The following is a 56,283-nucleotide window of genomic DNA, read 5'->3' as shown; positions in this document are numbered from 1 at the left end:
TTCGGCAGGAAGCTCATGTCCTCCGCCATGCAGTAGACGCAGCGGAGGTCGCAACGGTCGGTCACCGAGACACGCAGGTACTCCACCTTGCGGCCGAACGGGTCGACGAGCGGGGCGAGGCTGGCTGGCGACTGGGCTTCGGACACGGGATCGATCATCGCTGTACTCCACAGGCGGCCCCAGATGGACCGCCGCATTACGGGCCGCCACAGTATATGTTCGCCACACGCACGATGTGCAACGATCGCGCAAGCCTATTCCACATCACGGTATGCCGACTTTGATGGCGATCAAGAGGGACCGGCGTCAGATCAGCTTTTGTCGTGCCTCCGCCAGCCGGGCTTCCCGTTCGGCTTCCTCGCGTTCGCGCAGGTCGTCGTCGGTGGTGCGCGGCACCGGCGGGCGGCCCAGGGAGAAGGGCTCGTTTCCGCGCTCGAACTGGTCGCGCACGCGGCAATCCTCGCACATGCGGATGCGGTTGGCGGCCTCCGGCGTCGCGAACATCCAGTGCTTGCCCGCCAGCGTCGTCACGATCTTCTCGATTGAGGACTTCGTGGCGAAGGGCTTGCCGCAGGAGACGCAGCAGAAGGGCTCCTCCTCCTTCACCACCGTCGCGCCACGGGCCTGATCGCGGAAGTCGATCTCCGGCACCAGCGAGATGACCTTCTCCGGGCAGGTGGTCTTGCACAGGCCGCACTGCACGCAGGCATCCTGGGCGAAGGACAGCATCGGCTTGTCGGCATTGTCGAGCAGCGCCCCGGTCGGGCAGGCGCCGACGCAGGACAGGCAGAGCGTGCAACCCGTCACATCCACCGACACCCGGCCGAACGGCGCACCCGGCGGGAGCGGCAGGACCTCGACCGGGGCCGGGGCAACCTTGTGCAGGTGGCGCAGCGCCAGCATGGTCACCGTGCGCTTCGGCCCCATCGGCAGGAACATCCCGGCCTCGACGGTATCCGCCGGCAGGCTCCAAAGCTCGTCCGCGACCATGTCGGGATCGGCGGCGTCGATCACCGCCACCCGGCCGGAGCCGTAGCCGAGCCCGCTGAAGGCGGCCTCCGCCAGCCCGATCTGGTTGGCGAGGCCGGCGGTCTCCCCCTCGTTCTCTGGCCCGGTCAGGACGCGGACGTGGGTGCAGCCATAGGCCAGCGCCAGCGCGAACAGGTCGAAACCGACCTGCGTCACCTCGTTCAGCGCGAAGGGCAGCACACGGGCCGGCAGGCCGCGGCCATGCCGCGCCATCATGCCGACCAGCGCATCGCCGTGACGCGGGTCGTGGATCAGCAGGGCGGGGGCGACGCCGCCGGCCTTCCGGTAGGTGCCCAGCAGTGTGCGCAGCCGTTCATAGACGGTGGCGGCCGGCGGCAGGGCATAGGTCGCGGCGCCGGTCGGGCAGACCGCGGCGCAGGATCCGCAGCCGGCGCAGACATGCGGGTCGATGGCGACATGGTCGCCGTTCGGCGTGATCGCCCCGGTCGGGCAGACGTCCAGGCAGCGGGTGCAGCCGGTCTTGCGGCTGCGCGAATGGGCGCACAGATCGGCCTTGAAGTCGACGAAGCGCGGCTTCTCGAACTCGCCGACCAGATCGGCCATCTCCAGCAGCGCCTTGGCCAGCTGGGTCGGGCTGTTGGGGTCGGGGCGCAGGTAGCCGTCGCGGCGCTTGTGGTCGGGGAACAGCGGCGTGCCGCCGGTCAGGTCGAGGATCAGGTCGCAGCGGGCCGACGCCCCCTGCCGCGCCGGTTCGAACCCCAGCGCCCCGCGCGAGGAGGGCAGGGCGGGAGCGTAATCATCCACCACGATCTCGAAGGCGCCGACCCAGCCGCGGGCGGCGCGGATGCGGCCGCGGAAGATCGCCACGTCCATCACCGGCGGCGGCGCGATGTCCTTCGCGCTGGTCAGCAGGACGGTGACGTCCAGCCGCTTGGCCAGTTCCCGCCCGGCCTCGATGGCACGTTCGTCATTGCCATAGACCAGGCAGGTGCCCTGAGAGGTCAGGGTCAGGGCGCCGGTCGGGGGGATCGGCAGGGCCGCCTCGGCCAACAGGGCGGCGATCTTCGGCAGTGCCAGTTCGCCCTCGTCCGACCAGCCGGCGCGTTCGCGGATGTTGGTGAAGGTCAGGGACGTATCGGGCGCCACCTCCGCCGCGATCTCACTGAAAAGCGGTGCTTCCTGCGTGCAGGCGACCAGCAGCGGCTGCCCGCTGGCGACCGCCGCCTCGAATCGGTCGAGCTGCGCCCGGCACAGCTGGGTATGCACGGTGGGAACGCTCCCGTCGCCGCATGCCTTGCCGAGCGCCGCCCCGTCCAGCGCGATGCTGTGCGCACAATCGCAGACAAGCACCGTCCGATCGCCGATCTTCATCGTCCCCAAAACTCCTGTCGCTTGGGGCTGACGCCCCTGGCCTGAGGACACTCATATGGGGGAATGCGGCGCGATGGGAACGGGAATCTTATTGGGGTTGGTCCGGATAAACGCTGACTGGACAGTTCCTGCGACCCTACCGGACAGCGGGATCGCAGGAACCCGCCGCTCCTTACGCCCCCGGTTCGTTGGCGTTGGGGAAGAACAGCTGTTTGCCGTTGATGGTGTAGTCGGCGATGGCCTTCTGGCCCTCGGCGGAGACCAGCCAGTCGACGAAGGCCTGGCCGTCGGCCGCCTTGACGTGGGGGAACTTGGCCGGGTTGACCAGCATCACGCCATACTGGTTGAACAGGCGCTTGTCACCCTCCACCAGCACGGTCAGCGGGCCGCGGTTCTTGAAGTTCAGCCAGGTGCCGCGGTCGGTCAGGGTATAGCCGTTCATCGCGGCGGCGGTGTTCAGCGTCGGCCCCATGCCCTGGCCGATGGAGCGGTACCAGCCGCCGTCCGCCTTGGCGGGATCGAGCTTGGCGATCTTCCACAGGGCGAGTTCGGCCTTGTTCGTGCCGCTGTCGTCGCCGCGCGACACGAAGGGGGCCTTGGCCTCGGCGATCTTCGACAGGGAGGCGGCGACGTCCTTGCTGCCCTTGACGCCGGCCGGATCGCTGGCCGGGCCGACGACGACGAAGTCGTTGTACATCACCGGCTTGCGCACGGTGGAGAAGCCTTCGGCGACGAACTTCTCCTCCGACGGCTTGTGGTGGACGAACAGCACGTCGGCGTCGCCGCGCTTGGCGAGGTCGATGGCCTGACCGGTGCCCTTGGCGACGACCCGCACCTCAATCCCCGTCTTGGCGGTGAATTTCGGCAGGATGGAGCCGAACAGGCCCGAATCCTCGGTCGAGGTGGTGGAGGCCACCGTGATGAAGCGGTCGGCGGCCAGTGCCGTCGACAGGCCGGCGGTCTGAACCAGACCGGCCAGGGCCGCGGCGGCGGCACAGCCCAGCACGAATGAACGGCGCAGCATCCCTCAACTCCTCCCATATGCGTTATTGCTTTTCTGGCATAGCGCATCGCGACGCCTATGCAAAGGCTTGGGACGTTTTTTCCATTTTGGGGTCAGGCCCCCGGATCAGGCCGGCCTGTCTCCCGCCTCCTTCAGCAGCGACGCGGCGAGATTGACCGCCAGCGACAGGGTCATCAGCACCAGCCCCAGCCCCAGCGCCATTGGCAGGTCGCCCTTGCTGGTCTCCAGCGCGATGGCGGTGGTCATGACGCGGGTGACATGCTCGATGTTGCCGCCGACGATCATCACCGCCCCGACCTCGGCCGACGCACGCCCGAATCCGGCCAGCACGGTGGTGACGAGGCTCCAGCGCGCTTCCGACAGCAGGGTGACCAGCCGGCGGATCGGCCCGGCGCCGGTGACGCGCAGCAGATCGTCATACTCGACCAGCAGATCCTCCACCGTCTGGCGGGCGAGCGAGGCGACGATCGGCACGATCATCACCGTCTGGGCGACGATCATCGCCGCCGGGGTGAACAGCAGCCCCAGCACCCCGAACGGGCCGGAGCGCGACAGCAGCAGATAGATCACCAGCCCGACCACCACCGGCGGCAGCCCCATCATCGTGTTCAAGGTGATGGCGACGGTGCGCCGGCCGGGAAAGCGCAACGCCGCGACGGCGGCACCCAGCGGCAGGCCGATCAACGTGGCGATGGCGACGGCGGACAGGCTGACCCGCAGCGACAGGCCGATGATCCGCATCAGCCCGTCATCCATCGACACGATCATGGAAAAAGCGACGGCGAGGGCTTGGGAAAAATCCTGCATTCAGTCCAAATCACTTTTCGAATCATTCCGGCGGGGGCTTGTCCGATCGACGCCGCTCGCCCACACTCGCGCGCATGAGCCCGACCATGAGCCTGAAGACCTTCACCATAGCGCCGGATCCGGCGAACCCCAAGCTGACCGAGCGCGTCCGCGGCCTCGACCAGGACGGCCGCGAGATCGAGACCTCGGTCACGGTCGAACGGCCGCTGACCCTGTACCTGAACGGGCAGGAGATCGTCACCATGATGACGATCGGCGATTATCCGGACTGTCTGGCCGTCGGCTATCTGCTGAACCAGAACATGCTGCGGCGCGACGACCGGATCACCGGCATCGACGTGGACGAGGAAACCGACACCGTCGTCGTCCGCACCGAACGCGCGACCGATTACGAATCCAAGCTGAAGAAGAAGACGCTGACCTCCGGCTGCGCCCAGGGCACCGCCTTCGGCGACGTGATGGAGACCTTCGAGTCCGTCAGGCTTCCCGCCGACGTCCGGCTCCACACCTCGTGGATCTACGCGCTGTCCAAGCAGATCAACCTGCAGCCCAGCCTGTATCTGGAGGCCGGGGCCATCCACGGCAGCGTGCTGTGCCAGGGCGACCGGCCGCTGGTCTATATGGAGGATGTCGGCCGCCACAATGCGGTGGACAAGGTCGCCGGCTACATGCACCTGAACGGCATTTCCGCCGACGACAAGATTTTCTACACCACCGGCCGCCTGACATCCGAGATGGTCATCAAGACGGTGCAGATGGGCATTCCGATCCTGGTCTCGCGCTCCGGCTTCACCGCCTGGGGCGTGCAACTGGCGCGGCAGGCCAACCTGACGCTGGTCGGCCGGGCCAAGGGCCGGCGCTTCATCGCGCTGGCCGGCACCGACCGGTTGGTGTTCGACACCGATGCCGCCGAAGCCGCTGACGAGGATCGTCGGCATGGACGCAAGGGAAGCCGCGATGACGACTAGCTCCGTTCACCCCGACATCGGCGGCGTCCTGCTGGCCGGCGGGCTGTCGCGCCGGATGGGCGGCGGCGACAAGTGCCTGCGCCCGCTGGGCGACCGCAGCATCCTGGAACGCATCGTCGCCACCGTCCGGCCGCAGGTCGGGCCGCTGGTGCTGAACGCCAACGGCGACCCCGCCCGCTTCGCCCATCTCCACCTGCCGGTGGCGGCCGATGTGGTGGAGGGCTATGCCGGCCCGCTCGCCGGCGTACTGACGGGGATGGAGTGGATGCGCGGCACAGCGCCCGGCATCGGCTGGGTCGCCAGCTTCGCCACCGACGCGCCCTTCATCCCGCGCGACCTCGTCACCCGCATGGTGGCGGCGTTGGAGAATGAGGGCGCCGACCTCGCCTGCGCCCGCTCGGGTGGGCAGGAGCATCCGGTCTTCGGCCTGTGGCCGATCCGTTTGGCCGGCGATCTGCGCCGCGCCATGGTGGAGGAGGGCGTCCGCAAGGTCGATGCCTGGACCGCCCGCTACCGTCTGGCCGTGGCCGACTTCGCCGTCGATCCGGCCAATCCGGTGGACCCCTTCTTCAACACCAACCGGCCGGAGGATCTGGCCGAGGCGGAACGCCTGCTGGCGTCGGGACATGTGGCATGACGGAACAGCCGGCCCCCCAATCTCTTGAGCGCATCGAGACCATGCCGCTGGGCATCGTGGTGGAGCGCCGCCGCGGCGTCACCGCCTGGGCCGACTGGAGTTGGCGCCCGGTGTCGGTCATCCCCGGTGCCGGCCCGGTCGATCCGCCCGGCCGGCTGCTGATGGAGGGGGAGGGCTGGACCCACAGCCACGCCGCCACCCTGACGCTGGAGTTGTTCCGCACCGACACCGAGGGCTATCGCCTGAACCTGTCGCAGGATCCGCCGCGCCTGTGGGTGGTGATGCGCCCCGGTGCTGGCCCTGACTCTGATGGCGAGGAACTGGTGCCCTTCACCGTCACCGCGTCGGCCCATGAGGGCGAGGGCTATCAGGTCGGCGCCGACGTGGTGGAGACGGTGCCGATGCCGGCGGAGGTGATCGCGCTGGTCCGTGACTTCGTCGAGCAGCATCATGTCGACGTTCCCTTCCACAAGCGCGAGCGCAAGCGCCATTTCGAGAAAGAGGACCGGCAGCGGTGAGCGACGAAGCCTTCCTGTCGCGCTGGTCGCGCCTGAAACGCACGGCGGTCAAGCCGGAGCCGACACCAGTCGAGGCGCCGCCGGTCGAAGAGACGGCCGACCTTCCCGTCGCCGTTGTCGACGACGTCCCGGTCGAGTCCGCCCAGCCGGATGCTGAACCCGAAGACCCATTGAAAGACCTCCCGCCGATCGAGGAACTGACCGGCGAGTCCGACTTCACCCCCTTCCTGCGCGCCGAGGTGCCGGAGGATCTGCACCGTCAGGCCCTGCGCAAGCTGTGGACCTCCGACCCGGTCTATGCCAACGACGACGGGTTGAAGGACTACGCCGACGATTACGCCAGCCTGTTCACCGGCAGCGTCCCGGTGAAGACCCTCTACCGCGTCGGCAAGGGTTTCCTCGACACGCTGGACGAGGTGGCGGGGGATGCGGAGCAGCCCTCTCCCGTCCTGGCCCATGATGCCGATGTGACGGTGACGGAAGACACCCCCTACCCCCAGGCACCAGTCCCCTCTCCCCCCCGGGGAGAGGGTTAGGGTGAGGGGGACGCACAGCGGAACCTTTTCGACCCGCGCACAGCCCCCATCGTCCTTCTCATCCACGCCATGCCTCCCCCTCACCCCGACCCTCTCCCCGGGGCGGCGAGGGGGCGCCCCCCAGCGCATTTCCCCCCTCGCAAAACGACTTTCAAATTGCGACGGATTGTCGCGCTCAACTGGCCGCCTTCAAAACAAAGGCCCGCTCTGACAGTGCGAACATAGCGCCACGATAAAGTTTCATTTGTCCCCCCTTCCGGTCGCGTCCTTAGTTGACAAAAGGACAGGTTCAGTCCTTCTATTATCTACCTACGGAACGCTAAGCCACTGTAAGGCAACGGCTTTTCGCAGGTGCATCAAAAGGGGTGCAGGGCCTTGGGTCCAAATACGGCGCGCGGTGGGACCGTGAACGCCGACGCATCCGTCTTGTGTCCGAGAGGAGTTTGCGGCGCGTGTCCAGGGCCGTCGATCACACCGTTCCCCCCGCCGTCGCGGAGGAGGAAGAACTGCTGCGTGCGCAGGTCTATGCCCTGCTGGCGCGCCTTTTGGCGCGCGCGCCCGACGCGGCCTTCCTGACCGTGCTCGGTGAGCTGGCAGGGGAGGGCGGCGACTTCGGCGCGGCTCTCGACCAGCTGGCCGGCGCGGCGCGCGACAGCGATCCCGCGCCGGTGGAGGAGGAGTTCACCACCCTCTTCATCGGCGTCGGCGGCAGCGAGCGCACCCCCTACGGGTCCTTCTACCTGACCGGATTCCTGAACGAGAAGCCGCTGGCGGAGCTGCGCGTCGACATGGCGCGGCTGGGCATCGCCCGCGCCGACGGCGTGACGGAGCCGGAAGACCACATCGCCGCCCTGTGCGAGATGATGGCCGGCCTGATCGCCGGCGAATTCGCGCCGGAGGATGGCGGGGCCGTCGGCCTCGATGCGCAGCGGGCTTTCTTCGACCGCCACATCGGCTCCTGGGCCGGGCGGTTCTTTGCGGATTTGGAGACCTCGCCCTCGGCCCGCTTCTACCGGGCGGTCGGTGCGGTCGGACGAAGTTTTCTGGCGGTCGAGGCGCGCGCCTTCGACCTTGCGGCCTAAAGGTGAGGAGCGAAGCCATGACGCGGAACGCGGTCAAAGCCACTGATGAAGCAGCAAAGCAGAACACGGACATTCAGGGCACGGAAAAGGGTCTCGCCCGGCGCGACCTGTTCCGCGTCGCCGGTCTTGGCGTCGGCGCGCTGGGTGCCGTCGCGGCTGGCGTGACCGCCACGAGCGGAACGGCCGAGGCCGCCCCGGCCGAGACGACCTCCACGGGCTACCGTGAGACCGACCATGTCCGGAAGGTCTACGAAGTCAGCCGCTTCTAAGAGGAAAGCCCCGATGCTCATCAAGAAAAGCTCGGCCACCTCCGGCGGCCGCCATCTCGCCCGCAGCCTGACCCAGACGCTGGCCTCCGCCACCGGCGTTACCGTCGACCGCCGCGCCTTCCTGCGCACCTCCGGCATCGCCGCCGGCGGCGCAGCCCTGGCCTCGGCCATGCCTTTCGGCATGGTGAAGAAGGCCGACGCCGCCACGGCCGCCACCGTCGCCGGGGCACCGGTGAAGCAGATCAAAACGGTCTGCACCCATTGCTCGGTCGGCTGCACCGTGGTCGCCGAGGTGCAGAACGGCGTCTGGATCGGGCAGGAGCCCGGCTTCGACAGCCCGATCAACCTCGGTTCGCACTGCGCCAAGGGCGCGTCGGTGCGCGAGCACGCCCATGGCGAGCGCCGCCTGCGCTATCCGATGAAGATGGTCGACGGCAAGTGGACCCGCATCAGCTGGGACCAGGCGATCGAGGAGGTCGGCTCCAAGCTGCTGTCGATCCGCGAGCAGTCCGGCCCGGATTCGGTGTTCTGGCTCGGCTCGGCCAAGCACAGCAACGAGCAGGCCTATCTGTTCCGCAAGTTCGCGGCGCTGTGGGGCACCAACAACGTCGACCATCAGGCGCGCATCTGCCACTCCACCACGGTGGCCGGCGTGGCGAACGTCTGGGGCTACGGCGCCATGACGAACAGCTACAACGACATCCAGAAGTCGCGCGCGCTGTTCTTCATCGGCTCCAACGCCGCCGAGGCGCACCCCGTCGCCATGATGCATGTGCTGAAGGCGAAGGAGCAGAACAACGCGCCGCTGATCGTTGCCGATCCGCGCTTCACCCGCACCGCCGCCCACGCCAACGAATATATCCGCTTCCGTCCCGGCACCGACGTGGCGCTGATCTGGGGCATCCTCTGGCATGTTCTGCAGAACGGCTGGGAGGACAAGGATTACATTGCCAAGCGCGTCTACGGCTTCGACGACATCCGCGCCGAGGTCGCCAAATGGACGCCGGAAGAGGTGGAGCGCGTCACCGGCGTTCCGGGCTCGCAGCTGCAGCGCGTCGCCCGCACGCTGGCCTCCAACCGTCCGGGCACGCTGGTCTGGTGCATGGGCGGCACCCAGCATCACATCGGCAACAACAACACCCGCGCCTATTGCGTGCTGCAGCTGGCGCTCGGCAATGTCGGCGTGGCCGGCGGCGGCACCAACATCTTCCGCGGCCACGACAACGTCCAGGGCGCGACCGACTTCGGCGTCACCTCCGACAGCCTGCCCGGCTATTACGGTCTGGCCGAGGGCGCCTGGCGCCATTGGGCGCGCGTCTGGGATCTCCCCTATGACGACGTCCTGAAGCGTTTCGGCTCCAAGGCGCTGATGGAGAGCACCGGCATCCCGGTGTCGCGCTGGTTCGACGGCGTGCTGGAAGCCAAGGAGAACCTGGACCAGCCGAACCCGGTCAAGGGCATGGTCTTCTGGGGCCACGCGCCGAACAGCCAGGTCCGTCTGCCCGACATGAAGAAGGCGATGGAGAAGCTGGAGCTGCTGGTCGTCGTCGATCCCTATCCGACGATGACGGCGGTGCTGCCCGATCGCAAGAACGACTTCTACCTGCTGCCGGCCGCGACCCAGTTCGAGACCTCCGGCTCCGCGACCGCGTCCAACCGTTCGGTCCAGTGGCGCGACAAGATCGTCGAGCCGCTGTTCGAATCGAAGGCCGACCACGAGATCATGTATCTCTTCGCCAAGAAGTTCGGCTTCGCGGCGGAACTGGTGAAGAACATCAAGGTCAACGGCAACGAGCCGCTGGTCGAGGACATCACCCGCGAGTGGAACCGCGGCATGTGGTCGGTCGGCTATACCGGCCAGTCGCCGGAGCGGCTGAAGCTGCACATGCAGCATCAGGGCACCTTCGACAAGACGACGCTGCGCGCCGTCGGCGGCCCGTGCGACGGCGATTACTTCGGCCTGCCCTGGCCCTGCTGGGGCACGCCGGAGATCAAGCATCCCGGTTCCGCCAACCTCTACGACACCTCGCTGCCGGTGGCCGAGGGCGGCGGCGCCTTCCGTGCCCGCTTCGGCGTCGAGCGCAACGGTGTGACGCTGCTGGCCGAGGGCTCCTATCCGGAAGGGTCGGAAATCAAGGACGGCTATCCGGAAGTCACCATGGCGATGCTCCAGAAGCTGGGCTTCGACAAGGACCTGACGGCGGAGGAACTGGCGGTCATCCAGAAGATCGGCGGCGAGAAGATCGGCGCCGTGTCCTGGACCACCGACCTGTCCGGCGGCATCCAGCGCGTGGCGATCAAGCATGGCCTGAACCCGCCGGGCAACGCCAAGGCGCGCTGCGTCGCCTGGAACTTCCCGGACCCGGTTCCGATCCACCGCGAACCGCTCTACACCCCGCGTCGCGATCTGGTCGCCAGCTATCCGACCTACAAGGACACCAAGTCCTGGCGCGTGCCGACGCTCTACAAGTCCATCCAGGACCGCGACGTTTCGAAGGAGTATCCGATCATCCTCACCTCCGGCCGACTGGTCGAGTATGAGGGCGGCGGCGACGAGACGCGCTCCAACCCCTGGCTGGCCGAGCTGCAGCAGGACATGTTCGTCGAGATCAATCCGTTCGACGCCAACAATGCCGGCGTCAAGGACGGCCAACTGGTGTGGGTGGAAGGCCCGGAAAAGGGCAAGGTGAAGGTCAAGGCCATGGTCACAGAACGTGTCGGCCGCGGCGTCGCCTTCATGCCCTTCCATTTCGGCGGCGTGTTCCAGGGGCAGGATCTGCGCTCCAAATATCCGGCCGGGGCCGATCCGATCGTGCTGGGCGAGGCCGCCAACACGGCGACCACCTACGGCTATGATTCGGTGACCCAGATGCAGGAAACCAAGACCACCCTTTGCCGCATCCAGGCGGCCTGACGCGCGGGAGTTTGAACCATGGCCCGGATGAAATTCCTGTGCGACGCCGAGCGCTGCATCGAGTGCAACGCCTGCGTCACCGCCTGCAAGAACGAGAACGAGGTTCCCTGGGGCATCAACCGCCGCCGCGTCGTCACCATCAATGACGGCAAGCCGGGGGAGCGGACGATCTCGGTCGCCTGCATGCATTGCTCCGACGCGCCCTGCAAGGCGGTCTGCCCGGTCGACTGCTTCTATCAGACCGCCGAGGGCGTGGTCCTGCACAACAAGGACCTGTGCATCGGCTGCGGCTATTGCTTCTACGCCTGCCCGTTCGGCGCGCCGCAATATCCGCAGGCCGGCAACTTCGGCACCCGCGGCAAGATGGACAAGTGCACCTTCTGCTCGGGTGGTCCGGAGGCCGACAATTCGGAGGCGGAGTTCAAGAAGTACGGCCGCAACCGTCTGGCCGAAGGCAAGCTGCCGCTCTGCGCCGAGATGTGCTCGACCAAGGCGCTGCTGGCCGGTGACGCCAACGTGGTGTCGGACATCTACCGCGAGCGCGTGGCCGCCCGCGGTTTCGGCTCCGGCGCCTGGGGCTGGGGCACCGCCTACCAGACCAAGTCCGGTCAGGAGCGCGGCCAGCCCGGCGGTTCGCTGTTCCAGGGCACCGGCGGTCCGGCCGGCGGCCCGCCGGTGCAGAAGCAGGGGCTGTGACGGTGACGCGCCTCGTCCTGCTGGCGTTCGGCGCCGCGATCCTGCTGGCCGGTTGCCAGGAGGACGGGGCGCCGCGCCCGGTCCATCTCGACAAGGGTGTCTACCAGGGCGCGGCCGACACGCCGCTGACCGCCGAGCAGGTGCGGGCGCTGCAACAGCGCACCGCCTATCAGGCTGTGCGATAGGGAGCGTCCGATGGAAGGTCATCGCATGAAGTCGGCTCTTGCCGCTCTGCTGCTCGGGATCGGGTTTGCCAGCAGCGTCGCGCTGCCGGCCGCCGCCCAGTCCAGTGTCCGCGTAGGCGGGCCGGTGGCGGAGCAGCAGGTCGACCGTGACGGTCCGCTGGTGCCGACACAGATCCCGGGCCAGAGCTTGGGCGACACCTGGCACGGCATCCGGCTGGGGGAACAGGGCACCGTCTCGATCCCCAACAAGCAGGCCGGCGTCCTGATCCAGTCGGAAGGCGAGGCGTGGCGTGCCGTGCGCAACGGACCGCTCAGCCAGTATGGCTCCTGGGTGCTGGGCGGCATCCTGGCCCTGTTGGCGCTGTTCTTCCTGGTTCGCGGGCGCATCCGCATCGACGGTCAGAAGACCGGCCGAACCATCCAGCGCTTCAACGCCTTCGAGCGTGGTGTGCATTGGATGACCGCCGGCAGCTTCGTCGTGCTCGCCATCTCCGGGCTGAATGTTCTCTACGGCCGGTTCACGCTGCTGCCGCTGATCGGACCGGAGCCATTCGCCGCCCTGACCCATTATGGCAAGCTGGCGCACAATTTCCTCGGCTTCGCCTTCATCCTGGGCGTGGTGCTGATCTTCGTCATGTGGGTCGGGCACAACATCCCCTCGCGCCATGACCTGACATGGTTCCTGAAGGCGGGCGGCCTGTTTTCCAAGGGCGTCCACCCGCCGGCACACAAGTTCAACGGCGGCCAGAAGGTCATCTTCTGGTCCACCGTCGTCGGCGGTGCTGCGCTCGGCTTCACCGGCGTGCAACTGGTCTTCCCCTTCAGCTTCGCCACGCTGGAGGAGCTGCAGCTCTACCAACTGGCCCATGCCGCCATTGCTGTTATCATGATTGCCATCATCCTGGCGCACATCTACATCGGCTCCATCGGCATGGAAGGCGCCTTCGACGCCATGGGAGACGGTCAGGTCGAACTGCAATGGGCGCGCGAGCACCACTCGCTGTGGGTCGAGGAGGTCACCGGCGAGAAGGTGCGCCACGGCCACCACGGTACGCCGGCGGAGTAGGGGGCTTTGTGGGGGGATGGGTTCGTCGTCCCCCTTGACCCTTTCCGCACTCCATGGCCCCCTTGGCGCTCCCACCATCCCGGATGCGCCCGCCATGACCAACCACCTTGCCGAACGCCAAGCCGTGATCGACGGCTGCCTCGCCATGAACCGGCTGGGCGTCAACCAGGGCATGTCGGGGAACCTGTCGCACCGGATCGACGGCGGCTTTCTCGTCACGCCGACCAGCATGCCCTATGACGCCATGGCTCCGGCCGACATCGTCGAGATGGGCTTCGACGGCACCTATCTCGGCAGCCGCCGCCCCTCGTCGGAATGGCGTATCCACCGCGATATCCTACGGGCGCGGCCCGACGTGACGGTCGTCCTCCACGCCCACCCGACCTTTGCCACCGCGCTGGCGGTGCATGGCCGCGGCATTCCGTCCTTCCATTACATGGTGGCGCTGGCCGGCGGCGATTCGATCCGCTGCGCGCCCTACGCCACCTTCGGCACACAGGAGCTGTCCGACCACGCGCTGGCGGCGCTGGAGGGGCGGCTGGCCTGCCTGCTGGCCAATCACGGCATGATCGTGCTGGGCACCACTGTGCAGTCCGCCCTGTCGCTGGCGGTCGAGGTGGAGACGCTGGCCCGCCAGTATCTCTTTGCTCAGCAGTTCGGCGAACCTGTGATTTTGCCGGCCGACGAGATCGCGCGGGTGGCGGAGAAGATGCGGCGGATGAAATACGGCCAGCCGATCGACGACGGCGACGCGCCGGAAGACACCGCACGCCCCCGCTACTGATCCGCGCGCCCGGTTACGGTCCGATCTGCGTCATTGACGCGCTGGTGGCGAGATGCCCGGCCGGCTTGAGGCTGGCGACGCGCAGCAGCGGCTTGGCGTTGCCGACCGCTTCCACCTGCAGCGGACGCTCTTCCGCCGGCGGTTCATAGACGGCGGGCAGGGCGATGGTGATGCGGGTGCCCTGGCCGGGTTCGCTCGCCACCTCGATGTCGCCGCCTAGCATGGCGGTGTAGTGCCCGACCAGCGTCAGCCCCAGCCCGGCGCCGCGCGGTTTGCCCTGGCCGCGCGTCGCCACCGCGCCGTTGCCGGCGCCTTGGACGAAGGGCTGGAACAGCCGGCCGGTCTGGGCGGTGGGGAAGCCACGGCCGGTGTCGGCGACGGTGAAGCGGTACCAGCGGGCGCCCTCGCGTTCCACCCTCTCGGCCGACAGGGTCACCGTCCCGTCCTGGGTGAACTTGCAGGCATTGTCCAGCAGGTTCAGCAGGGTCTGCCGCACCTTGGTGAAGTCGGAATGCATCTGGCCGAGTCCGCCCGGCGCCGACAGGTCCAGCGCATTGCCGTAGAGGTCGGCAGCCGGCATCGACCGTTCGCGCGCCTCGGTCAGCAACCGGTTGATGTCGAAATCCTGCAGACAGACATCCATCGCCCCGGCCTCGACCTTGGCGTAATCGAGGATGGCGTCGACCAGGGTCGTCAGCTGCTCGCCGGTCCACTGGATATGCTCGACGTCGGTCGCCAGCTCGTCGACGCCCAGCCGGTGCAGGTCGGTCATTAGCGTTTGGCTGGCATTGACGATCTCGGTCAGCGGCCCGTGCAGTTCGTGGCCCATATTGACCAGGAAGTCGCTCTTGGCCCGGCTGGCGGCCTCGGCCATCGCCTTCTCGCGCAGCAGGCGGGTGTGTTCGACCTCCGCCTCGCGACGCTCGCGGTCAGTGTCCTCGGCGGTGCCGCGCAGCGCTTCCACCGCGCGGGCCATGGCGGCGATCTCGTCCTGGCCGGTCAGCGCCGGCAGGGTGACATCGGTGCGGCCGGCGGCCAGCGCCGTCACCGCGTTCGCCATCGTCCTGACCGGAACCGCGACGCTGCGCTGGACCAGCCACAGCGCGACGAGCCCGGCCAGCAGGATCAGGCCGCCGATCCATAGCGCGACGTTGGTGTAGCCGGACAGGCCGTTGCCCAGCGTGCCGCGCAGAGCCTGGGTGCCGGCCTCCGCCCGCCGGCGGATCTCGCCCAGATTGGCTGCGATGCCGGCCGCGTTGGCCGCCATCGCCTCGGCGCGCAGATTGTCTTCCTCGACCACCGAGGATTCGATGGCCGTCAGCACACCGCCCGCCTTCGCCAGCAGGGCGGTCACCTCGTCGATGGCCTGCTTGGTGCCGGGCACCCACAGGTAGCGGTTCATCTCCGCCAGCCGGTCACGGGCGACAGCCAGCTGGGCGCGCATCGCCTCGGCATCCTGGGGATCGCGGCGGTCGATATAGCGGGTCAGATGCTCCTGCATCAGCAGGGTGGCGATGGCGGCGTCGCTGGCAAGCGCGGTCGAATCGACCCCGCCGGCATTCTTGAGCTGGTTAAGCTTCTGGCGGGTCTCGGCGACCAGAGGTTCCAGAACGCCGGTCATCTGGCCGTTGCGGTCGCCGCGCAGGGCGATCAGCTTCTGCACCGCCGCCCAATAATCCTCCAGCGCGGCGCGGGCCTTGTCGACGCCCTGCCGATCCGCCGTCTCCACCACGCCCTTGGCCAGCGCGTCGAGCCGCTCGCGCAGCGTGTCGTGCCGCCACGAGGCGTCGAGGAGGCTCTGGTCGTCGCCGTAGGTCAGATGGTCGCGCACCGCGACCTCCAGGTCGCGCAGGCTGACGTCTGCGTCGGCCGCGACCTGGGACAGGTCGGCGCGGCCGGAGAAGGCGCCGATGTCGCGTGACACCGCGTAAAACCAGCTGAGCCCGACCAGGGCCAGCAGGACCACCAGCCCAAGCGCGATGCCGAAGCCCGCGCCCACCCGCGCCGACACGGTCATGTCGCGGAATCGGGTCCGGCGGCCGCTCCGGGACAGAATGCCGTTCCGCTTCACACCGACTCCCGCTCGCGCTGTGCCTGACGATTCCCGCGTCCGACCGGCCACAACCAATGAGCGGCCGGTCGCCGCGCGGCGCGGATTGTAGCTTGGCTATCCCCTCAGGCAAACAGACAAGTGTGCGACGGAGTACCGCCAAAGATCAGGCGGCATCGGTGTCGGGGGAGGAGAACGCGTAGGCATGCATGCCCAGGCTGCCATGTTCGAAGCCGGCATGCAGCCGCTCGGTCCTCGGCCGAGCCCCGGCGGCGCCGAGAGCCACCGGCAGCGGCAGGAAATGTTCGTCCGTCGGATGGGCGCGGCGGGCGTCCGGACTGGCGTCGAGCCAATTGCCGAGCGCTTCGGCATCGCCGGCCTCCAGCGTCCTGTCCAGCCAGCCGGCGAAGCCGGTCGCCCAGGGGGCGGCGCTGGTGCCGCCGAAGCGGAACTCCCGCAGGTTGTGCACCGCGCCGCCGCTGGCGAGGATCAGCACGCCCTCCCGCCGCAATGGGGCGAGCGCCCGGCCGAGAGCGATGTGGTCGGCGGCGCTGCGGCCGGGCATCACCGACAGCTGCGCCACCGGGATATCGGCCTCGGGATACATCAGCATCAGCGGGACCCAGGCGCCGTGATCCAGCCCCTGCGACGGATCGACGACGGCTCCGGTCAGCTCCGCCACCCGCCCGGCCAGCGCCGGTGCGCCCGGTGCCGGGTAGCGCATGCGGTAGAGCGCATCGGGGAATCCATAGAAGTCGTGGACGGTCTCCGGCGCCGTCGCTCCGCTGACCGCCGGCACCCGGGTGGTCCAATGGGCCGAAACCGCGAGGATTGCGCTCGGGCGTCCAAGCCTGCGGCCCAACCCGGCCAGGAAGTCGCGTCCGGCGCTGGTCTCCAGGATCAGCGTGGGGGCGCCGTGGGAAACGAACACGGACGGGAGTGGGGCAGGAAGCGGGTTGATATCGGACATCGGTGAACGGAACTCCGGCCGGGCGATAGGGGAGGGCAGAGGAGGAGTGGCGACCGTTCCATTCGAGCAAAGAAAAACCCCGGCGCATAGGCCGGGGTTTTTCTAAAGTCCGTTGTCCACGCTGCAACAATCGCTGCCGCGGAACCCGGTTGACCGATCGGGGGACCGATCAGTGCAGATGCTTCGGCAACTCGCCGATCGACTGCTCAATCAGCTTGTCGGCCTGGGCGGCGGGCAGGCCACCGGACAGGACGCGCTTGCTGGCGCCGATGGCGATGTCGACCGTCAGGTTGCGGACCTCGGCCAGCGCCGCGGCTTCCGCCTGGGCGATGCGGTCCATGGCCTGGGTCTCGCGACGCTTCAGCGACGCTTCGAGGTCGCTGCCGGCCTGGCTGCGCAGGCGGGCGGCTTCCTCGCGGGCATGGGCCAGAACGGCCTCCGCTTCCTTCTGGGCGTCGGCCAGACGGCTCTGGTAGCCGTTCAGCAGAGCCTGTGCGTCCTTGTGGAGACGCTCGGCCTCGTCCAGTTCGGAGCGGATGCGCTCGGCACGGCCATCGAGCATGGTGCCGATGGCAGCCGACGCCTTCTTCCAGACCAGGGCCACGAAGATGACGAAGGCGATTGCTACCCAAAATTCAGGTGCGTTCATCCCCGGCGCTCCTCAAGCACGGCCGCGACGGCGGCATCCGCCTGGGCCTGATCGACCTCGACGCCGGCCAGACGGCCGGTGATGTCGCGGACGATGCCGGTCGACTCGGCGCGGATGTTGGCCAGAGCCTGTTCCTTCGCCGCGGCGATGGAGGCTTCGGCATTGCGCAGGCGTTCGGAGATGTCGGCGTTCAGCTGGGCCTGACGGGCCTGGTTGTTCGCCTCGATCTCGGCGCTGGCCTCGGCGATGACGCCTTGGGCCTGGCTGCGGGCGCCGGCGAGGGACTTCTCGACCTGGGCCAGGATGGCCTCGGCCTCTTCCTTCAGCTGAGCGGCCTTGGCGAGATCGCGCGAGATGCGCTCCTGCCGCGCTTCCAGAACCTCAGCCACGCGCGGGAGCGCCTTCTTGGACATGAGGTAGTAGAGAACGCCGAAGGTCAGAGCCAGCCAGAAGATCTGGGTCGGGAAATTGGCGGGATTGAGCTGCGGCAGGCCGCCGGAAGCGTGCTCGCCGCCGTGCGCCGCGTCCGGAGCGTGCTCCGCCGCGGCCGCCAGGACGGTGCCGGCCATCGTGGTGAGGGTAGCGAGCGAAGCGCCCGCCACTCCCGACCAGCGGGCCAGCCGGCCTTTGGCCAACAGGTTCGGCATGATCGGTCCCCCTAGGCAAAGGAGCGGCGCCGAAACTCCGATCAGGAAGCCCGGCGCCGCGTCAGAGCTGTTTTTTTAAAAAGCCGCTCTGGCCTTAGGCGAACAGGATCAGGAAGGCGATCAGCAGGGCGAACAGCGCGACGGCTTCCGTCAGCGCGAAGCCCAGAATGCCGATCGGGAAGACCTTCGGCTGGACGGCCGGGTTGCGGGCGATCGAGCCGATCAGCGTCGAGAAGATGTTGCCGATACCCAGGCCGACACCGGCGAGGGCGATAACGGCAAGACCGGCACCGATGAACTTGGCGGCTTGAGGATCCATAGTACTCTCTTCCTCTAGGTAAGGGTGAACTTGTTGGAACTGTTTGGTGAACTCAGGGTCCGGCCAGCGCCGGGAGCGGCTTAGTGCAGCTCCAGGGCGTCGCGGATGTACAGGCAGGTCAGGATCGAGAAGACGTAGGCTTGCAGGAAAGCCACCAGGAACTCGAAGCCGGTCAGGGCGACGTTGATCGCCAGCGGAACGAGGCCGGTGACGAAGCCCAGCGCGCCCATGCCGCTGATCATCATGACCGTGAAGCCGGCAAAGACCTTCAGCATCGTGTGACCCGCCATCATGTTGGCGAAAAGTCGGATCGAGAGGCTGACGGGGCGCATCACGTAGGAGATCACCTCGATCGGGATGAGGATCGGGGCGAGCGCGATCGGAGCGCCATGCGGCATGAAGAAGGAGAAGAAGTGCAGGCCGTGCTTCATCAGGGCCAGGATGGTCACGAACACGAACACCGTCGCCGCCAGCGCAAACGTCACGATGATGTGGCTGGTGAAGGTGAAAGTGTACGGGATCATGCCGATCATGTTGCCGATCAGCACGAACATGAAGATCGAGAACACGAACGGGAAATAGGGGCGGGCGTCGTGGCCGGCGTTGTCGCGCACCAGGTTCGCGACGAACTCGTAGAACATCTCGGCCAGCGACTGCAGGCGGCCCGGAACCATCGACTTGTTCGCCACGCCCATGACCAGCAGGGCGTAGATCGCCGCCACGGCCACGACCATGAAGAAGGCCGAGTTCGTGAAGGACACGTCGTAGCCGCCGAGCACGATCTGGAACAACGGGTTGATTTGGAACTGGTGCAGCGGATCCAAGGTCGTCCTCGCTCAGTGTGCGTCGCCGTCTTGGCGCTCGTTGTCGTCCCCAGTGGGCCGGCGGTAGCCGGCGGCGATGCCGAAGCCGGTGACGGCCCGGTAGACGTTCAGGACTCCCGCCGCAGCCCCCAGGAAGAACATGACGATCAGTCCCCAGGGCGCGGTGCCGAGCCAGCGATCGAGCAGAAGCCCGCCGCCGACGCCGACGATCATGGCCGCAACCAGTTCAGTCCCGATGCGCCAGGCGGTGGCGAGAGCGCCCTGCGGCGGACGGTGGTATTTGCTACCGGGTCCGCCCGACCAGCCGCGTTGTCCCTCACGCGCCTTACGCAACCGGGCTTCGAGGTCATCCAAGGGATCGGGGGGCGATTTGTTGTTCATTCCGCCTCTCAATCACTCTTGGCTCGCAGCCATGCGAAAGCGGCGAGACCATACGGTCGGGGCGTTACCCTGTCAAGTCGCAAAACCTGTGGTGTAAGTCTTTGAAAGATAAGGAAAAGGGCCGAAAACTCGCGGATTTTGCCGCGGTGCGGCGCGATGTCCCGCTCCAGCATGCGAAAAAACCCGGTGGTATGACCGCTTTTCAGGGTTTTTTCGCCGCTTTTCACCCGGTCCGGGGCCGGTCCGCCCCCGGTCCGCTTGATTCAGCCCGCGATGCGGGACGACAGATCCTGCACGATCTTGTCGGCGGTGGTACCGCCGGGATACACCCCGACGAACTTACCGTCCGGCCCCATCAGGTAAATAAAACTGGAGTGATCCATCAGGTAGTCGTCGGCTTTTCCGTCCTTTTGCGGCGCCTTGGCATAATAGACGCGATAGGCGCGCGCCGCCTCCCGCACCTGCTCCGGCGTGCCGGTCAGGCCGACCAGCCGGGGGTGGAACAGGCTCACATAGTCCTTCATGTGCGCCACAGTGTCGCGGTCCGGGTCGATCGTGATGAAAATCGGCTGGACCTGCTCCGATTTCGGCCCCAGCTGGTCGAGCGCCTGGGTCATCACCCCAAGTTCGGTCGGGCAGACATCCGGGCAATAGGTATAGCCGAAATAGATCAGCATATACTTGCCGCGGAAGTCGGCGTCGGTGACCGGCTTGCCGGTGTGATCGGTCAGCGTGAAGGGACCGCCGATCGGCACGGCGGACTTCGTTCCGCTTTCCACCGTGGTGGCGGCGTTGCGCACCTGCCACCAGGCGATCCCGGCGGATACGGCGATGGCGAGGACGGAGGCGGCGGCGATGCGCAGGATTCGTGTCTTCATGGTCCGTCAGGAATGGGGCCGTCCGCAGCCGAGGTCAAGGGGGTGCGGCGCCATCGCCTAGCCGACGCTCCGGTCAGGCCGCCTTCGCCTCCATGTTGCGGCCCGTTGCCGCCAGATGCTCGCCGATCCGCTTGTCGGCGCGCTGGATATGCTCGAACAGCCATTCGCGCAGCAGCGCCAGCAGTTCGTCCGCCACGGAGTCGCCGGCGTCCAGACGGCGGCGCAATTCGCCGGCACGGGTGCGCAGAGCCTCGTGCTGAGCCTTGTGGGCGGTGATGTCGGGGTAGGCGCACTGGTCCATCAGCCGCTCCTCCTGCTCGAAATGCAGGACGGTGTAGGCCAGCAGCCGGCCGACGGCCTCGCCCAATGCCCGGCGGTTGCCGCCCTCCCGCCCCTTCGGCCCGGCCTTGGCCTGCTGGGCGAGAGAGGCCGCCTCGTTCATCAGGGCGATCAGAATCATGTGGTCGGTGTCGATCACCTCCTCACCCACCGCAAGGCTGTCGGTCCAGGGCATGAACAGCTCCGACCCTTCCGACGGCGCATCATGCAGGGCGGTGAGCGGCGCGGAGTTGATCGCCCCGACATTGACCAGGAAGGCATCGACCATGCCGCGCAGCCCCTGTGCCTGCTGCGACAGACCGCCGGCGGCTACCAGCAGGGCGTCGGCCGACCGTTCGGTCTCCAGGGCTGCGCCGGACACGGCGTCGATGCTGGTGGAGACCTGCCGGGTGCCCTCCGCCGCCTCGCCGGCGCTGCGGGCGATCTCGCCGGTGGCGGCGCCCTGCTGCTGGACGGCGGCGGCGATCGAGGTGCCGATCTCGTCGCTGCGGGCGACGATGGTGCCGATCTCGCGGATGGCGGCGACGGCGGCACGCGTCGCCTCCTGCACGTCGGCGATATGGCGGGCGATCTCCTCGGTGGCCTTCGCGGTCTGGTTGGCCAGCGTCTTCACCTCGCCGGCGACCACGGCGAAGCCCTTGCCCATCTCGCCGGCGCGCGCCGCCTCGATGGTGGCGTTCAGCGCCAGCAGGTTGGTCTGCCCGGCGATGCCGGCGATCAGGTCGGCCACCTCGCCGATCTTCTGGGCGGCCTGGCCCAGCCCGTCGATCCGCTCGCCCGCCTTCTGCGACGCCTCCACCGCCTGGGTGGAGATGGCCGAGGAGGTCACCACCTGCTCGCCGATCACGGCGATGGAGCCGGTCAGCTGCTCCGCCGCCGAAGCGACGGTCTGCACGCTGCTGGAGGCCTGCTGCGAGGCGCTGGCGACGGAGGTCGCCTCGCGCCGGTTGCGGTCGGCGGTGGCGGACAGGGCGCGGGCGGTGGTCTCCAGCGTGCCGACGGCGCTGCCGACGGTGCGGATCGTCTCGGCGATGGTGGCGTCGAAGCGGTCGGTCAGCCGTTTCAACGCCTGGGCGCGCTGTTCGGTCACGCGATGCTCGATCTTCTGCCGCTCCCAATGGCCGGCGAGGTCGATCTGCTGGACGCGGAAGATTTCGACCGTGCGGGCCATGGCGCCGATCTCGTCGCCGCGTTTCAGGCCGGGCACCGCGATCCCGCTGTTGCCGCCGGCCAGGTCCTGCATGACGTGGCCCAGCCCGTCCAGCGGCCGGACGATGGCCCGGCTGACCAGCAGCGCCAGCAGCACCGCCGCCAGCGCGATCAGCAGTCCGGTGCCGGCCAGCCTCAGCGCGGCCTGACGGAAGGCGACGTCGACGTCGTCGATGTAGATGCCGGACCCGATCAGCCAGCCCCAGGGGGCGAAACCCTTCACGTAGGACAGCTTCGCCACCGGTTGAGCCGATCCCGGCTTGGGCCAGAGATAGTCGACGAAGCCGGCGCCGTCGGCCTTCACCACCCGGACGAACTCCTGGAACAGCAGCTTGCCGTTGGGATCGGCGTTGCGCGACACGTCGGTGCCGTCCAGCTCCGGCTTGATCGGATGCATGATCATACGCGGGGCGAGGTCGGTGATGAAGAAATACTCGTCGCCATCGTGGCGCAAGGCCTTCAGCGCGGTCTTGGCCTTGTCCTGCGCCTCGGCACGGGGGAGGGTGCCGGCGCGCTCCTGCGCCTCGAAATGGGCGATCAGGCTGTGGGCGACCTCGACGACGTTGCGGGTCTTGTCCTGGCGATCGGCCATCATCTCCGCGCGCAGGCCGATCAGGCTGACCACGGCCACCAGGATCAGCCCAAGGCAGGCCGCAGCCAGGATCAGTGCGATCTTGCCCTTGATGCTGATGCGTTCGAACAAGGCAACGGTCACGGCGGCAACCCCCTCCGGCAACGAGACGGCGATGTCCCTAAAATTTTGTGGACTTTTGCCGGATGAGAGCGGGTCGTCAAGCGGAATTGTTTGCGTATCTTACGTTACGTTCAACGGAATGTCATAATTGCAACCATAGTTGGGTGTGCCTCGCGAAAGGGGCGGCCGCATTGTGCGGGAGGCGGCGCGAACGCGCCTCCCGCACAACCACGGGACGACGACGTACCGTCAGAGCACCGTCAGCATGCTGGCGACCAGCGGGTGGCGGACGATGTCCTTCTCCGTCAGACGGGCGACGGCGATTCCCTCCACCGCCTCCAGCCGGCGGGCGATGTCGGCCAATCCGGACAGGTTGTCCAGCAGGTCGGTCTGGTCGGGATCGCCGGTCAGCACCATGGTGGAATGCCAGCCCAGCCGGGTCAGCAGCATCTTGATCTGGGCATAGGTGCAGTTCTGCGCCTCGTCGATCACCACGAAGGCGTTGTTCAGGGTACGACCGCGCATGAAGCCGACCGGGGCGATCTCGATGGTGCCGTCGGCCATCATCGTGCGCAGCCGCTTGGATCCCAACCGGTCGGTCAGCGCGTCGTAGAGCGGGCGCAGGAAGGGCGCCATCTTCTCATGCATGTCGCCGGGCAGGTAACCGATGCTCTCGCCCGCCTCGATGGCCGGGCGGGACAGGACGATGCGGTCGACGCTGCCCGATTCCAGCGCCTCCACCGCCGACGAGATGGCGATGTAGGTCTTGCCGGTGCCGGCCGGCCCAAGCGCCACCACCAGATTGTGCGTCTTGATGGCGTCCATCAGAAGCTTCTGGTTGGGGTTCTGCGGCTTCACCTTGCGGAGATAGCTCTGGTCGCGGCGATCCTCGCTCCCACCGAGCGGATCCCAGCCGAAGGCGGCGGGGGCGTTCATACCGGGGAAAAGCGGGTGGACGGTGGAGTCGCCCGCCGCGGCGATGCCTTTGCTCGAACGCTTGGCCATGTCGCATCTCCTCGAATGGTGGGGGTGGCGCCGGATTTGGACACAAAAAAGCCTCCCGCAGGGGGGAGGCTCGATCGGTCGCATGGATGCGCGGTGATGAGTGCTTCGCCGGGCACTGCGGCCGGTTGCCGTGCCGGGTCCGGACATGCCGGTGCGGGCCGACGGGGGAGGTGCTCTATGGGCGAAACAAGGTGCAAGAGAACCTCGTCGTCGTTGAAAGCCACGCAACCTGACTGTACCGGTCATAACGCGCGGCGTCAGGCAAAATTGCGGCCGACGCAAAATATTCATACCAGATGTGGTGTGGGTGCCGCAGGAAAGCCGCCAGGGCGGGGTTGGTAACCCTTTCCGCCGAGGCGGACCGGCCGCGGGATAGCCTTCCGGCGGAGGCGGCCGAAAGGCTTTGCCGCTGTCGCGGGCTTTCATTACTATAGTCGGTCACGGGGGAAATCGAAAGTCATGTTGCAACCCTGGCCTGTCCACCGCGGTGGCGGGCTGCGATCCCAGGTCGCCGCATCCGGCGGTGGCCGGGGAGGGTGGGTGTTTGCCTGGCGTTCGCTCAAGGGCGGCAGGCGGCGGCGCGGCTTTCGATTGTCACCCCGGCGGACGGGGAAACTCTTGAATCCGACCGGTGTGGACGGCTAGAAGGCGCTGATTGGCTGGCTCGATGCCGGGGCTGCGCAACGGCGGTTCCGGGGCGGTTCCGGGCGCATGAGTGAACCGGAAGCACGGCACGGGGCGGCAGGAACGAACGGGAAGGCTACGGTGAGCAGCGCCAGTCAGGTCGCCGAACGGGATGCGCCGTTCCAGTTGCGGGGCAATTCCTTCACCATGATGGTGCTGAAGGTTTTCGCCCCGACATCGCCGGATTTCTTCACCCAGCTGAACGTCAAGGTGCGGCAGGCACCCAACTTCTTCCGCAACGCGCCGGTCGTGCTGGATTTCGACGACCTGCCGGAGAACATCGTCTTCGATCTTGGCGCCTTCGTGGCCCAGGTGCAGGCGCTGCAACTGCTGCCGGTCGGCTTCCAGGGCGGGCCGCAGCCTGTGCGCGAGGCGGCGATGACGGTCGGGCTGACGCCGATGCCGTCGGGCCGCGCCGCCAAGCTGGAAGAGGTGGTGAAGGCCCCCGACCCGCGGCAGCAGGACCCGCAACAGCAGGGGCAGACCCCGATTCCGGCGCCGCAGGTGCTGATCGAGGTCGTCCACCGCCCGACCGTGGTGGTGACCGAGCCGGTGCGCTCCGGCATGCGGGTCTATGCCGAGAAGACCGACCTGATCGTCACCAGCTCCGTCTCTCCGGGGGCGGAGCTGCTGGCCGACGGAAACATCCATGTCTACGGTGCGCTGCGCGGCCGGGCGCTGGCCGGCTTCTCCGGCGACAGCAACGCCCGCATCTTCTGCCACAGCCTGGAGGCGGAGGTGCTATCGGTCGCAGGCAATTATCGTGTCAGCGAAGACATCGGCAGTGACTTTTACAAGAAAGCCGTGCAGGTTTTCCTGCGCGACGGCGTCCTCAGCATGGACCTGCTGAAGACCGCCTGAGAGTTGAAGCGACGGAATCTTGTCCGAAGGCGACAATCTTCGGACAATGTTTGGTATCGGTGAAGGCAACTTTGGGATTATGGGAGAGGCTCCGTTGAGCAAGATCATCGTCATGACCTCCGGCAAGGGCGGTGTCGGCAAGACGACCTCGTCCGCGGCCTTTGCGACCGGGCTGGCGCTTCGCGGCTTCAAGACGGTCGTCATCGATTTCGACGTTGGCCTGCGCAACCTTGACCTGGTGATGGGTTGCGAGCGCCGGGTGGTCTTCGACTTCATCAACGTCATCAATGGCGAAGCGAAGCTGAACCAGGCGCTGATCAAGGACAAGCGGATCGAGAACCTGTACATCCTCCCGACCTCGCAGACGCGCGACAAGGACGCGCTGACCCGCGAGGGGGTGGAGAAGGTGCTGAACGAGCTGTCGAAGGAATTCGACTACATCCTGTGCGACAGCCCGGCCGGTATCGAGCGCGGCGCCCTGATGTCGCTCTATTTCGCCGACCACGCGATCATCGTCACCAACCCGGAAGTCTCGTCGGTGCGCGACAGCGACCGCATCCTGGGCGTGCTGAACTCGCGCTCGCGCCGGGCTGAGCAGGGGCTGGAGCCGGTGACGCAGCAGCTGCTGCTGACCCGCTACGACCCGGAGCGCGTCGAGCGGGGCGAGATGCTGAAAGTCGACGATGTGCTGGAGATCCTGGCGATCCCGCTGCTCGGCGTCATTCCGGAAAGCCAGGCGGTGCTGCGCGCTTCCAACGTCGGCATGCCGGTGATCCTGGACGAGGTCTCCAACGCCGGTCTCGCCTATTCGGACGCGGTCGGCCGTTTCCTGGGCGAGGACATCGAGCATCGCTTCGTCACCCCCCAGAAGAAGGGCCTGTTCAGCCGGCTCCTGCGGAGGAGCGCATGAGCATTTTCAACTTCTTCCGCGCGGCCCCGCGCGCATCGGCCGTCCAGGCCAAGGAGCGTCTGCAGATCGTCATGGCGCACGAGCGCGCCGGGCGCAGCGGACCCGACTATCTGCCGATGCTCCAGCAGGAGCTGCTGGCGGTCATCGCCAAATACGTCAACATCGACGAGAACAAGGTCGAGGTGAAGCTCGACCGCGGCGGCGACTGCTCTACGCTGGAGGTCAACATCGAACTGCCGGCGCGGGAGCAGGCCAAGGCCGCGGCGGCGGCAAAGGCGACGGAAAAGCCGGCCGGCAACGACGATGCCGGGGCCAAGCGTGCGGCCGGCAACTCCGGTGCGAAGAAGCGGATCTGAACGCCCCCGTCGTTCGAGCATTCGAAATCCTTCTGGCGAAATCCCTCCGGCGTCACCGCGCCGGGGGGATTTTGCTTTCCGGGGAAACGGCCGCCCGGCCTGGATCCGGGCTGCGGCATCGGGCATAGGCCGTCCCTGATCCTCCGTCCGGGTTTACGGCCGGGCGGGGACGGGGTATCAACAGGGATACACCGCTCGAAAGCCCAATGGCTCCAAAGGCCTGTTGCGGGCGGCGAGGGCGGACCGACCACGGGACAAGAGGGTGCATATGTTCCTCGATTGCTCGTCGCTGCTCGCCGAGAACCCGCCGCGGCCGTCGAACGGGATTGCGGTCACGGACGTCGACGGCGACGGCGCCTTCGAGCTGGTCGTGGCCGGCTACCGCACCGCCAACCTTGTCCTGAAATGGGTCGACGGCCGTCTGGTCGATATCGCCACCCCGCTGATCGCCGATCCCTCCAGTCCCGCCATGGGGCTGGCTGCCGCCGACATCGACGGCGACGGGCGGGAGGAGCTTTACGTCGTCAATTGCGACCGCGTCACCGGTGCCAAGGACATGGCCGACCGGCTCTTCGCCTGTTTCGGCAAGCATTGGCTCGATCTGTTCGCCCAGACGGAGAATGCCGGGGCGGCCAACCACACCGCCGCCGGCGCGGTGGCGGCGCTCGACCGCTGGGGACATGGCCGCTACGGCTTTCTGGTGGCGACCGACGGCGGGCCGCTGCGCCTCTATGAGCTGACCCGGCGCGGCCGGCTGGAGGATGGGGCGGAGGAGGCCGGTCTGGACTCCATCGGGGCGGCACGTGGCGTCGTCACCCTGCCGATCGTCTCCGACCATATGGATGTGGTGACGGTGAACGACGGCGGCCCCAACCAGCTGTTCCGCAACCTGGGCGACGGCAATTTCGAGGAGATCGCCGAGGAGCGCGGCATCGCCGATTCGCGCCCGTCCGGACGCGGGGTCGCGGCGCTGGACGTCGATGGCGACGGGCTGTTCGATCTGGTGGTCGGCACCTGGGACGGGGCGCAGCGCCTGTTCCACCAGCGCATGGGCGGCGCCTTCATCGAATCGGCCGGCGCTGATCTGTCGATGCCCGGCCGCATCTTCACCGTCGTCGCCGCCGATTTCGACAATGACGGCTATGAGGAGCTGTTCTTCCACGCCCACGGCGAGCCCAACCGCCTGTTCGGTTGGCGCAACGACCAGTGGCAGGAGCTGGAGTTGGGCGACGCGGCGGAGCCGAAGGGGCTGGGCACCGGCGCGGTCGCGGCCGACATCGACGGCGACGGCCGTCTGGAGCTGGTGCTGGCGCATGGCACTGCCCATGACGGACCGGATGCCGTGGCGCAGCCGCTGTCCATCTACCGTCCGGCCGCCTCGCACAATGGATGGCTGCGCGTGCAGCCGCTGACCCCCTACGGTGCGCCGGCGCGCGGCGCCGTCGTCAGCCTGACCGCGGGCGGGCGCCGGCAGCGCCGGATCGTCAATGCCGGGTCCGGCTATCTCTGCCAGGGCGAGCCGGTGGCGCATTTCGGGCTGGGCGCGCTGCATGAGGTGGAGCAGGTCGAGGTGCGCTGGCCCGACGGCACGGTGGTCACGGTGGACGACCCGCCGGCCGGCCGGCTGCTGACCATCCCCTATCCGCCGGAGTAGGTGGATTTCATCCGACCGGATGATGGCCACCCAAATATTTCGGCACCGCAATGGGTAGGGTCTTTCCTGATAGCTTCCGTCACATTAAAGTGCTTTTCGTTACGGCGCCCGCGGTGCGGGGCATCGCGTGGCATGTCGATCCGGAAATAATCCGTTCCTGCCGCCCGATTCTCGCCGTGATTTAGCGCAGGCGGGACCGCACGGGTCTGGGCGGGTCTGGGAAGCGGGAGACCGGAAGGCACATGGCACGACGCGACGTCCCCCTGACGGGGGTGGAACGCTTCTTCGACCCGGATGAAGTCATCGTTTCCAAGACCGATCTGAAGGGGCGGATCACCTACGCGAACCGGGTGTTCCAGCAGGTCGCCGGCTATGAGGAGGCCGACCTGATGGGCGCCCCCCATTCCATCGTCCGCCATCCCGACATGCCGCGCTGCGTCTTCAAGCTGCTGTGGGACACGCTGGCGGCGGGCAAGGAAATCTTCGCCTATGTGGTCAACCGCGCCCGCAACGGGGACCATTACTGGGTCTTCGCCCATGTCACGCCCAGCTTCGACGCCGAAGGGCGGGTGATCGGCTATCACTCCTCCCGCCGGGTGCCGGAACGGGCGGCGCTGGACAAGGTGATCCCGCTCTACCGCCAGCTTCTGGACATCGAGAACAGCCATGCCGACCGCAAGAAGGGGATGGAGGCGGGCTTCGCCGCCGTCCTCGCCCTGCTGGCGGAGAAGGGGATCGGGTATGACGAATTCGTCTTCTCCCTCTAAGTCGTCCTCCCCCAAGGCGTCCTCCCCCATGGCGTCGTCGCTGACGCGGGCCGGCGGCTTGGCGATGCTGGGCGGGGTGGCGCTGGCGGCGTTGCTGACGGTTGACCTTCTGGGGATCGGCGGCATCGCCCTGCGCGCCGGGCTGGCCGTGGCCGGGCTGGCGGCGATCGGCGGGGCACTGCTGTTACTGCGCCGCGCCTGTGCGGTGGTGGACCAGCTGACCCTTGTGAACCGCGCGGTCGCCGCCGGCGATTTCGAGGCGCGGGTGATCGGCATCCGCGAGGGAGGGGCGCTGGGCGAGCTGATGCACGCCACCAACGACGCCATCGACCGCACCGACGCCTTCGTGCGCGAAGCGACCGCCTCCATGCACGCGGTGTCGGAACACAAATATTTCCGCCGGATCGTTTTGCGCGGCATGCAGGGCGGCTTCCTGCACGCCAGCCGCACCATCAATGCGGCGACCGAGAGCATCTCGCAGAAGGTGACGGGCTTCGCCGGCGTGACCCAGCGCTTCGAGGGCCAGATCCAGAGCGTGTGCAGCGAGGTGGCCGACACCGCCCACCAGCTGGAGGTCTCCGCCCGCACCATGGAGACGGACGCGACCCAGGCCACCGGCAAGGCGTCGTCGGTCGCGGCCTCCGCCGCCCAGACCGGCAGCAATGTCGGCAGCGTCGCCGCCGCGACGGAGGAGCTGTCCGCCTCCATCGCCGAGATCGCGCGCCAGATCGGCGAGGTCGCCCAGGTGGCGGAAAACGCGGCGGGCGAGGCCGAGCGCTCCAACGCGCTGGTCGGCAACCTGTCCGGCGCGGCGCGGACGGTGGGCGACGTCATCACCCTCATCAACGACATCGCCAGCCAGACCAATCTTCTGGCGCTGAACGCCACCATCGAGGCGGCCCGTGCCGGCGAGGCGGGGAAGGGGTTCGCCGTCGTGGCGCAGGAGGTGAAGCGGCTGGCCGACCAGACCGCCAAGGCCACCGGCGACATCGCCGCCCAGATCGCCGGCATCCAATCTTCAACCGAGGAGGCGGTGGGCGCCATCGTCGGCATCGGCCGCACCATCCAGTCGATCAACCAGATCGCTTCCGGCATCAGCGCCGGGATCGAGCAGCAGGGCTCCGCCGTGCGCGAGATCGTCGTCAACATGGAACAGGCCGCCGCCGGCACCCGTGCGGTGTCTGACGACATCCGCGAGGTCACCGACGCCGCCGGCCGCACCAGCGGCACCGCGCACGAGGTGTTCGCCGCGTCCGAACGCATGGCCGCCGAGGCCGACCGCCTGACCCGCGAGGTCCAGCGTTTCCTGGACGAAATGCACCGCGTGGCCTGACCGCTTTCCCGCCGGGCATTTTCCGCGGTGCAGTGATGCGCTCCGCATCAACTGCCCGGCGAATGTGCACAGCATGTGCATGGGATTTTGCAATGCGGAATTGATCTGGCGTGTTGCGGCTCAAACAGGAATTTTTATTGCGAATTTGCGGAGAATCCGTGTTACGTGCCCGCAACATGGATGCCGCGCTGATGGCAAGTTCGCAACCTGTTGAGCAACCTGACGCCAGCATGCCCGCTGTTTCAGCAGCTTAACCGTACAACTCCCCCGAAATGCCGGATGGCTCCCTGTCATCCGCGGCCAGGCGCCGCGGAAGCCGGCAGGGCGGGCCGGTCACGGGGCGCCGGCGACCGTTGGCACGGCTTTTGATTTGGAGGATGCAGGGACGGTCATGACGGGGGACAAGACGATGAGCATGGCGGGCACCGATCTGTTCGAGCTGTCGCGGGGCGTGCTGGATGTTGCCTCGAAGAAGGTGTCCTTGATCGAGGACATCACCCGGCGCACCAAGATGTTGGCCATGAACGCCCTGATCGAGGCGGCGCGGGCCGGCGACGCCGGGCGCGGCTTCGCCGTCGTCGCCAACGAGGTGTCGGAGATCTCTACCCAGGTCAACAGCATCACCAAGGAGCTGCGGTCGGAGATCGTCGCCCGCGTCGACCATCTGACCACCACCGGCAGCGCCATGGTGCAGGAGATGCACGGCAAGCGGCTGGCCGACCTGTCGCTCAACATGATCGAAATCATCGACCGCAACCTTTATGAGCGGTCCTGCGACGTGCGCTGGTGGGCCACCGACAGCGCCGTGGTCGATTGCGCCGCCGATCCGACGGAGGAGGCGCGCCGCCATGCCTCGCGCCGGCTGGGCGTGATCCTGGAATCCTACACCGTCTATCTCGACCTGTGGATCGCCGACCGCAGCGGCACCGTCATCGCCAACGGCCGGCCGGACCGCTATCCCGGTGCGCGCGGCGCCAACGTGTCGGACGAGCCGTGGTTCCGGCAGGCGCTGGCCACCCGCAACGGCGGCGAGTTCACCGTCGGCGACGTCGCCCGCAACCGCAGCCTGGACGACCGTGTCGTCGCCACCTATGCCACCGCGATCCGCCGCGATGGCGAGGCGGACGGCGACGCCATCGGCGTGCTGGGCATCTTCTTCGACTGGGAACCCCAGGCCGCCGCGGTGGTCGAGGGTGTGCGGCTGGAAGCCGGGGAGCGGGAGAAGTCGCGCTGCCTGCTGCTCGACGCCCGCCACCGGGTGATCGCCTCGTCCGACGGCCGCGGCCTGCTGACCGAGACGGTGCCGCTGCGCCGCAGCGCCACCACTATGGGCCACTACATCGACGACAGGAACCGCATCGTCGGCTATGCCCTGACCCCCGGCTACGAGACCTACAAGGGCCTTGGCTGGTACGGCGTCATCATTCAGGACCGGTGATCCTGCCGACTTGAGTATCGCCTTCGGGGACGGGGCCGGGATACACTCCCGGCCCTGTTCCGTTTCGGGGTTCGCGATCATGTCCGCCCAGCAGCTGACCGTCCGTCGGGAGACCTTCCCCATCCGCGGCGCCTTCCGCATCTCGCGCGGGGCCAAGACCGAAGCCGCGGTGGTGGTGGCGGAGGTGACCGACGGCCCCCACCGCGGCCGTGGCGAATGCGTGCCTTATGCCCGCTATGGCGAAAGCGTCGACGAGGTCGTCGCCGCGCTGGAGGCGATGGCCGACGCGGTGGCCGGCGGGCTCGATCGCGAGTCGCTGGCCCGGCAGATGCCGGCGGGTGCCGCCCGCAACGCGCTGGACTGCGCCCTGTGGGACCTGGAGGCCAAGCGCAGCGGAGTGCCTGCCTGGAAGCTCGCTGGGCTGGCCGAACCACCGGGGCCGCTGGTCACCTGCTACACGCTGAGCGTGGACGAACCCGAGGCGATGGCCGCTGCTGCCCGCGACCGGGCGCCGCGCCATCCGTTGCTGAAGATGAAGCTGACGGGGGAAGGCGACCTCGACCGCGTCCGCGCTGTCCGCGCCGCCGCACCGTCCGCCCGGCTGGTGGTCGATGCCAACGAGGGCTGGACACTGGACCAGCTCCACCAGTTCGCCCCGGTTCTCGCCGGGCTTGGCGTGGAGATGATCGAACAGCCGCTGCCCGCCGGCCAGGACGAGGCGTTGCGCGGAGTCGATTGCCCGGTCCCGCTCGGCGCCGACGAATCCTGCCATGGGCTGGAGTCGCTCGACCGTCTGCGCGGGCTCTATCGGGTGGTGAACGTCAAGCTGGACAAGACCGGCGGCCTGACCGAGGCGCTGGCGATGACCCGCGCCGCCCACGCCATGGGCTTCGAGGTGATGGTCGGCTGCATGGTGGCGACCTCGCTCGCCATGGCGCCGGCGATGCTGGTGGGGCAGGGCGCGCGCTATGTCGACCTGGACGGCCCGCTGCTGCTGGCCCGCGACCGGGAACCGGGGCTGGTCTATGACGGCGCTGTGGTCCAGCCGCCGGTGGCGGAGTTGTGGGGGTAGGGGCAGCACTTTGCCCCCTCCCTAACCCTCCCCCGCTCTCGGCCGGCCGAAGGCCGGTCCGATCGCGGGAGAGGGGACTGCCGCCGCTCCGCGCTACACTCCCTCTACCGCCGAAGGCGGGGGAGGGAAGGGGCCCACGCTGCCAAGCGTGGGAAGGGAGGGGGCACAGACGCTTCCCCCTCACGCCCCCTGCACATAAGGCGGCGGCGGAGTCCCCACCGATGCCGGTACATAGGGCGCATCGGCGAGCCCATTGACCTTCGCCGCCATCACGAAGTCGTTCTCGTGCAGCCCCCTGATCTTGTGGGTCCAGAAGGCGACCGAACAGTGGCCCCAGCCATAGCGGATCTCCGCGTGATGGCCTTCCGCTTCGCAGAGGTTGCCGACCTGAACGGCGAAGGCCTGGGCCTGGGCGAAGTCCGGAAACTTGAAGTCGCGTTCGATGCGGTCGGGATCCTCCTTCAGGACCCAGCCCGGCACCTGCACCAGATAGGAGGCGGCCATCGCCCGGTCCATCGGCGGTATTCCGCCGCGGCAGGGCTCGCAGGTCTTGCCCGCCAGTTCCTGCGTCGTCGGTGCTTGCGGTGTCATCCCGATCTCTCCCTTGTTTGTAGGCTGGTGTTGGTAGGCTGGACGGTCTGGGCTAGAACCTCACCGCCTACAAGCTTGGGGTCGGGCCGATGCTTCGGCAAGCCCGGCTCCTCGACTGCACCCATTGCCGGGAATTTGGGAAGCGATCCGATGACTGACCTGCGCACCGACATGCCCTTCGCCGACTACCAGTATCCGACCAAGCCGGTGGACGGGCCGCGGCTCGCCATCGTCGGCGAGGCGCCGGGGGCGGAGGAGGCGCGGCAGGGCACCCCCTTCGTCGGCCGCAGCGGCAAGCTGCTGGACGAGTCGCTGGCCGCCGTCGGCATCGAGCGGGCGGAATGCCTCGTCGCCAACGTCTTCCGTTACCAGCCGCCCGGCAACAAGGTCGGGCACTTCTTCTCCTCGCGCGCCCGCGCCCGCAAGGAGGGGCGGGAGATCGACGAGAGTTGGGGCGCCTTCGGCACGTCGGACCGGCTGCTGGCCGAGTTCGCCAGCGAGATCGAGCATTTGCGCGCCACCCTGGCCGACTACCACCCGTCGGTGATCGTCGCGCTGGGCCGCACCCCGACCTGGGCGCTGACCGGGGAGAACGGCATCCTGCAATTGCGTGGCAAGGTGCTGCCCTGCCGCCTGCTGGACGGGGTGGAGGTGGTGCCGACCTTCCACCCCAGCTACCTGCTGCGCGGCCAGCTGGTGGAACAGCCGGCCTTCCTGGCCGACCTGCGGCTGGCCGTGTCCCGCCTTACCCGTTAGGAAGCAGCCGCCAGATCGTCGTTTCGCGCGTCTCCCGATCCTCCAACTCCAGCGAGGTCGGGACGGTGTAGGTCGCCACCTTCTCGATGCCGTCGGCGGGGGCATAGGCGCGGCCAGGATCGCCCAGCAGCACCAGCGTGCCGGTGGCGGCGACCTCGCGCAGCCATGCCGTCACCCGCTCCGCCATCGGCTTCTCGTAACAGACGTCGCCGGCCAGCACCACGTCGATGCCCGGCAGGGGGCGGCCGACCAGATCGGCACTGACCGGCTTGACCTCCACCTCGTTGGCCTCGGCGTTCAGCGCGATGGCGGCGAGCGAGAAGCGGTCGATGTCGCAGGACTGGACCCGCGCCGCCCCGGCCTTCATCGCGGCGATGCCGACCAACCCGGTGCCTGCGGCAAAATCGAGCACGGACTTGCCGGCCACCAGCTCCGGCCGGTCGAGCAACAGCCGTGCCACAGCTTGTCCGCCCGGCCAAGCGAAAGCCCAGTATGGCGGTGGCAAATTCGTGGCGGCCAAGGTCTCCTCGGTCGCCTGCCAGAGTGGCGTGACCTCGGTGGCAAGATGAAGCTGGATTTCCGGCAGCAGCGGGGTGGTCGTCAGCGCCGTGTTGTCGCGGACGAAATCTGGCGGGGATGCATTGTTCATACGAGGATTCCCAAGGGACTCCGCTGTTGGGGGGAGGGCGGTCGATGGCTTTTGAATGTTACATAATTCAAACGGTGTAGACACAGCTGCAAACCCGTGTTACCCGTTCTGCCAAGGGGAAAACAGAGGGATTGGGGGAGTCATGCGGCAGAGGGGAACCGCCATCGGCCTTTCGTTTGCGGCTTTGATCGCGCTCAGCCCCCTTACCGTGTCGACGGCTGCCGCACAAGACGGCGATTGCGTGCGCACGGTCCGTTCCATCTCCGATTTCACCATTCGCGGCGACGCCTGGACCTGGTGGGACCATGCCGCCGGTCAGTATGACCGCGAACACCGCCCCGCCGTCGGCTCCGTCCTCGTCTTGAAGCGCACCGGGCACATGCGCCGCGGCCACGTTTCGCTGGTCAGCGCGGTGATCGACCGCCGCACCATCGAGGTCGACCACAGCTGGCTGGATGGCGATGGGCTGCGCCGCGGCATGCGGGTGGTCGACGTGTCGCGCAACAACGACTGGTCCTCCGTCCGCGTCTGGCACGAGCCGACCGACCAGCTCGGCCTGCGCGTCTATGCCGCCTACGGCTTCATCATGCCGGAAGGCGAGGAAGCACCGCGCGGCGGCCGGATGCTGGATGCCGGCGACCGCGGCATGGACCAGGGCTTCGCCAGCAGCCCGCGTGGCCGTGGCAAGGCCACCGGCCCGCGCATGCTGGAAGCGTCGCTGCAGCCGCAGAAGAATCTCAGCGTCTCGGTTCCCGGCCGCAAGCCGCAGAGCCTGCCGATCACGGCCGTCGCCTCGCACACGCCGCAGAAGCCGCAGCGCATGGACGTCGCCGTGCTGCCGTCGCGCAAGCCGGCCAGCGCCCATGCCGCCCCGGTCACGGTCGCCGAACTCTCCTCCCCCGGCAGCCGCCGCACCGTCGCCCCCGGCCGCAAGCCCGGCTCCGGCAACTCCGTCGCCCAGCTGGCCGAGACCAACGGGCGCTGATCCGGGTCTGTTCGAGTTTTCAAGAAGGGCGGGGCTTGGCTCCGCCCTTTTTGTTTGAAAAGCCCGTCGGCCAACAATCGACGCCTTTCCATCGTCATTCCCGCGAAGGCGGGAATCCAGCTATTCCGCGCTGTTCCCTTACGGGAAGCCTGGATCCCCGCCTTCGCGGGGATGACGGATCGGGAAAGGGCGGAAGATGATGGACGTTTTCAAACAGGCTCTTACGCCACCTTCCTGATCCGAGTCCCTAAATCTTCCCCGCCAGGATCGCCGCCAGCACCAGCCAGCCGAACCAGCGGTTGGACTTGAACTTGTCCAGGCAGTCGCCCTGATCGTCCGGCCGCCATGTCGCGACCTGCCAGGCCAGTTGCAGAGCGGCCAGCGACAGCACCGGCAGGAATAGTCCGCCCAGCCCGGCCAGACGGCCGGCGATGCCGATGCCGACATAGGTCAGGGTATAGAAGCCGTAGATCCAGATCTTGCTCTGGTCGCCCAGGCGCAGCGCGGTGGACTTCACGCCGATGCGGGCGTCGTCCTCCTTGTCCTGATGGGCGTAGATGGTGTCATAGCCCAGCGTCCAGGCGATGCCCGTCACATAGAGCGCCAGCGCCGGCCAGCCGACATCGTTCTGCACCGCCGCCCAGCCCATCAGCGCGCCCCAGTTGAAGGTCAGCCCAAGAAAGGCCTGCGGCCACCATGTGATCCGCTTCATCAGCGGATAGGTGAAGACCAGCAGCAGCGACAGCACGCCCAGACCGATGGCGGTCGTTCCCAACTGCACCAGAATCAGCAGCGACACCAGAAGCTGGGCCACCAGGAAGGCCAGCGCCTGACGCACCGACACCTGCCCCGACGGGATCGGGCGGGAGCGGGTGCGTTCCACCATCGCGTCGAACTTGCGGTCCAGGATGTCGTTGACGGTGCAGCCGGCGCCGCGCATCAGCACCGCGCCGATCCCGAACAGCGCCATCAGCCAGAGCAGCGACGGCCAGTCCCGGAAGGGTTGCGGCATGGCCAGCGCCACGCTCCACCAGCAGGGGAACAGCAGTAGCCATGTCCCGATCGGGCGGTCGAGACGCGCCAGCGTGACATAAGGGCGCAGCCGGGCGGGAATCCGGCGGGTGACCCAGCCGTCCCTGCGGATGTCGGTGAAACCGGAGTCGGGAAGAGTCGGGCCGGTGGAAGCAGTGGGCATGACGGCGGTGTTTCCGCTGTGCTATGGAGATGTCGGGACAGCAATCATGGCGAAGGTATCGGGCTGCCGTCCGTGCGGCAAGTGCGGCGCACCGCTTGGAACCGGAGTGAAGTCCGGAAGCGATGCGACCAAACAGCCGGGCTCAAGCTATGAAAAATTGCAGTTCCAGGACTTGCGCGCGCCAAAATCGTGCCAATACTGTTTCTTTATCAAAACCTCAGCGGCTTGCAATCTCAAATGGACATGAGCACGAAACCGGACCGTTTCGCCGTCGTCATCGATGACGAGTCGATCATCTTGGCCGGGATGGAGATCATGCTGGACACCTGGGGCTATCAGGTGCTTGCCGCGGAGGATGTCGAAACCGTCCTGGCGAAGCTGCCCGGCTGTCCGGCGCCGGACGTGATCCTGTCCGATTATCGGTTGCGCGACGGCTGGTCCGGCATCACCGCCGTGCGGGCGGTGCGCGAGGCCTGCGGCGCCACCGTGCCCGCCATCATCCTGACCGGCGACACCGGGGCCGAACTGATGGCTGCGGCCAAGGCGGATCAGATCCGCATCCTGCACAAGCCTGTCCAGCCCAACGACCTGCGCCGCCAAATCGACGCCCTGATAGCCGCAGCCTGAGCGGCCTTGCGTACCCGCATGTCTGGCTTCTGACCTGCTGACTTGCACGCCCGCGGCCGGCTATAGTCGGCGCCGCCCCGCGGAGACGAATACCATGGCCGACCCGATCAAGACCCGCCTGTTTGTCGACAGCCCGCTGGCCGAAGGCCAGTCGGTCGGGCTGGACCATGAGCGCGCCCATTTCCTGCGCCATGTCCTACGGCTGGACCGCGGCGACTCCGTCGCGGTGTTCAACGGCCGCGACGGCGAATGGCGGGCGGTGATCGACGGCTTCGGCAAGGGCTGGTGCTCGCTGACCGTGGCGGAGCAGCGGCGGCAGCAGGATACGACTCCGGACCTCTGGCTTCTCTTCGCCCCGCTGAAGAAGGGCCGCATCGATTTCGTCGCCGAGAAGGCGACCGAGATGGGGGTTTCCCGGCTTTGGCCGGTCTTCACCCGGCGCACCGACCCCAACCGCGTCAACATCGACCGGCTGCGCGCCAACGCGGTCGAGGCGGCCGAACAGTGCGAGCGCCTGAGCGTGCCGGAGATGGGGGAGGCTCTGCCGCTGGACCGCGTGCTGGCCGGATGGCCGGCCGACCGCCGGCTCTATCTGTGTGCCGAGGCCGGTTCCGCCCGCCCCATCGCCGAGGTTCTGCGCGACGCCCCTGCGGGACCTGCAGCCCTGCTGATCGGGCCGGAGGGCGGTTTCGACCAGTCGGAACTTGACGAACTCGTCAAACTTCCCTTTGTTGTACCGGTGGGATTGGGTCCGCGCATCCTGCGGGCCGACACGGCGGTGGTGGCGGCGCTGGCTTGCTGGCAGTCCTTGGCCGGGGACTGGACTGCCGGGGGAAGCGACCGGCGTCCGCCTTTCCGCGCGCCGATCCCGTAACCGGCCGTCACCCGGCCGATCCCCTGTCCACTTCCCGCGAGAGACTTCATGTCCGCACCCCCGACCACGCGCGGCGAACCCATCACCGACCGCCGCCAGCTTGCGGCCTATCTCGAATCCGGCTGCAAGCCGGCGCCCGACTGGCGCATCGGAACCGAGCACGAGAAATTCGCCTACCGCACCTCCGACCTGCGACCGCTGCCCTATGACGGGCCGGATGGCATCCGCGAGCTGCTGACCCGCATGACCCGCTTCGGCTGGCAGCCGGTGGAGGAGAAGGGCAACATCATCGCGTTGGTCCAGGACATGGCCAACATCACGCTGGAGCCCGGCGGGCAGGTCGAGCTTTCCGGTGCGCCGCTGGAGACCCTGCACCAGACCTGCGCCGAGGTGCACCGTCACCTGCGCCAGGTGAAGGAGGTCGGGGCCGAACTGGGCATCGCCATGATGGGGCTGGGCTTCCAGCCGAAATGGACGCGCGACGACATCCCCTGGATGCCCAAAGGCCGTTACAAGATCATGCGCGACTACATGCCGAAGGTCGGTTCGCTCGGCCTCGACATGATGACGCGGACCTGTACCGTACAGGTCAATCTGGACTTCGCGTCCGAAGCCGACATGGTGAAGAAGTTCCGCGTCTCGCTGGCCCTCCAGCCGATCGCGACCGCGCTGTTCGCCATGTCTCCCTTCACGGAAGGCAAGCCGAACGGCTTCCAGAGCTTCCGCAGCCACATCTGGACCGACACCGACCCGGACCGCACCGGCGACATTCCCTTCGTGTTCGAGGATGGCTTCGGCTTCGAACGCTATGTCGACTATCTGCTCGACACGCCGATGTACTTCGTCTACCGCGACGGCACCTACATCGACGCGGCCGGCCAGTCCTTCCGTGACTTCCTCGACGGCAAGCTTCCGGCGCTGCCGGGTGAGCTGCCGCTCATCACCGACTGGGCCGACCACACCACCACGGCCTTTCCGGAAGCGCGTCTGAAGAAGTATCTGGAGATGCGCGGCGCCGACGGCGGACCGTGGCGCAGCCTGTGCGCCTTGCCGGCCCTGTGGGTCGGGCTGCTCTACGATCAGGTGGCGCTGGATGCGGCGTGGGATCTGGTGAAGGACTGGACGACGGCGGAACGCGCGCATCTGCGCGCCGAGGTGCCGCGTTTGGGCCTGCGCACGACGTTCCGCAACGGCACGGTGCGCGACGTCGCGCTGGAGATGCTGGCGATCGCCCGCGATGGTCTGGCCCGCCGCGCCCGCAACGACAATTGGGGCGACGACGAGACGCATTTCCTCGACACACTGCAGGTCATCGCGGAGACCGGCCGCAGCCCGGCCGACGAACTTCTGGAGAAGTTCAACGGCCCCTGGGGCGGCAGCGTCGATCCGGTGTTCAAGGAGTACGCGTACTGAGGGGAGTGGGGGCTTTGCAGAAGTGAGGCCCCCTCCCTAACCCTCCCCCGCTATCGCGGGAGAGGGGACTGCAACTGCTCTGCGATCAACTCCCTCTACCGCCGTAGGCGGGGGAGGGAAGGGGCCCACGCGAAGCATGGGAAGGAAGGGGGCACTCGGCGAAAACTCACGCCGCCACCGGCGCATGGGTGATGCAGCTCTTCGAGCACACCTTGGAGCAGCTTTCGCAGCCGATGCAGTTGGCTGCTTCCTTGACCGTCATGATCTTCTTCTCGGCCTCGTCGTCGAAGGCGTCGACGATGTCGCCGTCCTCGGTCAGGCCGATCATGTCGAGCACGCCGCGCCCGCACACCTTGAAGCAGCGGCCACAGCCGATGCACTGCTTCCGGTCGATGGATTGGACGAACTTCGGGGTCCAGCTTTGACCACCGCGGGTGGTGCCGGTCAGGAATTCAGCCATGGGAATGTTCCTCTCGGGAAAGGGTACGCCTAAGCTCTTCTTGAAAAATGGAGGGATTATGCCGTCTCCAGCGCCTTCAGCGCCGCCCGCTTCTCCGTCAGGATCTTGAAGGCGTTATAGGTTTCCTGCGCCACCGTCAGGATGCTCTGCCAATTCTGCGGAAGCTCTTCCGACAGGTCGTGCAAATCCATCTTCTTCTGGGTGGCGCGGGCGTTCAGCTTCTTGATCTCGTCCTTCAGCGCGTCGATGTCGCTCACGGTCGTGCTCCCGGCAGGCTCAGAGGTTCGCGACATCGGGGTATTCCCGGATCAGCGCCACGGCGTCCTCGACCAGCTTGGCGCCGTCGGCGGCCAGCTTCTCCAGGCTGGGGAAGCCGAAGCGGTGGACGTCGCGCAGAGTCTTCGACACCACCACCAGCCGGCCGGTGGTCAGGATCATGCGGCCGAAGCCCTCGTGGCTCATCTTCATCATCGGCGAGGCCATCATGCCGGTCTGCTTTTCGACCGTGACGCCGACCGCCTTGTAGAACAGCTCCAGCCGCCACAGCGTGTCCGGGTCGGGATCGCCGATTATCGGAATGGCGGCACGCGCCTCCTTGTCCAGAATGAAGGGGGCGAGCAAAGCCTCGTCCGGCTTGCCTTCCCAGGCGCCATAGCTGTCCTCGGCACGGAACAGCAGGACCAGCGTCTTCACGAACTGGTCGGCGACGGACACGTCTGCCACATCAGCGCTCTCTGCAGCCATACTCAGACCTCCTCCTCGTCGAAATGGAATTGGGGCGTCTCGCCCATCGCCTTGCGCAGCCAGGGCGGCGGATTGCCGTTCAGCGTCTGGACCAGCTTGTCGAGCAGGGCCGGGATGGTCTCGGTTGCCTCGACCTTCACCGGATGGATCTTCTTCGCCACCACGCGGGCGGCGGCCGAGGCGCCGATGGCCGACAGGTAGAGGATGGCGACGTCGGCCAGCGCCTCCAGCTTGGGCACCAGCTTGTCCTCGTTGCCGTCTTCGAACATCGAGCCGCCGAACTGGAAGGTCTCCAGAAAGGCATGGCCCTGGCGGTCGACCCGATAGACGGCGATGTTCTTGGCCCAGCCGAAATGCGCATCGACGTGCTGCATGTCCTGGGTGCAGAAAGCGACCTTCATCGATCCTCCTCGTGTCGGATGGTGTGTCGGGCGTGGGTCCTGCACCACGCTCAGACGGCGTTGCATCCGCATGATCCGCCTCCGCAGCCGTGGGATTCGCCCGATTCGTGGTGGGAATGGTCCATCTCGCGGGCGAGGAACAGGTTGCCGATCCCGCACAGCAGTTCGCGCGTGCCGCGGTAACCGACCTGGACGCGCAGTCCCGCCCCCAACCGGTCGAACATTGGCAGGCCCATGCGGTGCAGCGGCACGCCGATCCGCGCCGCCCCCTGCCGCCCGTGCGAGTTGGACACGATCAGGTCGGCGTCGCGGGCCAGCGTCTCCACGTCGGAATGGTCGCCGACCATGATGGTGGCGGCCTTCAGCCGCTCCAGCACCGGGCTTTGCGTCGGCGACACCGCGGCGACCACCTCCGCCCCCATGTCGGTCAGGAAGCCGGTGACGGCGTAGAGCAGGTCGGGCTCCAGCGCGACGGCGATGCGTTTGCGGCTGTAGAAGAAATGCCCGTCCAGCATGGCGTCGACCAGGGCTTCACGCTGGCGCCGCAGCCGGGCCGGCGCCGGTTTGCCCGATAGCTCCATCAGAAGACGGACCAGCTTGTCGGTCGCCTCCAGCCCGGTCAGGCGGCTGAAGAAGTGGCTGGGCACGTCGGTCTTCAGCTCCAGCGCATTGCCGGCGACCCGCATATGCTCGCCGACCACGATGGTGGCGGCCGAGGCGCCCATGGCGCGGATCTGCTCCACCGTCACGCCGCCCAGCGAGGTGGCGGTGAAGTCGGTCGGCTGGCGGCCGGACATCGACAGCGACAGGTCGGGCAGCATGATCGGCGACAGGCCGAAACCTTCGATGACGTCGCGCAACTCCTCGACGTCTCCCGGTGACAGATGGCAGCCGGCCAGCACATTGACCTGGGTCGGGATGCGCACCGGCGACGGTTCGACCAGCCGCTCCACCATCGCGGTGACCGCGGCGGCGAAGCCGTCCTCGAAGCCGCCGGCAAAGTCGGGGGTGTTGGCGAAGACCAGCGCGGTGTCGGCCATATCGGGGTTGCGCTGGCGGAACAGCGTGTATTGGCCGCCCATGTCCTCGCCCTTGGTCTCGGTCACGCCGGTGGTGGCGACGCCGATCATGGCGGGCTTGTTGCGCTCGACGATGGTGCGGATCGCCTGTTCCAGATTCTCGTAACCGCCGAGGATGGTGGAGACCTGATCCATCGCCGTGGTCTGCAGCGGGATCGCCTCGCGGAAGTGGCGCACCAGCAGGACCAACCCGAAGGCGGTGCAGCCCTGCGACCCATGGAACAGCGGCAGACAGCGGTCGATTCCGAGATAGGCGAGTGCCGCACCGAGCGGCTGGCTCATCTTCAGCGGGTTGGTCGAGGCGGCCTTGGCGGCGGAGGGGAAGCGCTGGATGTGCGACATCGGCCTCACTCCGCAGCCAGGAGCGTGGAGGACGGGCCGGATTCCCACGGCGCCGGCTGGCGGACCTGGCCCCAGATCGGATTCGACAGCGTCTTGTCGATCTCCTCGCAGAGATTGACGATGCCGTCATAGCCGGCATAGGCGTGGTGGCGCTCCTGGTTGATGTCGAGCCAGGGAACCTTGGCCTTCAGGGAAATGAACTGCGACCGGCCGCCGGACATCATGATGTCGGCCTGATTGTCGGCCAGCATCCTGTAGATGTCGCGCGGCTTCAGATCGTCCCACTGGTGGAACTCCTCGCCCTTCATCTTCCTGATGCGCTCCTTGTCCTCCTTGGTCGATTTCTTGGTGGAGGTGCCGAGGATGGTCAGTCCGGCGCCTTCCAGCGCGCTGACCATCGACCAGCTCTTGACCCCGCCGGTGAACAGCAGGACGCGCTTGCCCTCGAAGCGTGGCTTGTAGGGTTCCAGACGGCGCCAGACGCGGCTTTCCTCCCGCGCGATCACGCCCTCGGCGCGGTCGATCAGCGCCTTGTCGGCGCCGCGCTCCACCAGCATGCGGGTCATGGTGCGCAACGTGTCCGACATGTCGGAGACGCCGTAGAAGGACCCCTCGAAATAGGGGATGCCGTAGCGCTCCTGCATCTTGCGGCCGACATTCACCAGCGCCTGGCTGCACACCATCATGGTGACGCGGGCACGGTGGGCCTGGGCGACCTCGTTGTAGCGGCCGTCGCCGGAGATGCAGGACAACAGGCGGATGCCGATCTCGTCCAGCAGCGGCTTGACCAGCCACAGCTCGCCGGCGAGGTTGTATTCGCCGATGATGCAGACGTCGGTCGGGGTGGTGTAGTCCGGCTCCACCGTGCCGATGACATGCTCCAGCAGGGCCTCGCCGGCCAGCTTGTTGCCGAGATTCTTCGATCCGACGAAGCCCGGCGCCTCCACCGGGATCACCGGCTTTCCCAGCTTCTGCGTCGCGAATTTGCAGACGGCGGCGATGTCGTCGCCGGTCATGGCGGGCACGCAGGTCTGATAGACGAAGACGGCCGGCGGGTCGTATTGCTGAACGATCTCCTTGATGGCGCGGTAAAGCTTCTTCTCGCCGCCGCCGATGACGTCCAGTTCCGACAGGTCGGTGGTGAAGCCGGTGCGGTAAAGCTGCGGGCCGGAGGATTGCGAGCCGCGATTGTCCCAGCTGTTGCCCAGGCAGGCGATGGGGCCATGGACCAGATGGGCGGCGTCGGCGATCGGCTGCAGCACGATCATTGCCCCGTCATAGGCGCAGCCGCCGGCTGCTGCCCCCGGCTTCAGCGACTTGGTGCAGCCCTTCTTCTTCTCCTTGGCCGACTTGGCCTGGTTGGCCGCGCAGCCCGGTTCGTTGAAGACGTCCTGGATCCTGTCCTGGAGCATGCCCGCTCTCCCATCCTGGCGCCGGAAATGGCTCTGCGGACGAGTGATGCAGGGGGCGTGCCAGCGGGTAAATTACTGATAAAGAAGGATTGTCATATTTCCCGTCGCTGTCCGATAGCTGACAATCGCCCCTCGCCGCCCGCGGCATGTCGGGTGTCGCACAGCCATTGGAAGGCATGTGCAGGGAAGGGGCGGGCGCCGACCTTGCGCTGGAGCGGGTGGTCGGCTTCGCGATTGGGCACGGTCAGCGGGCGAGCACTTGCGCCGCCTCCTTGGTCGAGGCGATGGCGGTTCCGACCTGTGCGAAGGCGGTGGAGATTGCGGTGATGTTCCGGTCCACCACCGCCACCGAGGTCGATGCTCCCTGCATGTTGGCGGAAATGCTGGCGGTGACGTTGGTCTGTTCCTCGACCGCGCCGGCGGACATGACGACGAATTCGCGCAGATTGGACATCGCGGTGCGAATTGCCGACAGGGAAGACACGACATCGCCGGAGACGGATCGCATTCCCTCGATTTCGTGGGAAATCTGGGCGGTCGCGTTGGCCGACTGGTTGGCCAGATTCTTGACCTCGTTGGCAACCACGGCGAAGCCTCTGCCGGCCTCACCCGCCCGCGCCGCCTCGATGGTCGCGTTCAGGGCCAGCATGTTGATCTGTCCGGCGATGGAGCGGATCAGTTCGACGATGCCACCCATCGCCTTCGCCACTTCCGTCAAGCGGGTCGCCGCGCGGTCGGCGTTGTCGGCCTCGCTCACGGCGGCATCCGCAGCCTGCTGTGACCGCGACATGCTGTCGGCGATCTCACGGGCGGCGGCGGCCAGTTCCTCCGCCCCGGCCGCTATGGTCTGCACCGTCCCTCGCGTCTCCGACGATGCGGCCGCAGCGGTGTCGGCCTGTTGGTGGGCGACGCTCATCGCCTGTTCGATCTCGGTGAAATTGGTGTCGATCAGGGATTTCAGGCGGTCCAGCAAACTGATCTGCTCGGTGATGTCGGTCGCGAACTTCACGACCTTGCACAGGCGGCCGGCACCGTCGAAAACCGGGTTGTAGGATGCCTGGATCCAGACGACACGACCGCCCTTGCCGATGCGCCGGTATTGGGCGGCTTCGAACTGCCCCTTGTTCAGCCTGGACCAGAATTCCCGATAGGCGGAACTCTCGCGCTCCTGCGCATCGACGAACATGCTGTGATGCCGTCCGCGTATCTCGTCCAGACTGTAGCCGAGCACCTTGAGGAAATTCTCGTTGGCGGTGATGACGGTGCCATCCGGATTGAATTCGATCACTGCCTGCGAGCGCGAGATCGCATCGACCTTGCCGCGCATATCGGCATTGATGGCCTGTCTTTCCGTGACGTCGGTGGCGATCTTGACAACTTTGCAAGGACGGCCGGACCCATCGAGTACCGGATTGTAGGTCGCCTCGATCCAGACCTCCCGACCGTTTTTGCCAATGCGCCGGTACAAAGCCCGCTGGAACTCGCCGCGCTTCAGCCGATCCCAGAACTCCCGATAGGCCGGACTGCCATGTTCGGCTGGATCAATGAACATCCGGTGATGCTGTCCGACGATCTCCGGCAAGGAATAGCCCATCACCGCAAGGAAATTGGCGTTGGCGGTCAGGATCGTTCCGTCCAGTGAGAACTCGATCACCGCCTGCGAACGGTCCAGGGCGGACAGAATCGCTTGGCTGTCGGATGCCTTTCCATTCATCGGCCGAATAAAGCCAAACATCTCTGCCTTCCCCTTGCTGTGCCTGCGCATTTGTTCCGCAGGCATCATGAAAGCCCGAGTGAGGCGATCGGTCAATAAGTGTTGGCACTAAAGTCCCATGAATTTCTTGGATAAACCCTAAACATGAGAGCGACCTAATAATAGAAACCGTTGATTTTTCTTTCTGTGTTCAAGAAGTGCGTGAATGTTGTCGTTTTTGGTTTCTCGCGGGTAAATTTGCGACATCAAAGTAAGTAACAAAATTTATGGGTACGAGACATAAAATGTCGAACTTTGCCCGGCATTTTGCTTTCCCGCCAGCTCCGGCCGTTGGCCCGCGTTTAATGCAAAGAAACCCGGAGGGCGCCGTCGCCGACGCTCTCCGGGCTGGGGAGGTTGCCGCCGGGCCGGGGGGATGGAGGCCCCGGCGCGACGGTTGGGCTGAACCGATGCCCATGAAGTGAAGCCTGGGTTGCCGCCGATCAGCGGATCAGGTCGAACGAGTAGTCGGTCTGGCCGACGATGTTGGTGTTGGCGTCGATGTCCTCGAAGATCCGGTCCAGGATCCGCACCAGCACGTTCAGCGCGCCCTGGTAGCCCCAGGTCGGATAGCGGTGGTGGTGATGGCGGTCGAAGATCGGATAGGTCAGGCGGATCAGCGGAACCTTGGTGTCGCGCTCCAGATATTTGCCGTAGCTGTTGCCGATGATGTAGTCCACCTTGTCGGTGAAGATCAGCGAGCGCAGGTGCCACAGATCCTTGCCGCCATAGGCCGCACCGGACTTGCCGAAGGGCGAGCCGTCCAGCACCTTCTGGACCTGCTTCTCCCACTTCTTGGAGCCGGAGGTCGACAGGATGTGCACCGGCTCCGCACCCAGCTCCAGCAGGAAGCGGGTCATGCCCAGGCAGAAGTCCGGGTCGCCGTAGACGGCGAAGCGCTTGCCGTGCAGGTGGGTGTGGCTGTCGGCGATGGCGTCGACCAGACGGCCGCGCTCCAGCTTCAGGCTGGCCGGCACCGGCTTGCCCGACAGTTCCGCCAGCTTCAGCAGCAACTCGTCGGTGGCGGTGACGCCCATCGGGTAGTTGAACTTGGCGACCTCCTGGCCCTTCTCCTTGCAGAACTGCAGGGTCTGGGTGGTGTTGTACTCCTGCATGGAGAGGGTGGCCTTGGCGTGCAGGGCCGCTTTGGTCTCCTCGATGGTGGTGCCGCCGTCATACATGCGGTACTCGCCATCCATCGGCGTGTCGAAATTGTCGGACACGTCGGACAGGATCTGCAGCTTCACGCCGAACTCGCCAGCGATGCGCTTCAGTTCGCGGTTGTTGCCGACGGCGAAGCCGTCGAAGCCCGGGATCAGGTTGATCTGCTCGGTCTTGGGCGTGTCGAAATTCTCCGACGTGCCCCAGAAGCTGCTCAGGATCCCCTTGATCATGTTGTCGTAGCCGACGATGTGGCTGCCGACGAAGGCCGGGGTGTGGGCGAACGGCACCGGGAAGTCGGCCGGCACGCTTTCCTTGTTCTTGGCGTTGGCGATGAAGCCCTGCAGATCGTCGCCGATGACCTCGGCCATGCAGGTGGTCATCACCGCGATCATCTTCGGCTTGTAGAGCGCATAGGCGTTCGCCAGACCGTCGATCATGTTGTTCAGCCCGCCGAACACCGCCGCGTCCTCCGTCATCGACGAGGAGACCGCGCTGTTCGGCTCCTTGAAGTGGCGGGTCAGGTGGGTGCGGTAATAGGCGACGCAGCCCTGGGAGCCATGGACGAAGGGCAGGGTGCCTTCGAAGCCCTGGGCGGCGAACATCGCGCCGATCGGCTGGCAGGCCTTGGTCGGGTTGATGACGACCGCTTCACGGGCGAAGTTCTTCGCCTTGTATTCCTCGGACTTGGTCCATTCGGACACGCGGGCGACGTCCTCGTCCGAATGGCCGTACTCGAACTCGGTCTTCTTCTTCTCGAACATTGCCGCGTATTCGGGCTGCCGGAAGAGGGTGTAGTGGTCGAGGACCTTGTCGGCGCTCTGCGAAAGCTTGTCGGTCATTGTCGAATTCTCCTGTTCCAGAGGCCGATGGTCAGAACGGGGCCTTCATCACGCCCCAGACGGGGTTGTTGATGGCCAGGTCCATGTCGCGGGCGAAGATCGCGAAGCCGTCATAGCCGTGGTACGGGCCGGAGTAGTCCCAGCTGTGCATCTGGCGGAACGGCAGGCCCATCTTCTGGAACACGTACTTTTCCTTGATGCCCGACGCGACGAGGTCGGGACGCATCGCCTCGACGAACTTCTCCAGTTCGAACGCGGTGACGTCGTCGTAGATCAGCGTGCCTTCCTTCACATAGTGCGGCGTGCGCTGATAGTCGTCGTTGTGGGCGAATTCGTAACCGGTGCCGATGATCTCCATGCCGAGGTCGTGATAGGCATCGACGACGTGGCGGGGACGCAGGCCGCCGACGTAGATCATGACCTTCTTGCCGTCCAGCCGCGGCTTGTACTTGGCGATGACCGCATCGACCATCGGCTGGTAGCGGGCGATGACCTTCTCGGCGTTCTCCTTGATCTTGTCGTCGAAGAGAGCGGCGATCTTGCGCAAGGATTCGGCGATCTGGCTCGGGCCGAAGAAGTTGTATTCCATCCAAGGAATATTGTACTTCTCTTCCATGTGGCGCGCGATGTAGTTCATCGAACGGTAGCAGTGGATCAGGTTGACCTTGGCCTTCGGCGTGTTCTCCAGCTCGGCCATGGTGCCGTCGCCCGACCACTGGGCGATCACGCGCAGGCCGATCTCCTCCAGCAGGATGCGGGAAGACCAGGCGTCGCCGCCGATGTTGTAGTCGCCGATGATGGTGACGTCATAGGGGGTGGAGACGAAGTCGGCCTTGGGTTCCGTCTTCTCGAACACCCAGTCGCGGATGGCGTCGTTGGCGATGTGGTGGCCCAGCGACTGGGACACGCCGCGGAAGCCTTCGCAGCGCACGGGGATGACCGGCTTGCCGATTTCCGCCGACTTGGCGCGGGCGACCGCCTCGATGTCGTCGCCGATCAGGCCGATCGGGCATTCCGACTGGATCGAGATGCCGTTCACCAGCGGGAACAGCTCGTTGATTTCCTCGATGACCTTGTGCAGCTTCTTGTCGCCGCCGAAGACGATGTCCTTCTCCTGGAAGTCGGAGGTGAAGTGCATCGTGCCCCAGCTGTCCACACCGGTGTCGCCGATGTAGTAGTTGCGGCGGCCGGACCAGGAGTAGTAGCCGCAGCCCACGGGGCCGTGGGAGATGTGGATCATGTCCTTGATCGGCCCCCACACCACGCCCTTCGAGCCGGCGTAGGCGCAGCCGCGGATCGTCATGACGCCGGGGATGGACTTGACGTTCGACTTGACGCCGCAGTCCTTGGCCTCGGCCTCCAGCACGTTCAGGTGCTTGGCGCGGCGCTTGCGGGACTTTTCGGGATAGGCTTCGAGGACTTCGTTGACGAGGTTCTTGACGTCGACCGCGGTGGTGGTCTGGGTGTTCTCGGACAGGCTCATAGCCGGCCTCCTGCTTGAATATTCCGCGCCACTGCAGCGCGTGACCGAGCCCCTCCCTCCCACGCCGACGTCACCCGGCCGGAACCGGTGGGCAGTCGTTGGGTCGACGTCGTGCGGGGCTGGGGAAAAGGGCCAGTGTTCAGGCGGTCCCCCCTGCGCGGATGGGGCAGGGGGGCCGGTAGGCAACCGTCGCTACGCCCGGGATCAGGCGCCGGCCTTCGCCGCTTCCTTGGCAGCCAGCTCTGCGAGCTGCTGCTCCTCGGTCTTCATGATGCCGAAGTCCATCAGCATCTCTTCCAGCTCTTCCATCGTGATCGGGGTCGGGATGCAACCCTGGCCGGAGTTGTTGTGCACCTTGCTGGCGAGCTGGCGGTACTCTTCCGCCTGCTTGCTCTCCGGCGCATACTCGATGACGGTCATGCGGCGCAGCTCGGCATGCTGCACGATGTTGTCGCGCGGCACGAAGTGGATCAGCTTGGAGCCCAGGCGCTTGGCCAGGGCCTCGGCCAGATCGATCTCCTTGTCGGTCTGACGCTCGTTGCAGATCAGGCCGCCCAGGCGCACGCCGCCGCTGTGGGCGTATTTCAGGATGCCCTTGGCGATGTTGTTGGCGGCGTACAGCGCCATCATCTCGCCCGACATGACGATGTAGATTTCCTGGGCCTTGTTCTCGCGGATCGGCATGGCGAAGCCGCCGCACACCACGTCGCCCAGCACGTCGTAGGACACATAGTCCACGTCGTCGTAGGCGCCGTTCTCTTCCAGGAAGTTGATCGAGGTGATGACGCCGCGGCCGGCGCAGCCGACGCCCGGCTCCGGACCGCCGGACTCGACGCACTTGATGCCCTTGTAGCCGATCTTGACGACGTCTTCGAGTTCCAGGTCCTCGACCGAACCGGCCTCGGCGGCGAGGTGGAGAACGGTGTCCTGGGCCTTGGCGTGCAGGATCAGGCGGGTCGAGTCGGCCTTCGGATCGCAGCCGACGATCAGGATCTTCTGATCCAGCTCGACCAGCGCGGCCAGCGTGTTCTGAGAGGTGGTGGACTTACCGATACCGCCCTTGCCGTAAAAGGCGATCTGACGCAGAGGCGCTTTGGCCATGTGGGTCGCTCCTGTGCTTGGGTCGTGGGACTGTGCTTCGATCCGGTGCGGCCGGTTCGTGGCCGCTTCGGATTTCATGGATTGCACGACCCGTGCCAGAGCGAAGATAAGCGGTAACTCATTGTTTCATAACGATAATTCTTCGGTATGGAGCCGCGCGTCCCTTTGTCGGGGTCCCGACACACACGACAAAGCCAGACATTTTGTCGGGTCTTTATGACGGGAGGGACTTATGGGGAGAGGGTACCCGCGGAAGAACCCTACCGCCCCTCGCCTAACGCCTCCGCCGCCACGACGATGCGCAGTGCCAGCTCCTCCACCGTCTCGTCGCGGTCCATGTCGTAGAGCAGTTGCGCCAGCAGCCGGCCGCGCGCCATCAGGCGGCGGGCCAGGGCCGGATCGGCGGGCTTGGTCAGCAGCGCCTCGACCAGACGTTCGCCGGTCAGGCGGGCCAGCGCGTCGCAACGGTCGACCAGCCGCTGCTTCAGTGTGTCCACGGCGGCGGGGCGGCCGGCATGGCTGAGGTCGGCGCAGAAATGGTGCAGGCTGCGCAATTGCCGCAGCAGTGCGGCGAACAGCAGGTCGTCCAACTCGCCGCCGGCCGCCGCCTTGCCGATGAGATCGAACAATGTGTCGGAAAGCCGCCATGCCGCCGACAGCCAGTCGTTCATCGCCTTGCGGTCCGCCGGTTCGACGAAGGGGCTGGCCTCCTCGCGGCTTTCCTCCTGGTCGTCCAGGTTGCGCAACGCGATGACGATCAGCCCGTCGACCGACGCCAGTGTGGCAAGGCTGGCGTGCAGCGCCTTGATGCCCCGGTCGGCGACGAATCCCTGGATCGCCTCCGTCGCCCGGCGCAGCGAGTAGCGGGCGAGCCGCCGCGACTGATAGACGACGTCTTGCAGCGCGCTGCCGCCGCCCAGCGCCTCCAGCGCCATCCGCCGCACCTCGAAGCGCAGCAGAGCGCGGGCCAGCTGGTCGATGCCGCCGACATCGATGGGGAGGCTGTCCTTGGTCAGCCTGTCGGCGGTGGCGCGGGCATCGGCGGTGATGGCGGCGATCACCGCCTGCAGATGGCCCTTGCCACCGCCGCGCATCCGGCTGACCAGCATCCGCATCGCCTCGGCGAGATCGACGGCGCCCGGCAGGCTTTCCTCATGGTCGGTGCGGCCGGTCACCAGCCGGTCGATCAGATGGTCGCGCACCCCCGGCAGCAGCACGTCGGTGATGATCTGCCCGATCGGCCGCAGCAGTGCTTCCATCAGGCGGCCGGGCGGCTGCCCGACCAGTGCCGGCAGCGGGTTGATCGGCTTGGGCACCAGCCGCGGCCGGTGCGGCTCCAGCAGCTCCAGCACGGCATCGCCGCGCAGCGGTGTGATCGACCCGCGCAGGAGCTGGGCGAGCCGCAGGGTGGTGCGCGCCTCCACCATGCCACGCGGCGGGCGGCCGTCGGGGACGCCGGGCGTGGGAGTCGCGGATTCGGCGGCAGGCGAGGGCCGGACAAGCGCCTGCGTGGGCACGGGCGGGGTTCGCCGGCGCCGGCTGTCGTCGTACTTGGTCGGCCAGAAGGCCATGCGGGTGCCGCCGGATCGTAAGCGTCGCTGTACTGAGTATGGGGACGGACAGTTCGGCTTCAAATGGACAATATTGCGACATGCGGCGACACGCCTCCGCCGGTTGCGGCGGTGAAGGCTTGGCACGCGCCGGCTTATGCAATATCCATATAAGAAGTAATGACATTCGGGCGGAGCGGCTTGGCGTGACGGATGGGGGGCTGATGCGCGATGCGAGTGGACGGACGCCGGAGGCCGACTCGCCGCCCGACTCTCCGCTGGCCCTGCGCGCCCACCGAACCAACCTCGTCAACGTTCCGGCCGCCTTGCTGTGCAGCGAAGCCTACAATGACGAGCCGCGGCGCCTACGCATCGGCGGCACCCGCAGCGAACACGCCGCCTTGTTCGAGGCGCTGGACGAAAGCCCCGACGCACTGACCGCCTCCGACATCTTCCAGCGCCATATGGCCGGGGTGTTCGGGGTCAATCCCGACTTCTCTGGAACGGAGGGGCCGGACGGCAGGCGGCGTTTCCGCGCCAGCTACCTGCGCCTGCTGAAGGGCTGGATGTTCGACAGCAACCGGGCGGAGGGGGCGGTGCTGAAGGGGTGGGTGGAGAGCCGTTTCGGTCTGCTGCCGACCTTCCATGGCGAACCGATCCACCGCTTCGCCTCCGACGCCTGGGCGGCCTATGGCGAGCAGAAGCAGTCGACCCGCTTCCACAACAACAACATCCATCTGCAGCTCGACCTTCTGTACGAGTTCTGCCAGTGGACGATCCGCCGCGGCTGGACCGACGCGCCGATGCCCAACTGGGCCTCGCACATCCGACTGTATCGCGGCGTCAACGATTTCGAGGAACACCACATCCTCGCCCGGCCGGACAAACGCACGGCGGTGCTGCGGCTGAACAACCTGTGTTCCTTTTCCATCAACCGCGACATCGCCGGCCAGTTCGGCGACTACATCCTCGATGCCTGGGTGCCGCTGCCCAAGGTGGTCTTCTTCCGCGACATCCTGCCGCGTTACCCGTTCCAGGGAGAAGGAGAATATCTGGTGATCGGCGGGGACTATCGGGTGGGTGTGTCGCTTCTCTGACAACCTCACGTCCGGCGTCGGCTTGCGGGCCGTTTCGCGGGGCGCACCAGGAAGGGGCGGGCGCTTTGCCCGATGGCATGACCGATCCGACGATTCTGACGCCCGAAATCCGTTCCAGGGCGCTCGGCGCCTATCTTGGCCTCGCCTGCGGCGACGCGCTGGGGGCGACGGTGGAGTTCCTGACCAAGGGGGAGATCGCCCACCAATATGGCGTCCACAAGCACATCAAGGGCGGCGGCTGGCTGAAGCTGCCGGCGGGGCAGGTGACCGACGACACCGAGATGTCGCTGCATCTCGGCCGCGCCATCCTCTCGGGGCCGGAGTGGGAGGCCCGCCGCGCCGCGGAGGAATTCGCGATCTGGCTGAAATCGGTGCCGGTCGATGTCGGCGACACGACACGGCGCGGCATCCGCCGCTTCATCATGAACGGCACGCTGGAGGAGCCGGAGTCGGAATATCACGCCGGCAACGGCGCGGCGATGCGCAACCTGCCGGTGGCGCTGGCGACCCTGGGCGACGACGCGGCGTTCGAGCGCTGGTCGGTGGAGCAGTCGCACATCACCCATTGCAACCAGCTGTCCGATTCCGCAGTGATCGCGCTGGGCCGGATGGTGCGGCGGCTGGTGCTGGGCGGCGGCATCGTCACCGCGCGGGAGGAGGCGAACGCCCTGATCACCAAACACCGCCAGTTCAAGTTCGAACCCTATCGCGGCCTGTCCACCGCCTTCATCGTCGATACGGTGCAGACCGTCTTCCACTATTACTTCCAGACCGATTCGGTCGAATCCTGCGTGGTGGAGACGGTGAACCAGGGAGGAGACGCCGACACCACCGGCGCCATCGCCGGCATGCTGGCCGGCGCCACCTACGGCGTCGAGTCGATCCCGCCACGCTGGCTGCGGAAGCTGGACCGCAAGGTCTACGACGAGATTTGTCAGCAAGCGGACGCGCTGCTGGCCCGTGCGCCGCTGTTCCGGAAGACATGACGATGGCCGACGTGATTTTCTTCGAGAATCCCGGCTGTGCGTGCGCGTGGCGCTCCACAATGTCAGCGCGTGACCTTGCGCACCACCTGTCGTAGCTTGTCGCTCCCAAGGGCGACGACCAGCGGCAGACGAGGACATCATGTGCGAACTCCTGGGCATGAGCGCCAACGTGCCCACGGACATCTGTTTCAGCTTCGCCGGCCTGATGCGCCGCGGCGGACAGACCGGCCCGCACCGCGACGGTTGGGGCATCGCCTTTTACGAGGGGAAGGGCTGCCGCACCTTCCACGACCCGGCCCCCAGTTCGGAGTCGGAGATCGCCCGGCTGGTCAGCCAGTATTCGATCAAGTCCTGCACGGTGATCTCGCACATCCGCCGCGCCAACCGCGGCCGGGTGTCGCTGGAGAACACCCACCCCTTCACGCGCGAGCTGTGGGGCCGGGTGTGGACCTTCGCCCATAACGGCCAGCTGAAGGGCATCAAGGACCGCATCCTGACCTTCTACGAGCCGGTCGGCAGCACCGACAGCGAGCATGCCTTCTGCTGGCTGCTCGACCAGATCCGCATGCAGTATCCGGAGCCGCCGAAGACCACCTCCGGCCTGATGAAGCTGATCCGCCATCTGGCCACTGACCTCGGGACGCTCGGCGTCTTCAACATGCTGCTCAGCGACGGGCGCTATCTGTGGTGCCATTGCGCGACCAACCTCGCCTGGCTGACCCGCAAGGCGCCGTTCGGCGCCGCCACCCTGGTCGATGCCGACATGAGCGTCGATTTCTCCAAGGAGACGACGCCCAACGACATCGTCACCGTCGTCGCCACCCGGCCGCTGACCAGGGACGAGGCGTGGACGGTGATGCAGCCGGGTCAGATGGCGGTCTTCCGCAGCGGGACCCTGGTGACGCGCTGACCCCGCCGGGCCGATGGTCGCTTGGCCGCCGATTGTTGCTTGTCCAGAGACGATCTTTCGCGCACAGCCCGGCTTAACCGTCGGAAATCAAAAGAGCATCTTGGGTGTCAGAAACCGGCCGGACCTGACGGCCGCAACAACCAAGAGGCTCCTTCCGCCATGACCACGATCCTGCATGTCGACTCCAGCCCGCTCGGCACCGCCTCCGTCACCCGCCAGCTGACCGCCTCCATCGTCGACGCTCTGGTGAAGGCCGAACCGTCGGCCACCGTCGTCACCCGCGACGTCGCCGCCAACCCGCCGGACCACCTGACCGGCGAGCTGATGCAGGTCGTGAAGTTCCGCAATCTGGAAGGCCTCAGCGAGCGCCAGCGTGAAGAGCTGGCCCTGACCGATGCCCTGGTCGATGAGTTCCTGGCTGCCGACGTCGTCGTGATCGGCGCGCCGATGTACAATTTCTCGATCCCGACCCAGCTGAAGGCCTGGATCGACCGCCTCGCCCAGGCCGGCCGCACCTTCCGCTACACCGAGAAGGGTCCCGAGGGTCTGGCCGGCGGCAAGCGCGTGATCGTGGCGTCGGGCCGCGGTGGCGTCTATTCGACCAACCCGGCGCTGGCCGGCCTGGACCACCAGGAGGCCTATCTGCGCACGGTGCTGGGCTTCTTCGGCATCACCGACGTGACCTTCATCCGCGCCGAGGGCATCGGCATGGGTCCGGAAGCCAAGGCGAAGGCGCTGGCTGGCGCGGCGAAGGAGATCGAAGGGCTGCTCGTCGCCGCTTGAGGTGTTGAGGGGGCGGCCGTGGTTGCCCCCTCCCTAACCCTCCCCCTCTTCGAGGGAGAGGGGACTGCCGCCGCTCCAGTACATACCTCACGCCGGCAAGCGTCCAACCCCCTCTCCCGCAAGGCGGGGGAGCAACCATGTTGTTTTCATGGTGAGTGTGGCATTGCCTCCCATTCCTTGTTGTCTCGGACCATGGCATTGA

General features: G+C 66.9%; 56 protein-coding genes and 1 pseudogene (1 of these 57 only partly in view). 29 read left to right on the top strand and 28 right to left on the bottom strand.

The features are described 5' to 3' along the window. The 4 genes from moaA to TSO5_RS24550 form a co-directional block, all read right to left on the bottom strand. On the bottom strand, positions 1–158 hold the 5' portion of the coding sequence (gene moaA, locus TSO5_RS24565) for a GTP 3',8-cyclase MoaA (protein WP_199231001.1). It extends 883 nt beyond the left edge of the window; 158 of the gene's 1,041 nt are visible here — the first part of the coding sequence; it begins with the start codon at positions 156–158; its stop codon lies off the left edge, out of view. A 148-nt stretch (positions 159–306) separates the two neighbouring features. Beyond that, positions 307–2,361: a 4Fe-4S binding protein gene (locus TSO5_RS24560; protein WP_109154087.1), complete on the bottom strand. Its 2,055-nt coding sequence runs from the start codon at positions 2,359–2,361 to the stop codon at positions 307–309. 172 nt (positions 2,362–2,533) lie between these two features. Continuing rightward, the gene (locus TSO5_RS24555) at positions 2,534–3,385 is read right to left on the bottom strand and encodes a substrate-binding domain-containing protein (protein WP_109154086.1); all 852 of its coding nucleotides are present in this window, start codon (positions 3,383–3,385) and stop codon (positions 2,534–2,536) included. 105 nt (positions 3,386–3,490) lie between these two features. Further along, positions 3,491–4,192 (bottom strand): ABC transporter permease, encoded by a 702-nt coding sequence (locus tag TSO5_RS24550; protein ID WP_109154085.1) that lies wholly within the window; start codon positions 4,190–4,192, stop codon positions 3,491–3,493. An 86-nt stretch (positions 4,193–4,278) separates the two neighbouring features. On the opposite strand from TSO5_RS24550, the gene fdhD reads away from it, so the two are divergent. The 11 genes from fdhD to TSO5_RS24495 all read left to right on the top strand — a co-directional run bounded on the left by fdhD (position 4,279) and on the right by TSO5_RS24495 (position 13,847). After that, on the top strand, positions 4,279–5,160 hold the full coding sequence (fdhD, locus tag TSO5_RS24545; RefSeq protein ID WP_109154093.1) for a formate dehydrogenase accessory sulfurtransferase FdhD: 882 nt from the start codon (positions 4,279–4,281) through the stop codon (positions 5,158–5,160). Beyond that, a complete protein-coding gene (gene mobA, locus TSO5_RS24540) occupies positions 5,150–5,797 on the top strand; it encodes a molybdenum cofactor guanylyltransferase MobA (RefSeq protein ID WP_109154084.1) in 648 nt (215 codons plus the stop codon). The genes fdhD and mobA overlap by 11 nt, the downstream gene beginning before the upstream one ends. Beyond that, complete coding sequence (locus tag TSO5_RS24535; protein WP_109154083.1) at positions 5,794–6,315, top strand: DUF3305 domain-containing protein; 522 nt, start codon at positions 5,794–5,796, stop codon at positions 6,313–6,315. Before mobA ends, TSO5_RS24535 begins: the two co-directional genes overlap by 4 nt. Further along, the gene (locus TSO5_RS24530; RefSeq protein WP_109154082.1) at positions 6,312–6,851 is read left to right on the top strand and encodes a DUF3306 domain-containing protein; all 540 of its coding nucleotides are present in this window, start codon (positions 6,312–6,314) and stop codon (positions 6,849–6,851) included. Before TSO5_RS24535 ends, TSO5_RS24530 begins: the two co-directional genes overlap by 4 nt. A gap of 452 nt (positions 6,852–7,303) precedes the next feature. Then, positions 7,304–7,933, top strand: coding sequence for a molecular chaperone TorD family protein (locus TSO5_RS24525; protein ID WP_109154092.1), 630 nt, complete (start codon positions 7,304–7,306; stop codon positions 7,931–7,933). 17 nt (positions 7,934–7,950) lie between these two features. Then, entirely contained in the window at positions 7,951–8,202 is a 252-nt protein-coding gene (locus tag TSO5_RS24520; RefSeq protein ID WP_247870951.1) for a formate dehydrogenase, read from the top strand. Positions 8,203–8,215: 13 nt separating this feature from the next. Beyond that, positions 8,216–11,116: a formate dehydrogenase subunit alpha gene (locus TSO5_RS24515; protein WP_109154081.1), complete on the top strand. Its 2,901-nt coding sequence runs from the start codon at positions 8,216–8,218 to the stop codon at positions 11,114–11,116. Positions 11,117–11,134: 18 nt separating this feature from the next. Next, entirely contained in the window at positions 11,135–11,812 is a 678-nt protein-coding gene (gene fdh3B / locus TSO5_RS24510; RefSeq protein WP_109154080.1) for a formate dehydrogenase FDH3 subunit beta, read from the top strand. Between the two features lie 2 nt (positions 11,813–11,814). Then, positions 11,815–11,997, top strand: coding sequence for a hypothetical protein (locus TSO5_RS24505; RefSeq protein ID WP_136705271.1), 183 nt, complete (start codon positions 11,815–11,817; stop codon positions 11,995–11,997). A 25-nt stretch (positions 11,998–12,022) separates the two neighbouring features. Further along, on the top strand, positions 12,023–13,063 hold the full coding sequence (locus TSO5_RS24500; RefSeq protein WP_247870950.1) for a formate dehydrogenase subunit gamma: 1,041 nt from the start codon (positions 12,023–12,025) through the stop codon (positions 13,061–13,063). Between the two features lie 94 nt (positions 13,064–13,157). Next, positions 13,158–13,847, top strand: a complete 690-nt coding sequence (locus tag TSO5_RS24495; RefSeq protein WP_109154077.1) for a class II aldolase/adducin family protein — start codon at positions 13,158–13,160, stop codon at positions 13,845–13,847. 13 nt (positions 13,848–13,860) lie between these two features. Here the strand turns inward: TSO5_RS24495 and TSO5_RS24490 are convergent, their stop codons facing one another. The 10 genes from TSO5_RS24490 to TSO5_RS24445 all read right to left on the bottom strand — a co-directional run bounded on the left by TSO5_RS24490 (position 13,861) and on the right by TSO5_RS24445 (position 23,812). Then, a complete protein-coding gene (locus TSO5_RS24490; RefSeq protein ID WP_247870949.1) occupies positions 13,861–15,864 on the bottom strand; it encodes a HAMP domain-containing sensor histidine kinase in 2,004 nt (667 codons plus the stop codon). 199 nt (positions 15,865–16,063) lie between these two features. Next, positions 16,064–16,867, bottom strand: a complete 804-nt coding sequence (locus TSO5_RS24485) for a class III extradiol ring-cleavage dioxygenase (RefSeq protein WP_109154075.1) — start codon at positions 16,865–16,867, stop codon at positions 16,064–16,066. 169 nt (positions 16,868–17,036) lie between these two features. After that, positions 17,037–17,516, bottom strand: a complete 480-nt coding sequence (locus tag TSO5_RS24480; RefSeq protein WP_109154074.1) for a F0F1 ATP synthase subunit B — start codon at positions 17,514–17,516, stop codon at positions 17,037–17,039. After that, positions 17,513–18,163, bottom strand: coding sequence for an ATPase (locus tag TSO5_RS24475; protein WP_109154073.1), 651 nt, complete (start codon positions 18,161–18,163; stop codon positions 17,513–17,515). The genes TSO5_RS24480 and TSO5_RS24475 overlap by 4 nt, the downstream gene beginning before the upstream one ends. A gap of 94 nt (positions 18,164–18,257) precedes the next feature. After that, the gene (locus tag TSO5_RS24470; RefSeq protein ID WP_012973363.1) at positions 18,258–18,482 is read right to left on the bottom strand and encodes an ATP synthase subunit C family protein; all 225 of its coding nucleotides are present in this window, start codon (positions 18,480–18,482) and stop codon (positions 18,258–18,260) included. 80 nt (positions 18,483–18,562) lie between these two features. Further along, positions 18,563–19,306, bottom strand: a complete 744-nt coding sequence (locus tag TSO5_RS24465; protein ID WP_109154072.1) for a F0F1 ATP synthase subunit A — start codon at positions 19,304–19,306, stop codon at positions 18,563–18,565. 12 nt (positions 19,307–19,318) lie between these two features. Next, the gene (locus TSO5_RS24460; RefSeq protein ID WP_109154071.1) at positions 19,319–19,687 is read right to left on the bottom strand and encodes an AtpZ/AtpI family protein; all 369 of its coding nucleotides are present in this window, start codon (positions 19,685–19,687) and stop codon (positions 19,319–19,321) included. A 263-nt stretch (positions 19,688–19,950) separates the two neighbouring features. Next, positions 19,951–20,565 carry an SCO family protein gene (locus TSO5_RS24455; protein ID WP_109154070.1) on the bottom strand — a complete coding sequence of 205 codons (615 nt, stop codon included), beginning with the start codon at positions 20,563–20,565 and terminating at the stop codon, positions 19,951–19,953. A 73-nt stretch (positions 20,566–20,638) separates the two neighbouring features. Continuing rightward, positions 20,639–22,828, bottom strand: a complete 2,190-nt coding sequence (locus TSO5_RS24450; RefSeq protein WP_109154069.1) for a bacteriohemerythrin — start codon at positions 22,826–22,828, stop codon at positions 20,639–20,641. 228 nt (positions 22,829–23,056) lie between these two features. Next, complete coding sequence (locus tag TSO5_RS24445; protein ID WP_109154068.1) at positions 23,057–23,812, bottom strand: PhoH family protein; 756 nt, start codon at positions 23,810–23,812, stop codon at positions 23,057–23,059. Positions 23,813–24,577: 765 nt separating this feature from the next. Between TSO5_RS24445 and minC the strand changes: the two genes are divergently transcribed. From minC to dgcA, 8 genes and pseudogenes are all read left to right on the top strand, one after another. Next, on the top strand, positions 24,578–25,357 hold the full coding sequence (gene minC, locus TSO5_RS24440) for a septum site-determining protein MinC (protein WP_109154067.1): 780 nt from the start codon (positions 24,578–24,580) through the stop codon (positions 25,355–25,357). 94 nt (positions 25,358–25,451) lie between these two features. Beyond that, on the top strand, positions 25,452–26,267 hold the full coding sequence (gene minD, locus TSO5_RS24435; RefSeq protein WP_085088446.1) for a septum site-determining protein MinD: 816 nt from the start codon (positions 25,452–25,454) through the stop codon (positions 26,265–26,267). Next, positions 26,264–26,512, top strand: a pseudogene (gene minE / locus TSO5_RS24430) (cell division topological specificity factor MinE); the annotation flags it as partial. The gene minD and the pseudogene minE, both read left to right, overlap by 4 nt. Before the next feature lie 379 nt (positions 26,513–26,891). Beyond that, positions 26,892–28,277 carry a CRTAC1 family protein gene (locus TSO5_RS24425; RefSeq protein WP_109154065.1) on the top strand — a complete coding sequence of 462 codons (1,386 nt, stop codon included), beginning with the start codon at positions 26,892–26,894 and terminating at the stop codon, positions 28,275–28,277. Between the two features lie 242 nt (positions 28,278–28,519). Next, the gene (locus tag TSO5_RS24420; RefSeq protein WP_109154064.1) at positions 28,520–29,044 is read left to right on the top strand and encodes a PAS domain-containing protein; all 525 of its coding nucleotides are present in this window, start codon (positions 28,520–28,522) and stop codon (positions 29,042–29,044) included. Positions 29,045–29,072: 28 nt separating this feature from the next. Then, on the top strand, positions 29,073–30,377 hold the full coding sequence (locus TSO5_RS33730; protein ID WP_282183531.1) for a methyl-accepting chemotaxis protein: 1,305 nt from the start codon (positions 29,073–29,075) through the stop codon (positions 30,375–30,377). Between the two features lie 391 nt (positions 30,378–30,768). After that, the gene (locus TSO5_RS24410) at positions 30,769–31,815 is read left to right on the top strand and encodes a methyl-accepting chemotaxis protein (RefSeq protein ID WP_109154062.1); all 1,047 of its coding nucleotides are present in this window, start codon (positions 30,769–30,771) and stop codon (positions 31,813–31,815) included. A 79-nt stretch (positions 31,816–31,894) separates the two neighbouring features. Then, complete coding sequence (gene dgcA, locus TSO5_RS24405; protein WP_109154061.1) at positions 31,895–32,887, top strand: N-acetyl-D-Glu racemase DgcA; 993 nt, start codon at positions 31,895–31,897, stop codon at positions 32,885–32,887. Positions 32,888–33,067: 180 nt separating this feature from the next. On the opposite strand, the gene TSO5_RS24395 is transcribed toward dgcA, so the two are convergent. Continuing rightward, complete coding sequence (locus TSO5_RS24395; RefSeq protein ID WP_109154059.1) at positions 33,068–33,478, bottom strand: 4a-hydroxytetrahydrobiopterin dehydratase; 411 nt, start codon at positions 33,476–33,478, stop codon at positions 33,068–33,070. A 150-nt stretch (positions 33,479–33,628) separates the two neighbouring features. Here TSO5_RS24395 and TSO5_RS24390 point away from each other — a divergent pair, with 150 nt between their 5' ends. After that, positions 33,629–34,234: a uracil-DNA glycosylase gene (locus TSO5_RS24390; protein ID WP_109154058.1), complete on the top strand. Its 606-nt coding sequence runs from the start codon at positions 33,629–33,631 to the stop codon at positions 34,232–34,234. On the opposite strand, the gene TSO5_RS24385 is transcribed toward TSO5_RS24390, so the two are convergent. Continuing rightward, positions 34,224–34,883, bottom strand: coding sequence for a methyltransferase (locus tag TSO5_RS24385; RefSeq protein ID WP_109154057.1), 660 nt, complete (start codon positions 34,881–34,883; stop codon positions 34,224–34,226). The genes TSO5_RS24390 and TSO5_RS24385 overlap by 11 nt on opposite strands. Before the next feature lie 241 nt (positions 34,884–35,124). Between TSO5_RS24385 and TSO5_RS24380 the strand changes: the two genes are divergently transcribed. Beyond that, positions 35,125–35,868, top strand: coding sequence for a CHAP domain-containing protein (locus TSO5_RS24380; protein ID WP_247870948.1), 744 nt, complete (start codon positions 35,125–35,127; stop codon positions 35,866–35,868). Positions 35,869–36,115: 247 nt separating this feature from the next. On the opposite strand, the gene ubiA is transcribed toward TSO5_RS24380, so the two are convergent. Continuing rightward, positions 36,116–37,063, bottom strand: coding sequence for a 4-hydroxybenzoate octaprenyltransferase (ubiA, locus tag TSO5_RS24370; RefSeq protein ID WP_109154054.1), 948 nt, complete (start codon positions 37,061–37,063; stop codon positions 36,116–36,118). Between ubiA and TSO5_RS32350 the strand changes: the two genes are divergently transcribed. The 4 genes from TSO5_RS32350 (at position 37,062) to TSO5_RS24355 (ending at position 39,977) form a co-directional block, all read left to right on the top strand. Then, a complete protein-coding gene (locus TSO5_RS32350) occupies positions 37,062–37,310 on the top strand; it encodes a hypothetical protein (protein ID WP_146203830.1) in 249 nt (82 codons plus the stop codon). The genes ubiA and TSO5_RS32350 overlap by 2 nt on opposite strands. Further along, entirely contained in the window at positions 37,307–37,690 is a 384-nt protein-coding gene (locus TSO5_RS24365; protein WP_247870947.1) for a response regulator, read from the top strand. The genes TSO5_RS32350 and TSO5_RS24365 overlap by 4 nt, the downstream gene beginning before the upstream one ends. Before the next feature lie 94 nt (positions 37,691–37,784). Then, positions 37,785–38,564 carry a 16S rRNA (uracil(1498)-N(3))-methyltransferase gene (locus TSO5_RS24360; RefSeq protein ID WP_109154052.1) on the top strand — a complete coding sequence of 260 codons (780 nt, stop codon included), beginning with the start codon at positions 37,785–37,787 and terminating at the stop codon, positions 38,562–38,564. Positions 38,565–38,612: 48 nt separating this feature from the next. Then, positions 38,613–39,977, top strand: a complete 1,365-nt coding sequence (locus TSO5_RS24355) for a glutamate--cysteine ligase (protein WP_109154051.1) — start codon at positions 38,613–38,615, stop codon at positions 39,975–39,977. 166 nt (positions 39,978–40,143) lie between these two features. On the opposite strand, the gene fdxB is transcribed toward TSO5_RS24355, so the two are convergent. From fdxB to TSO5_RS24300, 11 genes are all read right to left on the bottom strand, one after another. Then, a complete protein-coding gene (gene fdxB, locus TSO5_RS24350; RefSeq protein WP_109050545.1) occupies positions 40,144–40,437 on the bottom strand; it encodes a ferredoxin III, nif-specific in 294 nt (97 codons plus the stop codon). A 56-nt stretch (positions 40,438–40,493) separates the two neighbouring features. Further along, positions 40,494–40,694, bottom strand: coding sequence for a CCE_0567 family metalloprotein (locus TSO5_RS24345; RefSeq protein WP_109154050.1), 201 nt, complete (start codon positions 40,692–40,694; stop codon positions 40,494–40,496). A gap of 19 nt (positions 40,695–40,713) precedes the next feature. Then, positions 40,714–41,181: a NifX-associated nitrogen fixation protein gene (locus tag TSO5_RS24340; RefSeq protein WP_109154049.1), complete on the bottom strand. Its 468-nt coding sequence runs from the start codon at positions 41,179–41,181 to the stop codon at positions 40,714–40,716. A gap of 2 nt (positions 41,182–41,183) precedes the next feature. Then, the gene (nifX, locus tag TSO5_RS24335; RefSeq protein WP_109154048.1) at positions 41,184–41,582 is read right to left on the bottom strand and encodes a nitrogen fixation protein NifX; all 399 of its coding nucleotides are present in this window, start codon (positions 41,580–41,582) and stop codon (positions 41,184–41,186) included. Between the two features lie 50 nt (positions 41,583–41,632). Next, positions 41,633–43,003, bottom strand: a complete 1,371-nt coding sequence (gene nifN, locus TSO5_RS24330; RefSeq protein WP_109154047.1) for a nitrogenase iron-molybdenum cofactor biosynthesis protein NifN — start codon at positions 43,001–43,003, stop codon at positions 41,633–41,635. A gap of 5 nt (positions 43,004–43,008) precedes the next feature. Beyond that, positions 43,009–44,415, bottom strand: a complete 1,407-nt coding sequence (gene nifE / locus TSO5_RS24325; protein WP_109154046.1) for a nitrogenase iron-molybdenum cofactor biosynthesis protein NifE — start codon at positions 44,413–44,415, stop codon at positions 43,009–43,011. Between the two features lie 244 nt (positions 44,416–44,659). After that, entirely contained in the window at positions 44,660–46,150 is a 1,491-nt protein-coding gene (locus TSO5_RS24320; RefSeq protein ID WP_109154045.1) for a PAS domain-containing methyl-accepting chemotaxis protein, read from the bottom strand. Between the two features lie 461 nt (positions 46,151–46,611). Next, entirely contained in the window at positions 46,612–48,171 is a 1,560-nt protein-coding gene (nifK, locus tag TSO5_RS24315) for a nitrogenase molybdenum-iron protein subunit beta (protein WP_109154044.1), read from the bottom strand. Positions 48,172–48,202: 31 nt separating this feature from the next. Next, a complete protein-coding gene (gene nifD / locus TSO5_RS24310) occupies positions 48,203–49,654 on the bottom strand; it encodes a nitrogenase molybdenum-iron protein alpha chain (protein WP_109154043.1) in 1,452 nt (483 codons plus the stop codon). Between the two features lie 204 nt (positions 49,655–49,858). Further along, complete coding sequence (nifH, locus tag TSO5_RS24305; protein WP_109154042.1) at positions 49,859–50,755, bottom strand: nitrogenase iron protein; 897 nt, start codon at positions 50,753–50,755, stop codon at positions 49,859–49,861. A 260-nt stretch (positions 50,756–51,015) separates the two neighbouring features. Beyond that, on the bottom strand, positions 51,016–52,326 hold the full coding sequence (locus tag TSO5_RS24300) for a hypothetical protein (RefSeq protein WP_109154041.1): 1,311 nt from the start codon (positions 52,324–52,326) through the stop codon (positions 51,016–51,018). A gap of 203 nt (positions 52,327–52,529) precedes the next feature. Here TSO5_RS24300 and TSO5_RS24295 point away from each other — a divergent pair, with 203 nt between their 5' ends. From TSO5_RS24295 to TSO5_RS24280, 4 genes are all read left to right on the top strand, one after another. Next, positions 52,530–53,402 (top strand): NAD(+)--dinitrogen-reductase ADP-D-ribosyltransferase, encoded by an 873-nt coding sequence (locus tag TSO5_RS24295; protein ID WP_247870946.1) that lies wholly within the window; start codon positions 52,530–52,532, stop codon positions 53,400–53,402. Positions 53,403–53,479: 77 nt separating this feature from the next. Beyond that, positions 53,480–54,388, top strand: coding sequence for an ADP-ribosyl-[dinitrogen reductase] hydrolase (draG, locus tag TSO5_RS24290; protein ID WP_109154039.1), 909 nt, complete (start codon positions 53,480–53,482; stop codon positions 54,386–54,388). 139 nt (positions 54,389–54,527) lie between these two features. Next, entirely contained in the window at positions 54,528–55,298 is a 771-nt protein-coding gene (locus tag TSO5_RS24285) for a class II glutamine amidotransferase (protein WP_109154038.1), read from the top strand. A gap of 159 nt (positions 55,299–55,457) precedes the next feature. Then, positions 55,458–56,081 (top strand): FMN-dependent NADH-azoreductase, encoded by a 624-nt coding sequence (locus TSO5_RS24280; RefSeq protein WP_109154037.1) that lies wholly within the window; start codon positions 55,458–55,460, stop codon positions 56,079–56,081. The last annotated feature ends 202 nt before the right edge of the window (positions 56,082–56,283 follow it).

It is taken from the genome of Azospirillum sp. TSO5 (assembly GCF_003116065.1).
Classification (GTDB): Bacteria; Pseudomonadota; Alphaproteobacteria; order Azospirillales; family Azospirillaceae; genus Azospirillum.
This window is presented reverse-complemented; position numbering and strand designations above follow the sequence as displayed.

Bases quoted from the DNA above. Each gene is read 5' to 3' on its own strand.
- TSO5_RS24560 (WP_109154087.1), bottom strand. From the start codon at position 2,361: ATGAAGATCGGCGATCGGACGGTGCTTGTCTGCGATTGTGCGCACAGC.
- TSO5_RS24555 (WP_109154086.1), bottom strand. From the start codon at position 3,385: ATGCTGCGCCGTTCATTCGTGCTGGGCTGTGCCGCCGCCGCGGCCCTG.
- TSO5_RS24550 (WP_109154085.1), bottom strand. From the start codon at position 4,192: ATGCAGGATTTTTCCCAAGCCCTCGCCGTCGCTTTTTCCATGATCGTG.
- fdhD (WP_109154093.1), top strand. From the start codon at position 4,279: ATGAGCCTGAAGACCTTCACCATAGCGCCGGATCCGGCGAACCCCAAG.
- mobA (WP_109154084.1), top strand. From the start codon at position 5,150: ATGACGACTAGCTCCGTTCACCCCGACATCGGCGGCGTCCTGCTGGCC.
- TSO5_RS24535 (WP_109154083.1), top strand. From the start codon at position 5,794: ATGACGGAACAGCCGGCCCCCCAATCTCTTGAGCGCATCGAGACCATG.
- TSO5_RS24520 (WP_247870951.1), top strand. From the start codon at position 7,951: ATGACGCGGAACGCGGTCAAAGCCACTGATGAAGCAGCAAAGCAGAAC.
- TSO5_RS24515 (WP_109154081.1), top strand. From the start codon at position 8,216: ATGCTCATCAAGAAAAGCTCGGCCACCTCCGGCGGCCGCCATCTCGCC.
- fdh3B (WP_109154080.1), top strand. From the start codon at position 11,135: ATGGCCCGGATGAAATTCCTGTGCGACGCCGAGCGCTGCATCGAGTGC.
- TSO5_RS24500 (WP_247870950.1), top strand. From the start codon at position 12,023: ATGAAGTCGGCTCTTGCCGCTCTGCTGCTCGGGATCGGGTTTGCCAGC.
- TSO5_RS24495 (WP_109154077.1), top strand. From the start codon at position 13,158: ATGACCAACCACCTTGCCGAACGCCAAGCCGTGATCGACGGCTGCCTC.
- TSO5_RS24490 (WP_247870949.1), bottom strand. From the start codon at position 15,864: ATGACCGTGTCGGCGCGGGTGGGCGCGGGCTTCGGCATCGCGCTTGGG.
- TSO5_RS24485 (WP_109154075.1), bottom strand. From the start codon at position 16,867: ATGTCCGATATCAACCCGCTTCCTGCCCCACTCCCGTCCGTGTTCGTT.
- TSO5_RS24480 (WP_109154074.1), bottom strand. From the start codon at position 17,516: ATGAACGCACCTGAATTTTGGGTAGCAATCGCCTTCGTCATCTTCGTG.
- TSO5_RS24475 (WP_109154073.1), bottom strand. From the start codon at position 18,163: ATGCCGAACCTGTTGGCCAAAGGCCGGCTGGCCCGCTGGTCGGGAGTG.
- TSO5_RS24470 (WP_012973363.1), bottom strand. From the start codon at position 18,482: ATGGATCCTCAAGCCGCCAAGTTCATCGGTGCCGGTCTTGCCGTTATC.
- TSO5_RS24460 (WP_109154071.1), bottom strand. From the start codon at position 19,687: ATGAACAACAAATCGCCCCCCGATCCCTTGGATGACCTCGAAGCCCGG.
- TSO5_RS24455 (WP_109154070.1), bottom strand. From the start codon at position 20,565: ATGAAGACACGAATCCTGCGCATCGCCGCCGCCTCCGTCCTCGCCATC.
- TSO5_RS24445 (WP_109154068.1), bottom strand. From the start codon at position 23,812: ATGGCCAAGCGTTCGAGCAAAGGCATCGCCGCGGCGGGCGACTCCACC.
- TSO5_RS24425 (WP_109154065.1), top strand. From the start codon at position 26,892: ATGTTCCTCGATTGCTCGTCGCTGCTCGCCGAGAACCCGCCGCGGCCG.
- TSO5_RS24420 (WP_109154064.1), top strand. From the start codon at position 28,520: ATGGCACGACGCGACGTCCCCCTGACGGGGGTGGAACGCTTCTTCGAC.
- TSO5_RS33730 (WP_282183531.1), top strand. From the start codon at position 29,073: ATGGCGTCGTCGCTGACGCGGGCCGGCGGCTTGGCGATGCTGGGCGGG.
- TSO5_RS24410 (WP_109154062.1), top strand. From the start codon at position 30,769: ATGACGGGGGACAAGACGATGAGCATGGCGGGCACCGATCTGTTCGAG.
- dgcA (WP_109154061.1), top strand. From the start codon at position 31,895: ATGTCCGCCCAGCAGCTGACCGTCCGTCGGGAGACCTTCCCCATCCGC.
- TSO5_RS24395 (WP_109154059.1), bottom strand. From the start codon at position 33,478: ATGACACCGCAAGCACCGACGACGCAGGAACTGGCGGGCAAGACCTGC.
- TSO5_RS24390 (WP_109154058.1), top strand. From the start codon at position 33,629: ATGACTGACCTGCGCACCGACATGCCCTTCGCCGACTACCAGTATCCG.
- TSO5_RS24385 (WP_109154057.1), bottom strand. From the start codon at position 34,883: ATGAACAATGCATCCCCGCCAGATTTCGTCCGCGACAACACGGCGCTG.
- TSO5_RS32350 (WP_146203830.1), top strand. From the start codon at position 37,062: ATGACGGCGGTGTTTCCGCTGTGCTATGGAGATGTCGGGACAGCAATC.
- ubiA (WP_109154054.1), bottom strand. From the start codon at position 37,063: ATGCCCACTGCTTCCACCGGCCCGACTCTTCCCGACTCCGGTTTCACC.
- TSO5_RS24365 (WP_247870947.1), top strand. From the start codon at position 37,307: ATGAGCACGAAACCGGACCGTTTCGCCGTCGTCATCGATGACGAGTCG.
- TSO5_RS24360 (WP_109154052.1), top strand. From the start codon at position 37,785: ATGGCCGACCCGATCAAGACCCGCCTGTTTGTCGACAGCCCGCTGGCC.
- TSO5_RS24355 (WP_109154051.1), top strand. From the start codon at position 38,613: ATGTCCGCACCCCCGACCACGCGCGGCGAACCCATCACCGACCGCCGC.
- fdxB (WP_109050545.1), bottom strand. From the start codon at position 40,437: ATGGCTGAATTCCTGACCGGCACCACCCGCGGTGGTCAAAGCTGGACC.
- TSO5_RS24340 (WP_109154049.1), bottom strand. From the start codon at position 41,181: ATGGCTGCAGAGAGCGCTGATGTGGCAGACGTGTCCGTCGCCGACCAG.
- nifX (WP_109154048.1), bottom strand. From the start codon at position 41,582: ATGAAGGTCGCTTTCTGCACCCAGGACATGCAGCACGTCGATGCGCAT.
- nifN (WP_109154047.1), bottom strand. From the start codon at position 43,003: ATGTCGCACATCCAGCGCTTCCCCTCCGCCGCCAAGGCCGCCTCGACC.
- nifE (WP_109154046.1), bottom strand. From the start codon at position 44,415: ATGCTCCAGGACAGGATCCAGGACGTCTTCAACGAACCGGGCTGCGCG.
- TSO5_RS24320 (WP_109154045.1), bottom strand. From the start codon at position 46,150: ATGTTTGGCTTTATTCGGCCGATGAATGGAAAGGCATCCGACAGCCAA.
- nifK (WP_109154044.1), bottom strand. From the start codon at position 48,171: ATGACCGACAAGCTTTCGCAGAGCGCCGACAAGGTCCTCGACCACTAC.
- nifD (WP_109154043.1), bottom strand. From the start codon at position 49,654: ATGAGCCTGTCCGAGAACACCCAGACCACCACCGCGGTCGACGTCAAG.
- nifH (WP_109154042.1), bottom strand. From the start codon at position 50,755: ATGGCCAAAGCGCCTCTGCGTCAGATCGCCTTTTACGGCAAGGGCGGT.
- TSO5_RS24300 (WP_109154041.1), bottom strand. From the start codon at position 52,326: ATGGCCTTCTGGCCGACCAAGTACGACGACAGCCGGCGCCGGCGAACC.
- TSO5_RS24295 (WP_247870946.1), top strand. From the start codon at position 52,530: ATGCGCGATGCGAGTGGACGGACGCCGGAGGCCGACTCGCCGCCCGAC.
- draG (WP_109154039.1), top strand. From the start codon at position 53,480: ATGACCGATCCGACGATTCTGACGCCCGAAATCCGTTCCAGGGCGCTC.
- TSO5_RS24285 (WP_109154038.1), top strand. From the start codon at position 54,528: ATGTGCGAACTCCTGGGCATGAGCGCCAACGTGCCCACGGACATCTGT.
- TSO5_RS24280 (WP_109154037.1), top strand. From the start codon at position 55,458: ATGACCACGATCCTGCATGTCGACTCCAGCCCGCTCGGCACCGCCTCC.